The organism is Streptomyces sp. NBC_00158, from assembly GCF_045160885.1.
Taxonomy (GTDB): domain Bacteria; phylum Actinomycetota; class Actinomycetes; order Streptomycetales; family Streptomycetaceae; genus Streptomyces.
The window spans coordinates 5,646,480-5,701,963 of sequence record NZ_CP108161.1; the positions used below are offsets into that span (position 1 = coordinate 5,646,480).

56 protein-coding genes and 1 riboswitch (2 of these 57 cut by a window edge) are annotated in these 55,484 nt (G+C 72.9%); of the genes, 31 read left to right on the forward strand and 25 right to left on the reverse strand.

What is annotated here, in order from left to right:
* Positions 1–59: the 3' portion of a transcriptional regulator gene (locus tag OG553_RS25985; protein ID WP_405981291.1), read on the forward strand. The gene continues 1,186 nt to the left of window position 1, outside the view; only the last 59 of its 1,245 coding nucleotides appear in the window; its start codon lies off the left edge, out of view; its stop codon occupies positions 57–59.
* Here OG553_RS25985 and OG553_RS25990 read toward each other — a convergent pair.
* Together OG553_RS25990 and cobC are read right to left on the reverse strand one after the other, a co-directional pair.
* A complete protein-coding gene (locus tag OG553_RS25990; RefSeq protein ID WP_405981292.1) occupies positions 40–705 on the reverse strand; it encodes an HAD family hydrolase in 666 nt (221 codons plus the stop codon). The two genes, OG553_RS25985 and OG553_RS25990, sit on opposite strands and share 20 nt — an antisense overlap.
* An 805-nt stretch (positions 706–1,510) precedes the next feature.
* A complete protein-coding gene (cobC, locus tag OG553_RS25995; protein ID WP_405983136.1) occupies positions 1,511–2,920 on the reverse strand; it encodes an Rv2231c family pyridoxal phosphate-dependent protein CobC in 1,410 nt (469 codons plus the stop codon).
* 119 nt (positions 2,921–3,039) lie between these two features.
* Here cobC and OG553_RS26000 point away from each other — a divergent pair, with 119 nt between their 5' ends.
* Positions 3,040–3,792, forward strand: coding sequence for a ZIP family metal transporter (locus OG553_RS26000; RefSeq protein WP_405981293.1), 753 nt, complete (start codon positions 3,040–3,042; stop codon positions 3,790–3,792).
* A 20-nt stretch (positions 3,793–3,812) separates the two neighbouring features.
* Here OG553_RS26000 and OG553_RS26005 read toward each other — a convergent pair whose 3' ends face one another.
* The 7 genes from OG553_RS26005 to OG553_RS26035 all read right to left on the reverse strand — a co-directional run bounded on the left by OG553_RS26005 (position 3,813) and on the right by OG553_RS26035 (position 12,442).
* Positions 3,813–5,168, reverse strand: coding sequence for a cobyrinate a,c-diamide synthase (locus OG553_RS26005; protein ID WP_405981294.1), 1,356 nt, complete (start codon positions 5,166–5,168; stop codon positions 3,813–3,815).
* Positions 5,169–5,173: 5 nt separating this feature from the next.
* Positions 5,174–5,773, reverse strand: coding sequence for a cob(I)yrinic acid a,c-diamide adenosyltransferase (gene cobO / locus OG553_RS26010; protein WP_007263394.1), 600 nt, complete (start codon positions 5,771–5,773; stop codon positions 5,174–5,176).
* Positions 5,773–7,863 (reverse strand): putative cobaltochelatase, encoded by a 2,091-nt coding sequence (locus OG553_RS26015; protein WP_405981295.1) that lies wholly within the window; start codon positions 7,861–7,863, stop codon positions 5,773–5,775. Before OG553_RS26015 ends, cobO begins: the two co-directional genes overlap by 1 nt.
* A 268-nt stretch (positions 7,864–8,131) precedes the next feature.
* Complete coding sequence (locus OG553_RS26020; RefSeq protein WP_405981296.1) at positions 8,132–9,652, reverse strand: cobyric acid synthase; 1,521 nt, start codon at positions 9,650–9,652, stop codon at positions 8,132–8,134.
* Entirely contained in the window at positions 9,649–10,605 is a 957-nt protein-coding gene (locus tag OG553_RS26025; RefSeq protein ID WP_405981297.1) for a cobalamin biosynthesis protein, read from the reverse strand. The genes OG553_RS26020 and OG553_RS26025 overlap by 4 nt, the downstream gene beginning before the upstream one ends.
* A gap of 58 nt (positions 10,606–10,663) precedes the next feature.
* A riboswitch (cobalamin riboswitch) is annotated at positions 10,664–10,750 on the reverse strand.
* A gap of 158 nt (positions 10,751–10,908) precedes the next feature.
* A complete protein-coding gene (locus tag OG553_RS26030) occupies positions 10,909–11,130 on the reverse strand; it encodes a hypothetical protein (protein ID WP_405981298.1) in 222 nt (73 codons plus the stop codon).
* A 28-nt stretch (positions 11,131–11,158) separates the two neighbouring features.
* A complete protein-coding gene (locus OG553_RS26035; protein WP_405981299.1) occupies positions 11,159–12,442 on the reverse strand; it encodes an anion permease in 1,284 nt (427 codons plus the stop codon).
* 299 nt (positions 12,443–12,741) lie between these two features.
* Here OG553_RS26035 and OG553_RS26040 point away from each other — a divergent pair, with 299 nt between their 5' ends.
* Entirely contained in the window at positions 12,742–13,872 is a 1,131-nt protein-coding gene (locus tag OG553_RS26040; protein WP_405981300.1) for an alpha/beta hydrolase family protein, read from the forward strand.
* 140 nt (positions 13,873–14,012) lie between these two features.
* Positions 14,013–15,428, forward strand: a complete 1,416-nt coding sequence (locus tag OG553_RS26045) for a hypothetical protein (protein WP_405981301.1) — start codon at positions 14,013–14,015, stop codon at positions 15,426–15,428.
* Between the two features lie 33 nt (positions 15,429–15,461).
* On the opposite strand, the gene OG553_RS26050 is transcribed toward OG553_RS26045, so the two are convergent.
* Together OG553_RS26050 and OG553_RS26055 are read right to left on the reverse strand one after the other, a co-directional pair.
* Complete coding sequence (locus tag OG553_RS26050) at positions 15,462–15,857, reverse strand: VOC family protein (protein WP_405981302.1); 396 nt, start codon at positions 15,855–15,857, stop codon at positions 15,462–15,464.
* Between the two features lie 69 nt (positions 15,858–15,926).
* Complete coding sequence (locus OG553_RS26055) at positions 15,927–16,817, reverse strand: neutral zinc metallopeptidase (RefSeq protein WP_405981303.1); 891 nt, start codon at positions 16,815–16,817, stop codon at positions 15,927–15,929.
* A gap of 256 nt (positions 16,818–17,073) precedes the next feature.
* Here OG553_RS26055 and OG553_RS26060 point away from each other — a divergent pair, with 256 nt between their 5' ends.
* The 8 genes from OG553_RS26060 (at position 17,074) to OG553_RS26095 (ending at position 22,490) form a co-directional block, all read left to right on the forward strand.
* Positions 17,074–18,672 (forward strand): ABC-F family ATP-binding cassette domain-containing protein, encoded by a 1,599-nt coding sequence (locus tag OG553_RS26060; protein WP_405981304.1) that lies wholly within the window; start codon positions 17,074–17,076, stop codon positions 18,670–18,672.
* A gap of 374 nt (positions 18,673–19,046) precedes the next feature.
* Entirely contained in the window at positions 19,047–19,268 is a 222-nt protein-coding gene (locus tag OG553_RS26065) for a helix-turn-helix domain-containing protein (RefSeq protein ID WP_007263382.1), read from the forward strand.
* Positions 19,269–19,473: 205 nt separating this feature from the next.
* The gene (locus tag OG553_RS26070) at positions 19,474–20,253 is read left to right on the forward strand and encodes an enoyl-CoA hydratase/isomerase family protein (protein WP_405981305.1); all 780 of its coding nucleotides are present in this window, start codon (positions 19,474–19,476) and stop codon (positions 20,251–20,253) included.
* 142 nt (positions 20,254–20,395) lie between these two features.
* Positions 20,396–20,827, forward strand: coding sequence for an Asp23/Gls24 family envelope stress response protein (locus OG553_RS26075; RefSeq protein ID WP_405981306.1), 432 nt, complete (start codon positions 20,396–20,398; stop codon positions 20,825–20,827).
* Positions 20,828–20,858: 31 nt separating this feature from the next.
* Entirely contained in the window at positions 20,859–21,050 is a 192-nt protein-coding gene (locus OG553_RS26080; RefSeq protein WP_405981307.1) for a hypothetical protein, read from the forward strand.
* Between the two features lie 8 nt (positions 21,051–21,058).
* Positions 21,059–21,424, forward strand: coding sequence for a hypothetical protein (locus tag OG553_RS26085; protein WP_405981308.1), 366 nt, complete (start codon positions 21,059–21,061; stop codon positions 21,422–21,424).
* Complete coding sequence (locus OG553_RS26090) at positions 21,421–21,969, forward strand: DUF6286 domain-containing protein (protein ID WP_405981309.1); 549 nt, start codon at positions 21,421–21,423, stop codon at positions 21,967–21,969. The genes OG553_RS26085 and OG553_RS26090 overlap by 4 nt, the downstream gene beginning before the upstream one ends.
* Positions 21,966–22,490 carry an alkaline shock response membrane anchor protein AmaP gene (locus OG553_RS26095; protein ID WP_405981310.1) on the forward strand — a complete coding sequence of 175 codons (525 nt, stop codon included), beginning with the start codon at positions 21,966–21,968 and terminating at the stop codon, positions 22,488–22,490. Before OG553_RS26090 ends, OG553_RS26095 begins: the two co-directional genes overlap by 4 nt.
* Before the next feature lie 403 nt (positions 22,491–22,893).
* On the opposite strand, the gene OG553_RS26100 is transcribed toward OG553_RS26095, so the two are convergent.
* The 5 genes from OG553_RS26100 to OG553_RS26120 all read right to left on the reverse strand — a co-directional run bounded on the left by OG553_RS26100 (position 22,894) and on the right by OG553_RS26120 (position 26,614).
* Positions 22,894–23,649: an SDR family oxidoreductase gene (locus OG553_RS26100; protein ID WP_405981311.1), complete on the reverse strand. Its 756-nt coding sequence runs from the start codon at positions 23,647–23,649 to the stop codon at positions 22,894–22,896.
* Between the two features lie 10 nt (positions 23,650–23,659).
* A complete protein-coding gene (locus tag OG553_RS26105) occupies positions 23,660–24,445 on the reverse strand; it encodes an SURF1 family protein (RefSeq protein WP_405981312.1) in 786 nt (261 codons plus the stop codon).
* Positions 24,446–24,585: 140 nt separating this feature from the next.
* Positions 24,586–24,819: a hypothetical protein gene (locus OG553_RS26110; RefSeq protein ID WP_405981313.1), complete on the reverse strand. Its 234-nt coding sequence runs from the start codon at positions 24,817–24,819 to the stop codon at positions 24,586–24,588.
* Between the two features lie 85 nt (positions 24,820–24,904).
* Positions 24,905–25,888 carry a DEDDh family exonuclease gene (locus OG553_RS26115; RefSeq protein WP_405981314.1) on the reverse strand — a complete coding sequence of 328 codons (984 nt, stop codon included), beginning with the start codon at positions 25,886–25,888 and terminating at the stop codon, positions 24,905–24,907.
* A 99-nt stretch (positions 25,889–25,987) separates the two neighbouring features.
* Positions 25,988–26,614, reverse strand: coding sequence for a TetR/AcrR family transcriptional regulator (locus OG553_RS26120; RefSeq protein WP_405981315.1), 627 nt, complete (start codon positions 26,612–26,614; stop codon positions 25,988–25,990).
* 148 nt (positions 26,615–26,762) lie between these two features.
* Between OG553_RS26120 and OG553_RS26125 the strand changes: the two genes are divergently transcribed.
* From OG553_RS26125 to OG553_RS26140, 4 genes are read left to right on the forward strand one after another with little or no spacing between them, the layout of a single operon-like run.
* Complete coding sequence (locus tag OG553_RS26125) at positions 26,763–27,560, forward strand: acetoacetate decarboxylase family protein (protein WP_405981316.1); 798 nt, start codon at positions 26,763–26,765, stop codon at positions 27,558–27,560.
* A gap of 1 nt (position 27,561) precedes the next feature.
* Positions 27,562–28,446, forward strand: a complete 885-nt coding sequence (locus tag OG553_RS26130; protein ID WP_405981317.1) for an SDR family NAD(P)-dependent oxidoreductase — start codon at positions 27,562–27,564, stop codon at positions 28,444–28,446.
* A 10-nt stretch (positions 28,447–28,456) separates the two neighbouring features.
* Entirely contained in the window at positions 28,457–29,749 is a 1,293-nt protein-coding gene (locus OG553_RS26135; protein WP_405981318.1) for an amidohydrolase family protein, read from the forward strand.
* Positions 29,746–30,990 carry an amidohydrolase family protein gene (locus OG553_RS26140; protein ID WP_405981319.1) on the forward strand — a complete coding sequence of 415 codons (1,245 nt, stop codon included), beginning with the start codon at positions 29,746–29,748 and terminating at the stop codon, positions 30,988–30,990. The genes OG553_RS26135 and OG553_RS26140 overlap by 4 nt, the downstream gene beginning before the upstream one ends.
* 25 nt (positions 30,991–31,015) lie before the next feature.
* Here OG553_RS26140 and OG553_RS26145 read toward each other — a convergent pair whose 3' ends face one another.
* Complete coding sequence (locus tag OG553_RS26145; protein ID WP_405981320.1) at positions 31,016–34,075, reverse strand: NACHT domain-containing protein; 3,060 nt, start codon at positions 34,073–34,075, stop codon at positions 31,016–31,018.
* 92 nt (positions 34,076–34,167) lie between these two features.
* Between OG553_RS26145 and OG553_RS26150 the strand changes: the two genes are divergently transcribed.
* Genes OG553_RS26150 through OG553_RS26160 form a run of 3 tightly spaced genes read left to right on the forward strand, consistent with a single transcriptional unit; the run spans position 34,168 to position 36,858 of the window.
* On the forward strand, positions 34,168–35,082 hold the full coding sequence (locus tag OG553_RS26150; RefSeq protein WP_405981321.1) for a sterol desaturase family protein: 915 nt from the start codon (positions 34,168–34,170) through the stop codon (positions 35,080–35,082).
* On the forward strand, positions 35,079–35,786 hold the full coding sequence (locus OG553_RS26155) for a lysoplasmalogenase (RefSeq protein ID WP_405981322.1): 708 nt from the start codon (positions 35,079–35,081) through the stop codon (positions 35,784–35,786). Before OG553_RS26150 ends, OG553_RS26155 begins: the two co-directional genes overlap by 4 nt.
* A gap of 28 nt (positions 35,787–35,814) precedes the next feature.
* Entirely contained in the window at positions 35,815–36,858 is a 1,044-nt protein-coding gene (locus OG553_RS26160) for a zinc-dependent alcohol dehydrogenase family protein (protein WP_362467579.1), read from the forward strand.
* Positions 36,859–36,945: 87 nt separating this feature from the next.
* On the opposite strand, the gene OG553_RS26165 is transcribed toward OG553_RS26160, so the two are convergent.
* Positions 36,946–38,490 carry a S8 family peptidase gene (locus OG553_RS26165; RefSeq protein WP_405981323.1) on the reverse strand — a complete coding sequence of 515 codons (1,545 nt, stop codon included), beginning with the start codon at positions 38,488–38,490 and terminating at the stop codon, positions 36,946–36,948.
* A gap of 257 nt (positions 38,491–38,747) precedes the next feature.
* Between OG553_RS26165 and OG553_RS26170 the strand changes: the two genes are divergently transcribed.
* From OG553_RS26170 to moaA, 3 genes are all read left to right on the forward strand, one after another.
* The gene (locus OG553_RS26170) at positions 38,748–39,113 is read left to right on the forward strand and encodes a DUF485 domain-containing protein (RefSeq protein ID WP_405981324.1); all 366 of its coding nucleotides are present in this window, start codon (positions 38,748–38,750) and stop codon (positions 39,111–39,113) included.
* On the forward strand, positions 39,110–40,747 hold the full coding sequence (locus tag OG553_RS26175; protein WP_405981325.1) for a cation acetate symporter: 1,638 nt from the start codon (positions 39,110–39,112) through the stop codon (positions 40,745–40,747). The genes OG553_RS26170 and OG553_RS26175 overlap by 4 nt, the downstream gene beginning before the upstream one ends.
* A 165-nt stretch (positions 40,748–40,912) precedes the next feature.
* Positions 40,913–41,902: a GTP 3',8-cyclase MoaA gene (gene moaA, locus OG553_RS26180; RefSeq protein ID WP_405981326.1), complete on the forward strand. Its 990-nt coding sequence runs from the start codon at positions 40,913–40,915 to the stop codon at positions 41,900–41,902.
* Positions 41,903–41,966: 64 nt separating this feature from the next.
* Here the strand turns inward: moaA and OG553_RS26185 are convergent, their stop codons facing one another.
* Positions 41,967–42,197, reverse strand: coding sequence for a hypothetical protein (locus tag OG553_RS26185; RefSeq protein ID WP_405981327.1), 231 nt, complete (start codon positions 42,195–42,197; stop codon positions 41,967–41,969).
* A 138-nt stretch (positions 42,198–42,335) separates the two neighbouring features.
* Positions 42,336–42,668: a DUF3099 domain-containing protein gene (locus OG553_RS26190; RefSeq protein WP_405981328.1), complete on the reverse strand. Its 333-nt coding sequence runs from the start codon at positions 42,666–42,668 to the stop codon at positions 42,336–42,338.
* A gap of 179 nt (positions 42,669–42,847) precedes the next feature.
* Here OG553_RS26190 and OG553_RS26195 point away from each other — a divergent pair, with 179 nt between their 5' ends.
* Complete coding sequence (locus OG553_RS26195) at positions 42,848–43,126, forward strand: GlsB/YeaQ/YmgE family stress response membrane protein (protein WP_405981329.1); 279 nt, start codon at positions 42,848–42,850, stop codon at positions 43,124–43,126.
* A 70-nt stretch (positions 43,127–43,196) separates the two neighbouring features.
* Here the strand turns inward: OG553_RS26195 and tyrS are convergent, their stop codons facing one another.
* The 3 genes from tyrS to OG553_RS26210 are packed head-to-tail and all read right to left on the reverse strand — an operon-like array spanning position 43,197 to position 47,435.
* Positions 43,197–44,465 (reverse strand): tyrosine--tRNA ligase, encoded by a 1,269-nt coding sequence (gene tyrS / locus OG553_RS26200; RefSeq protein WP_405981330.1) that lies wholly within the window; start codon positions 44,463–44,465, stop codon positions 43,197–43,199.
* Positions 44,466–44,517: 52 nt separating this feature from the next.
* On the reverse strand, positions 44,518–45,912 hold the full coding sequence (locus tag OG553_RS26205) for a metallopeptidase TldD-related protein (protein WP_405981331.1): 1,395 nt from the start codon (positions 45,910–45,912) through the stop codon (positions 44,518–44,520).
* A complete protein-coding gene (locus tag OG553_RS26210; RefSeq protein WP_405981332.1) occupies positions 45,912–47,435 on the reverse strand; it encodes a TldD/PmbA family protein in 1,524 nt (507 codons plus the stop codon). The genes OG553_RS26205 and OG553_RS26210 overlap by 1 nt, the downstream gene beginning before the upstream one ends.
* 184 nt (positions 47,436–47,619) lie before the next feature.
* Between OG553_RS26210 and fabG the strand changes: the two genes are divergently transcribed.
* The 3 genes from fabG (at position 47,620) to OG553_RS26225 (ending at position 49,776) form a co-directional block, all read left to right on the forward strand.
* Positions 47,620–48,339 (forward strand): 3-oxoacyl-[acyl-carrier-protein] reductase, encoded by a 720-nt coding sequence (fabG, locus tag OG553_RS26215; RefSeq protein ID WP_125819328.1) that lies wholly within the window; start codon positions 47,620–47,622, stop codon positions 48,337–48,339.
* A gap of 5 nt (positions 48,340–48,344) precedes the next feature.
* Positions 48,345–49,115: an enoyl-ACP reductase FabI gene (fabI, locus tag OG553_RS26220; protein ID WP_007263356.1), complete on the forward strand. Its 771-nt coding sequence runs from the start codon at positions 48,345–48,347 to the stop codon at positions 49,113–49,115.
* Between the two features lie 217 nt (positions 49,116–49,332).
* A complete protein-coding gene (locus OG553_RS26225; protein ID WP_405981333.1) occupies positions 49,333–49,776 on the forward strand; it encodes a hypothetical protein in 444 nt (147 codons plus the stop codon).
* 20 nt (positions 49,777–49,796) lie between these two features.
* Here OG553_RS26225 and OG553_RS26230 read toward each other — a convergent pair whose 3' ends face one another.
* The gene (locus tag OG553_RS26230) at positions 49,797–50,474 is read right to left on the reverse strand and encodes a FadR/GntR family transcriptional regulator (RefSeq protein WP_405983137.1); all 678 of its coding nucleotides are present in this window, start codon (positions 50,472–50,474) and stop codon (positions 49,797–49,799) included.
* A gap of 105 nt (positions 50,475–50,579) precedes the next feature.
* Between OG553_RS26230 and OG553_RS26235 the strand changes: the two genes are divergently transcribed.
* From OG553_RS26235 to OG553_RS26250, 4 genes are all read left to right on the forward strand, one after another.
* Positions 50,580–51,869 carry a CynX/NimT family MFS transporter gene (locus tag OG553_RS26235; RefSeq protein WP_405981334.1) on the forward strand — a complete coding sequence of 430 codons (1,290 nt, stop codon included), beginning with the start codon at positions 50,580–50,582 and terminating at the stop codon, positions 51,867–51,869.
* Positions 51,870–51,874: 5 nt separating this feature from the next.
* Complete coding sequence (locus tag OG553_RS26240) at positions 51,875–51,994, forward strand: SGM_5486 family transporter-associated protein (RefSeq protein ID WP_260618654.1); 120 nt, start codon at positions 51,875–51,877, stop codon at positions 51,992–51,994.
* Between the two features lie 160 nt (positions 51,995–52,154).
* Positions 52,155–52,355, forward strand: coding sequence for a hypothetical protein (locus OG553_RS26245; RefSeq protein ID WP_405981335.1), 201 nt, complete (start codon positions 52,155–52,157; stop codon positions 52,353–52,355).
* An 88-nt stretch (positions 52,356–52,443) separates the two neighbouring features.
* Positions 52,444–52,965, forward strand: a complete 522-nt coding sequence (locus OG553_RS26250) for a SixA phosphatase family protein (protein WP_405981336.1) — start codon at positions 52,444–52,446, stop codon at positions 52,963–52,965.
* 67 nt (positions 52,966–53,032) lie between these two features.
* Here the strand turns inward: OG553_RS26250 and serB are convergent, their stop codons facing one another.
* Complete coding sequence (gene serB / locus OG553_RS26255) at positions 53,033–54,232, reverse strand: phosphoserine phosphatase SerB (RefSeq protein ID WP_405981337.1); 1,200 nt, start codon at positions 54,230–54,232, stop codon at positions 53,033–53,035.
* Between the two features lie 331 nt (positions 54,233–54,563).
* On the opposite strand from serB, the gene OG553_RS26260 reads away from it, so the two are divergent.
* Positions 54,564–55,484 carry the 5' end (the start) of an FHA domain-containing protein gene (locus OG553_RS26260; RefSeq protein ID WP_405981338.1) on the forward strand. The gene runs 1,584 nt beyond the window's last position, so only the first 921 of its 2,505 coding nucleotides appear in the window; its start codon is at positions 54,564–54,566; the stop codon falls past the right edge of the window.

Consider the following 55,484-nt stretch of genomic DNA (forward strand, 5'->3'; position numbering starts at 1 on the left):
GCGAACTCGACGACCGGCTGTACGGCTGGGCGACGACGCTCAGCGCGCTGACGCGTTGAACTCGTCGATCCGGTGGGGGAGGTCGAGGAGACTGTCGACCCTGAAGGTCGGAAGCGACTTGGCCTCCTCCGCTTCCCACTGGACGGTGGCCCAGGGGCCGCGCCGGATCAGGGCACTGTGCATGCCTGCGGCCACAGCGGGCCGCAGATCGTTGTCGACACGGTCGCCCACATAGAGGATCTCGTCGGGCCCGAACGGAACGGCCTTGGCGACGCGGACGAAGAACTCGGGATCGGGCTTGCTCGCCCCCCAGTCGTCGGAGGTGCCGATCAAATCGACGTCTGTGGTGAAGAGTTCGCGCAGGATCTTGCCTGCGCGAACCGTCTGATTGCCTGCGATGCCCAGCCACAGGCCGTCGGCGCGCAGCTGCGCGAGGGCGGGGCGGACATCCGCGTACAGATCTTCTTCATCGAAGTGCTCGGGCTGTCCGGCCGCCGCCCGGGCCTCGCGCTGTTCGTACAGGTCGAAGCCGGGCTGGAAGACCTGGAAGGTATCGCGGTAGTCGCGGCCCTGCGCGATCACGGCTCCGAACATCGCGGCGAAGGTGTGCCGGGGCACGCCGAGCCAGTCGGCCCATGTGCCGTACTCCCGCGTTTCGTCCACCAGGCACTCACCGACATCGAAGACCACTGCGCGAATCGTCATGTGTGAAGCCTAGTGACGACTGCTCGGAACTAGGCTGGCAAAGTCGAGGATTGGGGGCTGGTGCGGGATGAGAAACACCGTCCTCCGCTGAGGAATCAGCCCAAGACGGCTGGAAGTCGCCGAGACCGGAGGAGCGCGTAGCGATTTGATGCGCCCGTCCGCTTCCTGGGCTGTTCTGTTCGTCCTCTCGTGCAGGTATCAGCCCCGGACGGTCGTCCGACGCTGGGACGAGAGGAGCGCGTAGCGATCTGACGCGCCGGCCGGCTTCCCGGGCTGCTCTGTTCACCCTCTGGTGCAGGTATCAGCCCCGGACGGTCGTCCGACGCTGGGACGAGAGGAGCGCGTAGCGATCTGCTGCGCTTGGGTGCTCCGCAGAGCGCCAGGGTCGGCCTTTCGTGCAGGTAGTCGCGCCCCTGGCCCTGAACCTGGACTTTTGAGGGGGCGAATGCCCGGCGGGCTGGCGCCCGGCCCCTCGCCTCATCGCTGACAGGGCCGTCCCTTTTCCTCTGGACCGTGCCGTTTCTTTGGGGGTTTCCCGGCAGTCTTTCGGCTTTCCGGTTCGGGTCGGTCGGTCAAGGGTGGCCGAAGGCCATCGCGTAGCGACGCGACGAAGGAGCGCCCTTGAGGGACCGGCCCGAACCGGAAGGACGATGGGACTGACGGGAAGCCCCCAACCTGCTCTGAGACCGTCCGAGGGGATCCCGCCCCCCACCCCACCGCCCCGCACCCGGGGAGGCGGGTGGGCAGCCACCGACCCGCCCCCACCCCCTCGAGGGGGAGATAGCGGGCCCGAACCGCGAGCCCCCTACCGCCCCGCCAGGGCCAGCGCGTGGTCCAGGGCCTGGAGGAGGCGGCCCGTCGTGGTGCGGTCGCGGACCGCCAGGCGGAGCCAGTCGGGGTCCAGGCCCGGGAAGGTGTCGCCCCGGCGGACCGCGAAGCCCAGGGCGCGCAGGCGGGTGCGTACCTCCGCCGCGCCCGGGATGCGGACCAGGACGAACGGGCCCTCGGCCACCCCCGACACCGTGACCTCCTCGAACTCCGCCAGCCCCGCCAGCAGGTGCTCCCGGTCCACGGCGATCCGCCGCGCCGCGGCCTCCGCCTCCGCGAGCGCCGCGGGCGACACGCACGCCTCCGCCGCCACCAGCGCCGGCGTCGACACCGGCCACAGCGGCTGCGCGGCGGCCAGCTTCGCGATGACCTCCGGCTCGGCCAGGACGTACCCGATGCGCAGCCCCGCCAGCCCCCACGTCTTGGTCAGGCTGCGCAGCACCACCAGCCCGGGGACGTCCATCCGTCCGGCCAGTGCCTCCCGCTCACCCGGGACGGCGTCCATGAACGCCTCGTCCACCACCAGGGTCCGCCCCGGCCGGGCCAGCGCCGCCAGCGTCGCCGCAGGGTGCAGGACCGACGTCGGGTTGGTGGGGTTGCCGACGACCACCAGGTCGGCCTCCTCCGGCACCGCCGCCGGGTCCAGCCGGAAGCCGTCCTCGGGGCGCAGCAGCACGCGTTCCACCCGGTGCCCGGCGTCCCGCAGGGCCGCTTCCGGCTCGGTGAACTGCGGGTGCACCACGACCGGCCGTACGGCCCCCAGGGCGCGCGCGATCAGTACGAACGCCTCCGCCGCCCCGGCCGTGAGCAGCACCCGTTCGACCGGCAGTCCGTGCCGGGCCGCGACCGCGGCGCGCGCCGCCCGGCCGTCGGGGTAGGCGGCCAGGTCGGCCAGGGAGGACGCGATCCGCTCCTTGAGCCACTGCGGCGGCGTGTCGGAGCGTACGTTCACCGCCAGGTCCACCAGGGCGCCTCCCGCGTCCGCGACCTCGGCGTCGCCGTGGTGGCGCAGGTCGTGCTCCTCGGCGGTGGCCACCGCGCAGGTCGCCGCCACCGACCGGCGCTTCGGTACGAGGAGTTCCCCGCCGCCCGCCAGGGCGGCCGCCTCCGCGACCGAGGCGGTGCCGGAGGCGTCCCGTACCGATGCCGAGGGGTGCGGTACCGGGATCAGCGCGAGGCGCTCCGCCGGATAGCCGACCAACGGCACGCCGAAACGTTCCGCCGCACCCGCGATGCCCGGCTCCCCGGTCTTCGACTCCACCGTGGCCAGTGCCGCCACCGCCCCGGTGGCCAGCCCCGCCCCCCGCAGCGTCTCCTCGACCAGCGCGCAGACCTCCTCCACGGAGACCCCCGCGCGCCCGCCGACCCCGACCACCAGCCGCGTCACGTACTCGCCCACCGGGATCCCTCCTCCGTCCGTCGTCCGTTCTTCTTCGTCAACACGCTGCCGCCCGCCACCCGCGCGCGGAAGTGCGCACCGGGCCGCCAGTCGGTATTCAGGGGCACATGGCGGTGATCGTGGCTTTGGGCGCGTTCCTCATGACGCTGGCGGGCGGCTGGACGGCGCAACGCGTCACCGACCGCCGCCACCTGGTGCTCGGCCTGGCCGGCGGGCTGATGCTCGGCGTGGTCGGCCTCGACCTGCTCCCGGAGGCCCTGCACGCCGCCGGCCAGGAGGTGTTCGGCGTCCCGCTGGCCCTGCTGCTCTTCGTCGGCGGCTTCCTGGTCGCCCACGTGGTGGAGCGCCTGCTCGCGGTGCGCCATGCCGCGCACGGCGCCGCGAACGGCGATGGGCACGACGGGCACGGCCACGGCGGCCGCGTCCCGCAGGTCGGCCTCACCGCGGCCGCCGCGATGGTCGGCCACAGCGTCGCCGACGGGGTGGCCCTCGGCGCCGCCTTCCAGGTCGGCGGCGGCATGGGCGTGGCCGTGGCACTGGCCGTCATCACCCACGACTTCGCCGACGGGTTCAACACGTACACGCTCACCCGCCTCTACGGGAACGCCCGCCGCAAGGCCCTGCTGATGCTCTTCGCGGACGCCGTCGCCCCGGTCGTCGGCGCCGCGTCCACCCTGCTGTTCACCCTTCCGGAGGAACCCCTCGGGGCGTACCTCGGATTCTTCGGCGGGGCCCTGCTGTACCTGGCCGCCGCCGAGATCCTCCCCGAGGCGCACCACGAGCACCCCGCCCTGTCCACGCTGATGTGCACGGTGGGCGGGGTGGCCGGGATCTGGCTCGTGGTCGGCCTCGCGGACTGACCGCCGGCCGGGGAGGCCGGTCACCGGTGCGCTGCCGCGGCTTCCGCGAAGCGCCGGGCGACCGAGGGCTGCGCCGCCCAGTGGGTGTGCAGGTAACTGGCGTGCACGCCCTGCCGTACGAAGCCCTCGACGCGGCGTTCGGGATGCGTGAAGCCCCACGCGGGCGCCGCTCCGGCGCCCGGCTCGACCACCGTCCGGTGGAACTCGTGCCCCCGCAGCCGCGTTCCCGCGGCGGCGAGCGAGCTGTCCGAGACCGCGACCGCCTCGCGGTAGCCGAGGGTCAGCCGCTCCGACATCCGGGCGTCGGCGTCGAGCACCCCGCACATGGGCTTCCCGTCGAGGGACCGCGCCAGGTACAGCAGCCCGGCGCACTCGGCGGCCACCGGCCCGCCGGCCGCCGCGAAGTCCGCGACGGCCTTCCGCAGGGGGTCGTTGGCCGACAGCTCCGGGGCGTACACCTCGGGGAACCCGCCGCCTATCACGAGCCCGCTCGTCCCCTCGGGCAGCGCCTCGTCGTGGAGGGGGTCGAAGGTGACGACCTCCGCGCCGGCGGCGCGCAGCAGCTCCGCGTGCTCGGCGTACGAGAACGTGAACGCGGGGCCGCCGGCGACGGCGACGACGGGACGCGGTCCCGCGACGGCGGAGACGGCCTCCTCGGGCGACCACACCTCGCAGGCCAGCGGCGGCGCCGTCCGGGCCAGCGCCATCAGCGCCTCCAGGTCGCAGCCTGCCCGCACCTGCTCGGCCAGCGCCGCCACCGCAGCGACCGCGTCGGCCCGCCGCTCGGCCACCGGGACCAGGCCCAGGTGCCGGGACGGCGTCGCGACCTGCGGGGCCCGCCGCATGACACCGAGGACCGGCATCCCGGCCTCCTCCAGCGCCTCCCGCAGCATCGCCTCGTGCCGGTCGGAGCCCACCTTGTTGAGGATCACCCCGCCGAGCCGAACCTGCGGGTCGAACGAGGCGAAGCCGTGCACCAGCGCCGCCACCGACCGCGACTGCGAGGACGCGTCCACCACCAGCACCACCGGCGCCCGCAGCAGCTTCGCCACCTGCGCGGTCGAGGCCAGCTCGCCCCGCCCGGCGGCGCCGTCGTAGAGCCCCATCACGCCCTCGACCACGGCGAGGTCGCACCCGGCGGAGCCGTGCGCGAACAGCGGGCCGACCAGCTCCGGCCCGCACATGAAGGCGTCCAGGTTGCGGCCCGGCCGGCCCGTGGCCAGCGCGTGGTAGCCGGGGTCGATGTAGTCGGGCCCGGCCTTGTGCGGGGACACGGCGAGGCCGCGCTCCGCGAAGGCCGCCATCAGGCCCGTCGCCACGGTGGTCTTGCCGCTGCCGGAGGACGGCGCGGCGATGACCAGCCGGGGCACGTTCACGGACGTCACCACTCGATGCCCTTCTGGCCCTTCTGGCCGGCGTCCATGGGGTGCTTGACCTTGGTCATCTCGGTGACCAGGTCCGCGAACTCCAGGAGCTTCTCCGGGGCGTTGCGGCCGGTGATGACCACGTGCTGGGTGCCGGGGCGGTCGCGCAGCACCTCGATCACCTCGTCCACGTCGATCCAGCCCCAGTGCATCGGGTACGCGAACTCGTCGAGCACGTACAGCTTGTGCGTCTCGGCGGCCAGGTCGCGCTTGACCTGCTCCCAGCCCTCCTTGGCGGCCTGCTCGTTGTCGAGCTGCGCGTCCCGCTGGACCCAGGACCAGCCTTCGCCCATCTTGTGCCAGACGACGGACCCGCCCTCGCCGGAGGCGCCCAGCACCTTCAGCGCGTTCTCCTCGCCGACCTTCCACTTCGCCGACTTGACGAACTGGAACACCCCGATCGGCCAGCCCTGGTTCCAGGCGCGCAGCGCCAGGCCGAACGCGGCCGTGGACTTGCCCTTGCCCGGCCCGGTGTGCACGAAGACGAGCGGACGGTTGCGGCGCTGGCGCGTCGTGAGCCCGTCGTCCGGAACGACGGTCGGCTGTCCCTGCGGCATTACGCGGCCCTCCTGGGGATGCTGTCGAGTGACGCAGTGTGGGTCACTGCGGTACGTACGTTCTTCACGAGCCCGGCCAGCGAGTCGGCCCGCAGTCCGTCGAGGGTGACGGCGGGCGCGCCCAGGTCGGCGGCCAGCGCCCCCGCCAGGCCCAGCCGGACCGGCCCGGACTCGCAGTCCACCACCACCGAGGCGATGCCCTCGGCGGCCAGCAGCCGGGCGCTGCGGCCCGACAGCTCGCGCGGGTCGCCGCCGACGGCCCCGGCAGAGGTGGCCCGGCCGTCGGTGACGACGACCAGCAGCGGGCGGCGCGAGGGGTCCCGCAGCCGCTCGATCCGCAGCACCTCGTGGGCCTTGAGCAGGCCCGGGCCGAGGGGGGTGCGGCCGCCGGTCGGCAGCTTCTCCAGCCGGGCGGCGGCCGCGTCCACCGAGGAGGTGGGCGGCAGCGCCAGTTCGGCGTCCGCGCCGCGGAAGGTGATCAGGCCGACCTTGTCCCGGCGCTGGTAGGCGTCCAGCAGCAGCGAAAGCACCGCGCCCTTGACGGCGCTCATCCGCTGACGGGCGGCCATCGAGCCCGAGGCGTCGACGCAGAACAGCACGAGGTTGCCCTCGCGGCCCTCCCGGGTGGCCTGGCGCAGGTCGTCCCGGCGCACGACGAGGCCGCGCCCGGCGCGCCCGCGGGCCTTCTGGTGCGGGGCGGCGGCGTGCACGGTGGCCGCCAGGTGCAGCTTCGTCAGCTGCCCCCGGGGGCGCTGGGCGCCGGTGGTGCGGCCGTGCGCGGTACGGGCGCGCGAGCGCCGCCCGGCCGCGCCCTCGCCGAGGCCGGGCACGCTGAGCATCTTGGTGCGGAACGGCTCGGCGGCGCCCACGGCGGCCTGCTCGGCCCCGCCGGATCCGCCCTGGGGGGCGGAGGGCTGGGGCTCGGGGGACTCCTGTGACTCGGGTGATTCCTGCGGGGTGTCGGGCGCGTGCCCGGTCTCGGGCCCGCCGCCCTGCGGGGGCACGCCGCCGCCGTCCCCGTCGGGGCCGCCGCCGTCGTCGTCCGGGCCTTCCGGCTCGGGGTCGGGCTCGGGCTCCTCGTCGGGGAAGCCGTCGAGGATCTCGTCGAGCTTGTCCTCGTCCAGTCCGGGCGCGTCGAACGGGTTGCGCCGGCGCCGGTGGGGGAGGGCCAGCAGGGCGGCCTGCCGCACGTCCTCCTTCAGCACGGAGGTCCGCCCGGCCCAGGCGGCCAGCGCGGTCGCGGTACGGGCCATGACGATGTCGGCACGCATGCCGTCGACCTCGAACCCGGCGCAGGTGGCGGCGATCTGCAGCAGCGCGGTGTCGCCGAGCCGGACCTGCGGGAGCAGCGCCCGCGCGGCCACGACGCGCGCCCGCACCTCGCTCTCGTCCCCGGACCAGCGGGCGGCGAAGCCCGCGGGATCGTCCTCGTACGCGAGCCGGCGGCGCACCACCTCGACGCGCTGGGCGGGCTCCCGGGAGGCCGCGACCTCGACGGTCAGCCCGAACCGGTCCAGGAGCTGCGGCCGCAGCTCGCCCTCCTCGGGGTTCATGGTGCCGACGAGCAGGAACCGGGCCGCGTGCCGCACGGAGACGCCCTCGCGCTCCACGTAGGAGGCGCCCATGGCGGCGGCGTCGAGGAGGAGGTCGATGAGGTGGTCGTGGAGGAGGTTGACCTCGTCGACGTACAGGATCCCGCGGTGCGCGTCGGCGAGCAGGCCGGGCTCGAAGGCCTTCACGCCCTCGGCGAGGGCGCGTTCGATGTCGAGGGCGCCGACGAGGCGGTCCTCGGAGGCGCCGACGGGCAGCTCGACCATCCGCGCGGGGCGGCCGGTGCCGGGGCCGGGCTCGTGCGGGCCGTCCGGGCAGGCCGGGTCGGGCGCGGCCGGCGCGCACGAGAACCGGCAGCCGGGGACGACGTCCACCTGCGGCAGCAGGGCGGAGAGCGCGCGCACGGCGGTGGACTTGGCGGTCCCCTTCTCGCCGCGCACGAGCACACCGCCGACCGCGGGGCTCACGGCGTTGAGCAGGAGCGCCAGCCGCAGGTCGGTCTGGCCGACCACTGCGGTGAACGGGTAGGGCGTGCTCATGGGTTGCTCACTCCTCCTGTACGGGTACGCGTGCGCGGGCTGTTGGGGGTGGTGGTGGGGCCGGGGGCGTGGGTGCCGCTGCGCGGAGCCGCTCCCCGCCCCGCCCTTTCACCGTTTCCTGGGGCTCCGCCCCAGACCCCGCGCCTCAACCGCCGGCGAGGCTGGAACTCCAGCCCGTCCGGCGTTTGAGGACCGGGGGTCCGGGGGCGGAGCCCCCGGTTTCGGGAAGGGGCGGAGTGGGGGATGGCCGCCCGCAGGGCCGGGGCCGTCACGGGGCGCCCGGGGGGAGGAAGGGGAGGCCGGCCGGGGCGCCGGACTCGATCAGCTGAAGCAGCGCACGCGTATCGGCGTGCTCGGCGATCAGGTCGCCCAGCAGGTCCAGCTGTTCCTCCCGCAGGGAGGAGAACGACGTGTCCGGCGCCGGTACGAAGCGGCGCCCGGCAGCCGAGGCCACCTCCCGGAGGAACGCCCGGCGGAAGCCGTCCGACTCCAGCGAGCCGTGCCAGTGGGTGCCCCACACCGATCCGACCCGGCAGCCGTCCAGGAACGGCTCGCCGCCCAGCACCTCGGCCACCCCGTGGTGGATCTCGTAGCCCGAGACCTCCTCGCCCAGCGCCTCGCCGACCGGCCGCGCCAGGGTCTTCTCGGCCGCGAACCGCACCCGTACCGGCAGCAGTCCCAGCCCCGCTACGGAGCCGGCCTTCGACTCGACCTCGTCCTCGATGTGCTCGCCGAGCGCCTGGAAGCCGCCGCAGATGCCCAGGACCGGCCGCCCCTCGGCGGCCCGCCGGGCCAGCGCGTCGGCGAGTCCCCGCTCGCGCAGCCACTCCAGCGCCTTCACCGTGCCGCGCGTGCCCGGTACGACGACCAGGTCGGCGTCGGCCAGTTCCTCGGCCCGGTCCACGAACCGCACGATCACGCCCGGCTCGGCCGCCAGCGCGTCGACGTCGGTGAAGTTCGACATCAGCGGCACCGCGCACACGGCGACCCGCAGCACGTCCTCGCCGACCGGCGGGGCGACCACGGACTCGCGCACCGCGCCCCGCAGGGAGACCCGCAGGCCGTCCTCCTCGTCGATGCCCAGCCCGTGCTGGAACGGCAGCACCCCGTACGTCGCCCGCCCCGTGAGGCCGCGCAGCATCTCCATGCCGGGCTCCAGCAGGGAGACGTCGCCGCGGAACTTGTTGACCATGTAGCCGGCGATCAGCGACTGGTCCTCGGGGGACAGCAGGGCCGTCGTGCCGAAGAAGGAGGCGAAGACCCCGCCGCGGTCGATGTCGCCGACCACGACCACCGGGAACCGCGCGGCCCGCGCGATGCCCATGTTCACGATGTCGGTCCGGCGCAGGTTGATCTCGGCCGGACTGCCCGCCCCTTCGCAGATCACGGCGTCATACGTGCCCCGCAGCTGCTCCAGGCAGTCCGTGACGATGCCGAGGAGCTGCTCCTGCCGGCCGCCGTGGTAGCCGCGGGCGCTCATCTCGCCGACGGGCTTGCCCAGCAGCACCACCTGGCTGCTGCGGTCGCTGCCGGGCTTGAGCAGGACCGGGTTCATCAGCGCGGTGGGCTCCACCCGGGCGGCCTGGGCCTGCATGGCCTGGGCGCGGCCGATCTCGGCGCCCTCGCGCGTCACGAACGAGTTCAGCGACATGTTCTGGGCCTTGAACGGGGCCACCTTGACGCCCTGCCGGGCCAGCCAGCGGCAGATGCCCGCCGTGACCACGCTCTTGCCCGCGTCGGACGTCGTACCCGCGACCAGCAGTCCGCCGCCGCGCCTGGTGCCGCTCATGCCCGTCCCCTTCTCGTCATTGCCACTGCCGAGCGCACCGCCACACAGGTGCCGAGCGCCAGCCAGGTCACCCGCCGCGACAGCCGTACCGCCCGTTCGATGTCGGCGACCTCCACGGGCCGCCCCCGTTCGCCGTTCAGGACGGCACGGTGTTCGACGCGCCCGCCGTAGGACAGGGTGCCGCCCAGCCGGACGCCGAGCGCCCCGGCGAAGGAGGCCTCGACCGGGCCGGCGTTGGGGCTGGGGTGGGCGGCGGCGTCGGCGCGCCAGGCCCGTACGGCTCCCCGCCGGTCGGGGCCGGCGGCCACGGCGGCGAGTGCGGTGAGCCGGGCCCCGGGCCAGCCGGCGAGGTCGTCGAGGCGGGCGGAGGCCCAGCCGTAGCGCAGGTAGCGGGGCGACTTGTGGCCGACCATCGCGTCCAGGGTGTTCACGGCGCGGAAGGCCAGCAGTCCGGGGACCCCGGCGACGGCGCCCCACACGAGGGCGCCGACGACCGCGTCGGAGGTGTTCTCGGCGACGGACTCCACGACGGCCCGTGCCATCTGCTGCTCGTCCAGTGCCTGGGGGTCGCGCCCGCACAGGTGGGGGAGCCGCTCCCGGGCGACCTCGGCGTCCCCGGCGGCGAGCGCCCCGCCGATGGCGCGGGCCTCCCGTCCGAGGGAGGTGCCTCCGACGACGGCCCAGGTGGCCGCGGCGGTCAGGGCGATGCGGGCGGCCGCGGGCCGGGAGCGCACGGCGCGCGCGCCCAGCGCGCCGGCGGCGGCGGCGCCGCCCGCGCAGACGAGGGTGTGCAGGAGGCCCCGGGCGCGGTCGTCGCGCCACAGGGCGCCCTCGACGGCGGCGGCGGCTCGTCCGAAGGCGGCCACGGGGTGCCCCCGGCGAGGATCCCCGAGGATCCGGTCGCCGATCAGCCCCGCCGTGGCGCCGTACGCGAAGACGCGGTCGGCACGCATGGTGGCAGGTATGTCCTCACTCAGGGTCCGCGCCCTGGTTCGACGTGTCCGGTGGCGAGAGTTCCTGGCTCCCGGGGCGCACGCGCCGCGTGCGTTCCCCGGTGACAGTGGCGGGACCGCGCCGGATTCGCACCGGACTTCCTCTCCATGCCGCCGTATTGGCTCGGGCAGTCCACCACGCCCCGCGAACGCCCGTCAACTTGCCGTTGACCTGGTGGGACGGACGGCGGAGAAGGGGCGCGGGTACGCGAAAGCTCCCTCCGGGGAATCCCGGAGGGAGCCGTCGTACGCGGTGTGGCGGTGTCAGCTGACGATCAGGTAGATCCCGTACGTCACGGCCGCCGCGCAGAGCGCGAAGCAGGCGTACGCGCCGCTGCGGGCCAGGGTCGCGGCCCCGCCCTGCTCGGTGGCGGCCTCGTGCTTGGAGAGGCCGACCAGGCCCAGGGTGAAGAGGGCCACGAGGGCGACGGTGGCGGAGAGGCTGACCCCGAAGACGGAGCCGAGTGCTGCCCAGTCGATCTTCATACTGCCGTTTCCTCTGTCGTTCTCGGGGTCAGACCGCCGCGGCCGGGGCCGTGGGGGTCGTCGGGGAGGCCGGGCCGGCGGTGGCGGCCGGGATGGTGGCCTTGAGGTCCTCGTCGGTGACCGCGGCGGTGGTGCCCGCGAGCGGCGGGACCGCGACGGCGGCCATGGCGGTGGTGACCACGCCGGGCTCCTCGGCCTCGGTGGAGGCGGCGGCGGTCTCGTTGACGTTGGTGTGGTCGACGACCTGGCGGCGGGAGATCAGCCAGATGGCGACGCAGGAGCCGACCAGGAAGACCGTGACGGCGACGACGCCGATGTCACCGGTGCGCATGACCAGCTCGGCGCCGGAGGCGACGAGCGCGGCGGCCGGCAGGGTCAGGCCCCACGCGACGAACATGCGGGTGGCGGTGGACCAGCGGACCACGCCGCCCTTGCGGCCCAGGCCCGCACCCATGACGGCGCCGGAGCAGGCGTGCGTGGTGGAGAGCGAGAAGCCGAGGTTGGAGGAGGCCAGGATGACGCTGGCGGCCGAGGTCTGGGCGGCGAAGCCCTGCTGCGGCTGCAGGTCGGTCAGGCCGGAGCCCATGGTGCGGATGATGCGCCAGCCGCCCAGGTAGGTGCCCATGGCGATGGCCAGACCGGCGGAGACGATGACCCAGACCGGGGGGTTGGAGCCGGGCGCGAGCGCGCCGCCGGCGACCAGGGCCAGGGTGATGATGCCCATCGTCTTCTGCGCGTCGTTGGTGCCGTGCGCGAGGGAGACGAGACCGGCGGAGGCGATCTGGCCGGCCTTGTAGCCCTTGGCCGAGGTCTTCTCGCCGATCTTGCCGTTCAGCTTGTACGTGACCTTCGTGGCCAGCATCGCGGCCACACCGGCCACGATCGGCGCGGCGACGGCGGGGAGCAGCACCTTGGTGACGAGCGTGTCGCCGTTGACGGCACCGAGGCCGGCGGAGGCGACGGCAGCACCGACCAGGCCGCCCATCAGGGCGTGCGAGGAGCTGGAGGGGAGGCCGACCAGCCAGGTGACGAGGTTCCAGAGGATCGCGCCGACCAGGGCGGCGTAGATCACTTCCGGCTGAATGCCCTCCTCGTTGACCAGGCCCTTGGAGATCGTCTTGGCGACCTCCACGGACATGAACGCGCCGACGAGGTTGAGCACGGCGGACATGGCCACCGCCGTCTTGGGCTTGAGGGCGCCGGTCGAGATGGTGGTGGCCATCGCGTTGGCTGTGTCGTGGAAACCGTTCGTGAAGTCGAACACGAGAGCGGTGATGATCACGATCCCGAGGAGAAGCGTTATGTGCTCCATTTACCCAGGCTTCTGTTTGGCGTCAGTGGCACGGCGACCGTAGGCAACCTGGGTGAACGGAAGATGAACTGCCTCGGGCGACGCGGTGTCCCCACGCGCCACACGATCGGGTCATTCGTCCTGATTCTGTCGTAGCCATCCCGATTCCTGCACGTCAAAGCAGGGTGAACGGCCCCCTCCGGGCAGGGCTGCGGGCCGACGGGCGGCCCCTCTCGGACCCGGTAAAGAGAGGTAGATCACTCCGTTCGGAGCGAACCGCTCCGGTGGCCCCTCCGCCGCCGCGCGCCGAGACTGGAACGGTGCGTACCGCCACAGCGACGGCAGCGGCCGTCACGACGACCCTGATCGGCGCCGGAGCGGCCGCGGTCGCGGCCGGCCGGTACGCCGCCGATGCGGCCCTGCGGCCCGAACCGGGCCGCCCGCTGCCCGGCGGCCCCCGCCTCAGCGTGCACTCCACGGGAGCCGGCCGGGTGGTCCTCACCCGCTCGCTGGCCTCCCTCCGCCCCGGGGTCCACGGCCTGGAGGCGCCCGGGGTGCACGCCGTGGTCGGCTCCGTCCTCACCGACGTCCCGCACGACGCGGACACCGTCGTACGCCGGCTCCTGGCGGTCACCCACGGTGAGCTCACCCCGGGCCTGCGGGTCGCCCTCACCCCCCAGGTGCACCGGGGCAACCCGCGCTCCGCCCTCGGGCTGGACCACGCCGACGTGGACGTCCCCGGCGAGCTCGGCCCGCTGCCCGCCTGGTTCCTGCCGGGGGCCCGGGGCACCTGGGTGATCACCGTCCACGGGCTCGGCACCGGCCGGGAGCACCCCATGACGGTCATGCCCTTCCTGCACCGCCACCGCCTGCCGGTGCTCGACCCCGGCTACCGGGGCGACATCGGCGCCCCCGCCCCGCCGGACGGCCTCGGCCACCTCGGCGAGTCGGAGTGGCGGGACCTGGACGCCGCCATCCGCTACGCCGTGCGCTACGGGGCCCGCCGCGTGGTCCTGTACGGCTGGTCCACCGGCGCCGCCATGGCCCTGCGCGCCCTGGAGCGCTCGGCCCTGGCCGGCCGGGTCTCCGGGCTCGTGCTGGACTCGCCCGTCATGGACTGGCACGCCACGCTGCGCGCCCTCGCCGCCGCCCGCGGCACCCCGGCCCCGTTGCTCCCGCTCGCCGTCCGGGCCGCCGAGGGCCGCGCCGGGCTGCGCGCCGACCACCTCGCGCCGGCGGCCGACCCCGGCGCGCTGCGCGTGCCCGTCCTGATCTTCCACGGCCCCGCCGACACGATCGCCCCCTGGGAGCCGTCCCGCCGGCTCGCCGCCGCCCGGCCCGACCTGGTCACCCTGCACACCGTGATGGACGCCGGGCACGGGGCGATGTGGAACGCCGACCCGCTGCGATACGAGGAGGCGCTGCGACGCTTCCTCACCCCTCTCATGTGACGTGTGATGTGGCGCCCGGGTGAAGGGCCTGTGGCGGACGGGGCGCGGTGGGTGATTCCTCCCGGTTCATCCACCCCGTGACCTGTGGAAATGACCCGTTCCGTTTGGGCTTTCGGCCAGTGACGGGCGAGACTGCTTCCGTGACGTCCCGAAAGCCTGATGAGCAGTTGGCTCGCGACTCCAGACTCCGACTCGTCTCCCAGCGCTCCGTCGCCACGGCGCGCAAGGCGGTGACCGACCGGCGAACCCGCCCGGCCACCCGGCCCCCGGCGGGCACCCCCGCCACGGCGGACCTGGCGAACCGCGCCCGCGCCTCACTCGCGGACGCGGTACGGCTGGCCCGCTGGGCCGAGCTGAACCTCGGCGCGGGCGACGGCGGCCGCCCCGCCCCCTCGGGCGCACTGCCCGCCGTCGACGTCGAACGGGCCGCCGCGGAACTGGCCCTGACGCACGGGCAGATCCGGGTCGGCTGGGACCGCGCCCGGCTCTCCGGCCTCGTCGAGGTGCACGGCGGACACGCCCGCCCCGGCTGGCGGCTGCGCGCCTGGGACCGCGACGACACCGCCGTGCTGCGCGGCTGGGTCGCCCTCTTCGACGCCTGGTCGCTCGTCCACCCGGCCCCCGCGGACATCGCCGCCTCGGCCGTCGCCGAGGTGGTCGAGGCCATGCCGCAGCTGCTTTCGCTGCTCCAGCTGTCCGCCGGCCCGGTGACCGTCCCCGACCTCCTGGACCTCCTCGGCCAGCGGGTCACCGAGCTGCGCGACGAGCGCTGCGAGGTCCCCTACGACGCGGAACCCGCCGGCGCCCCGTCCGCCGGCGCCGAACCCCGGCCGCTCCCGCTCGCCCGGCTGCTGCGCTGGGCCCTGGGCGGACTCGCCGCCGTGGACGCCGTCACCCTCGGCCCCGCCCGCGCCACCCTCACCCCCCTCGGCAGCTGGGCCGTGTGGGTGAAGCTGGAGCAGATCTGCGTCGCCGCACAGAGCCCGGCCGGCAACATCGAGCAGTCCGCCGCCGCCATGCTGCACGGCTGTGCCCGGCTCACCCCCGGACCGGCCCGCGCCGAGTACCAGGCCTGGCTCGCCGCCCGGCCCGTCGGCCACGCCGTCAGCGAGCTCCTGCACGCCGCCCGCGGCGAGGACGCCCTGCTGCGCGGCCTGGCCTTCGAGGCGCTGCGGGTGGTCGGCGCCCCCGCCGAGCGCGAGGTGCGCGCGGCCCTGCGCGAGCCCGCGCTGCGGCCGTACGCCCTGCTCTGGCTCGCCGAGCACGACGGGGTGGACCCCGACGACGCCCAGGACGTGCTCACCCCCGAGGAGTCGACCTGGCTGTGGGTGGACACCGCCGCGGCCATCGCCGACCACGGCGAGGCCGACCTGCTCGCCCGGCACCTCGACTCCGCCGTCCGCACCACCGTCCCCCGGCTGCTGGACGAGGTCCGCGCCGTCGGCCACCCCCGCACGGTGCAGGTGCTGGTCGCCCTGGCCGCCGCCCACCCGGACCCCGCCCTCGCCAAGGCGGTCCGCCGGGCCGCCTTCCAGGTCCACACCGGCGGCGGCTGACCGCCCGCCGTACGCGCGGACGCGCCGCGGCCGTCACAGCTGCGGCGCGTACGTCCCGAAGCTCCAGACGTTGCCCTCGGCGTCCCGGGCCATGTAGTCCCGGGACCCGTAGTCCTGGTCGGTGGGCTCCATCAGGATCTCCACGCCGTGGTCGGCCGCCCGCCGGTGATGGGCGTCCACGTCGTCGACCACGACGTAGACCCCGGCCGGGCCCGCCGCCTCCATGGCCGCGTCGAAGGTGCCGCCGCGCCCCTTGCTGCCCAGCATCACCGCGCCGTCGCCGTACGCCAGCTCCGCGTGCATCACCGAGCCGTCGTCGCCCTCGTACACCGCGACCTGGGTGAACCCGAACGCCTCGGTGAGCTGCTGGATCGCCGCCTTCGCGTCGCGGTAGAGCAGCGTGGGGTAGATGGACGGAACGCCTGCCATGGCGATCACTCCCTCTCGTGACGATGGCCTGGGTGACCCACGTCACAGCATGGCAGGCGGCGCCGACAGTCAGCGGAAGGTGTTGCACTGCGCCATGTCGCCGGTGCGGTAGCCCTGGTAGAACCACTGCTGGCGCTGCTCCGCCGAGCCGTGCGTCCAGGACTCCGGGGTGACCCGGCCCTGGAACTTCTCCTGGATCCGGTCGTCGCCGACCGCCGCCGCCGCGTCCAGCCCGTCCCGGATGTCCTGGTCGGTGAGGCTGGTGATCAGCGGCCGCCCCGTGGACTCGTCCGGGGTCCGCGTCGCGTTGTGCGCCCACACCCCCGCGTAGCAGTCGGCCTGGAGCTCGACCTTCACCGCGTTGCTGTCCGCGCCCTGCCGCCCGTCCTGGGCCCGCTGGAGCGTCCCGGTCAGGTTCTGGATGTGGTGCCCGTACTCGTGGGCGACCACGTAGGCCTGGGCGAAGGGGCCGCCGCTCGCCCCGAACTTCGTCCGCAGCTCGTCGAAGAAGCCCAGGTCCAGGTAGACCTGCCGGTCGGCGGGGCAGTAGAAGGGCCCGACCGCCGAGGTGGCGGCCCCGCAGGCGGTGTTCACCCGGCCCGTGAAGAAGACCGTCGACGCCGGCCGGTAGGCGCCGCCGCGCTTGGCGAACTCCTGGCTCCAGAAGTCCTGGGTGCTGTTCACCACCGCCACCAGCCGGCAGTCCTCGCGCGTGTTCGCGTCCCGCCCGGTCCTGCAGGCCTGCTGCACCTGCGCGGCCGAGGAAGAGGTCGCGACCGGCTCCGGGCTGCCGTCCGACAGGCCCAGCTGCTCCGGGCCCACCCCGAAGAGCAGCCCCAGTACCAGCGCGATCAGACCGACGAGGCCGCCCCCGATCGTGGCCCTCCCGCCCGGGACACGGCTGCCGCGCACGTCCTTGACCTCGGACGTGTCCAGATTGGCGTTGTCGTCGAACTGCATCCCGCACCGCCTAGATCGGTGAGACCGGAGGGCCGCCGGGCCACCCCCGCGGCGAGTGTCAACCCCTTCATCCTGATACGCCCCCGGGCGGCCCCGCGCCGCCCGTGCGCCGAACGGGGGACGGGAGGCCCAGAAAAGTGGTTGCGCACCCCCGGTAGAATGAATCCCATGGCAAATCTCCTCGCGGATTAGCGGCGTCGAAGCAACGCGCGTCCTGCCCCCACTTCCGCCGTCCCCACCGCCCTGGAGTATTTCCGTGATCACCGCCACCGGCATCGAGCTGCGCGCCGGCGCCCGCATCCTCATCGAGAACGCGTCCTTCCGTGTCGCCAAGGGCGACCGCATCGGACTCGTCGGCCGCAACGGAGCGGGGAAGACCACCCTCACCAAGTGCCTCGCGGGCGAGGGCCAGCCCGCCGGCGGAACCATCACCCGGTCGGGTGAGGTCGGCTACCTCCCGCAGGACCCGCGCACCGGCGACCTCGACGTTCTCGCCCGCGACCGGATCCTCTCCGCGCGAGGGCTCGACGTACTGATCAAGAAGATGCGCGCCAACGAGGAGCGCATCGCCACCGGCTCCGGCGCCACCCGCGAGAAGGCCCTGAAGCAGTACGAGCGCCAGGAGACCGAGTTCCTGACCAAGGGCGGCTACGCCGCCGAGTCGGAGGCCGCGACCATCTCGGCCGCCCTCAGCCTCCCCGACCGGGTCCTCGGCCAGCCCCTGCACACCCTCTCCGGCGGCCAGCGCCGCCGCGTCGAGCTCGCCCGGATCCTCTTCTCGGACGCCGACACCCTGCTCCTCGACGAGCCCACCAACCACCTCGACGCCGACTCGATCGTCTGGCTGCGCGACTACCTGAAGACCTACCGCGGCGGCTTCATCGTGATCTCCCACGACGTCGACCTCGTCGAGACCGTGGTCAACAAGGTCTTCTACCTCGATGCCAACCGGTCCCAGATCGACGTCTACAACATGGGCTGGAAGCTCTACCAGCAGCAGCGCGAGGCCGACGAGAAGCGCCGCAAGCGCGAGCGCCAGAACGCCGAGAAGAAGGCCGCGGCGCTGAACTCGCAGGCCGACAAGATGCGTGCCAAGGCCACCAAGACCGTCGCCGCCCAGAACATGGCCAAGCGCGCCGAACGGCTGCTCTCCGGCCTGGAGGCCGTCCGCGCCTCCGACAAGGTCGCCAAGCTCCGCTTCCCGGAGCCGGCGCCCTGCGGCAAGACCCCGCTGACCGCCGAGGGCCTCTCGAAGTCGTACGGCTCGCTGGAGATCTTCACCGACGTCGACCTGGCCATCGACAAGGGCTCCCGCGTGGTCATCCTCGGCCTCAACGGCGCCGGCAAGACCACCCTGCTGCGCCTGCTGTCGGGCACCGAGAAGCCCGACACCGGCAGCGTCGTGCCCGGCCACGGCCTCAAGCTGGGCTACTACGCCCAGGAGCACGAGACGCTCGACCCGGAGCGCACGGTCCTGGAGAACATGCGGTCCTCCGCCCCCGACCTGGACCTGGTCGAGGTGCGCAAGACGCTCGGCTCCTTCCTGTTCTCCGGCGACGACGTGGACAAGCCCGCGGGCGTGCTCTCCGGCGGCGAGAAGACCCGCCTGGCCCTGGCCACCCTGGTCGTCTCCTCGGCCAACGTGCTGCTGCTCGACGAGCCCACCAACAACCTCGACCCGGCCAGCCGCGAGGAGATCCTGGGCGCGCTGCGCACCTACAAGGGCGCGGTCATCCTCGTCACGCACGACGAGGGCGCCGTGGAGGCCCTGGAGCCGGAGCGGATCATCCTGCTCCCGGACGGGGTCGAGGACCTGTGGGGCCCGGACTACCGGGACCTGGTCGCCCTCGCCTGACCCCCGCCGGGCGCCCCGCCCGACGGCCCCGCGGGTTGATCCAGTTCCTTATGGATCATTCGGCTCAGACGTGATCCATCATCTGAGTGAGACGGTCTCGTACCCCCGCGCCCCGTACATCGGCCCCGGCCGCGTCCCTGTGGACGCGTGTCCGGGGCCGGCTTCGTTCCGGCTTCCGGCCCCTGACCTGGAGATTCCCTCCGGTGTCGGAGAAATGTGACGGAGGTCATGCGGCGGAAGAGGAGATTCCGTTCTGCTCGTGCGTCCACGGACCGGGAAATGCCGTCGCACCGACCTTGCTGAATGGGTGGCCAGGAAGCCGGGGAGGGGTGATCATGAGAAGTCCAGAGCGCACTTCCCACGAGGAGGCACGGGTGGCCGAGACTCTGAAGAAGGGCAGCCGGGTGACCGGCGCCGCGCGCGACAAGCTCGCGGCAGACCTGAAGAAGAAGTACGACTCCGGTGCGAGTATCCGGGCGCTGGCCGAAGAGACCGGCCGGTCCTACGGATTCGTCCACCGGATGCTCAGCGAGTCCGGAGTCACGCTGCGCGGTCGCGGTGGCGCGACACGCGGCAAGAAGGCGGCTGCGGCCTGACCCTGGCCGTCAGGCCGGGGCCGGTACCGAAGACCGCCCGACAGCTCCGTTCTCTTTCACGCTGTCTGATCCATGCTGTCGGTTTCGTCCCGTTCCATGCACGGTACCTTCGGTGACCCCCGGTCGGCCCCGCGGTCGGCTGGGTGGTTACTGTGCAGTCACTTAGGCCGGGCACACGGCCGCGACTGCACACCGGAGGCACCAGATGGCTCTGCTCGACAAGGATGGCGTACGGCTCACCATCGACGACACGGTCGCCACGGTGACACTGACCAATCCGGCCAAGCGAAACGCCCAATCCCCCGCGCTCTGGCGGGCGTTGGCGGAGGCCGGACGGTCGCTGCCCGGCACCGTCCGGGTCGTCGTGCTGCGCGGCGAGGGCAAGTCCTTCTCCGCCGGGCTCGACCGGCAGGCCTTCACCCCCGAGGGTTTCGAGGGCGAGCCGTCCTTCCTCGATCTGGCGCGCGGTTCCGACGAACTGCTCGACTCCACCATCGCCGAGTACCAGGAGGCCTTCACCTGGTGGCGACGCAATGACATCGTCTCCATCGCCGCCGTACAGGGCCACGCGATCGGCGCCGGCTTCCAGCTCGCGCTCGCCTGCGACCTGCGCGTCGTCGCGGACGACGTCCAGTTCGCCATGCGCGAGACCAGCCTGGGCCTGGTCCCCGACCTCGCCGGCACCCAGCCGCTGACCGCCCTGGTCGGCTACGCCCGCGCGCTCGAAATCTGCGCGACGGGCCGCTTCGTGCACGCCGAGGAGGCCGAGCGGGTCGGCCTCGCCAACCTGGTCGTCCCGGCCGGCGAACTGGATGCCGCCGTCCAGGACCTCACCACCGCCCTGCTGGCCCCGCCCCGCGACGCCGTCATCGAGACCAAGGCGCTGCTGCGCGGTGCCCCGTCCCGTACGTACGACGACCAGCGCACCGCCGAGCGCGCCGCCCAGGCGCGCCGGCTGCGCGACCTGGCGGGCCTGTCCGACTGAGGCCCGTACGCACGCACGCCCGGAGGGCCGGAACGCGAACACCGCGTTCCGGCCCTCCGGCCGTCCGGCCCACTCTCCGGGGCGCCCGCGCCCGTACGCGCTTACCGTGGTCGGGAGACCTTCCCTTCCCCGAGGACGTCCGATGACCGAATCCGCACCGGGGGGCTCCGCCCGGGCCCCCGCAGACCGCGGCCGCACCACCATCGCCGACGGAGTGGTGGAGAAGATCGCCGGACTGGCCGCCCGGGAGGTGCCCGGCGTCCACGCCATGGGCAGCGGCGGCGGGCTCTCCCGCACCTTCGGCGCCGTCCGCGACCGGGTCCCCGGCGGAGCGAAGTCCGCGGCCGCCCGGGGGGTCAAGGCGGAGGTCGGCGAGGTCCAGACCGCCCTCGACCTGGAGGTCGTCGTCGACTACGGGGTCGAGATCCACGAGGTCGCCCGGGCGGTGCGGGAGAACGTCATCGCCGCGGTCGAGCGGATGACCGGCCTGGAGGTCGTCGAGGTCAACATCGCCGTCAGCGACGTCAAACTGCCCGACGAGCCCGACGAGGAAGCGGATCCGCGGCTCCAGTAGCGGGCGCGCGGCAGCGGAGAGGAGCCAGGCCATGAGCATGGCGGTCGCCGGCCTGTTCGCCGGCATCGCCCTGGCGTTCGCCGGGTACTTCGGCGGCTTCGGGGCCTTCCTGCTGGTGGCGTCGCTCGGTGCCATCGGCTTCCTCGTCGGCCGCTACCTCGACGGGGACCTCGACCCGGGCGACCTGTTCCGGCCCCGCGGCCGCGACGACAGGCAGGGGTGAGGCCGCAGATGAGCACCCCGCGCCCGCTGCCGCCGAAGGTCCCGCCCGCCGAGCGGGGAGCCCTGCGGATCGCCGACCGCGTCGTCGCCAAGATCGCGGCGCAGGCGGCCCGGGAGGCGCTCGACGTCCTGCCGGGGGCCGTCCCGCACGCCACCGTCACCGTCCACCACGACATCGCGCGGGTCAGGGTGAGCCTGGAGCTCGGCTACCCCTCCGACCTCGCCGCCCAGTGCGCCGCCGTACGCGCGCGGGTCGTCCGGCGCGTCGAGCGGTGCGCCGGGATGGCGGTGCCCGAGGTGGACGTGGACATCGAGCACCTGCACCCCACCCACACCCCGCCGGGCGCCGCCGGGCGGGACCGGCGGCTGCGGTGAGCGCGCCGCCGCCACCGGCACCGCCGCACCGCCCCCGCTCGGCCCGGCGGATCCCGGCCGGGATCACCGCGCTGGTGGTGCTCGCGGTGGCGGGGCTCTTCCTCTACGACCTGGCCGCGGTACGGGCACACCGGCCCGGGATGCGCTGGCGGCGCGAACTGGGCGCCCTGCTGGAGCGGCAGGCCCCGGCCGGCCCGGGAGTCACGGCGGCCGGGGTGCTGCTGGCCCTGGCCGGAGCGGGGCTGCTGCTGCTGGCGCTGGCCCCCGGGCTGCGCGGGGTGCTGCCGATGCGGACGGAGCCGGGGGTACGGGCGGGCATCGGCCGCCGGGCCGCCGCGCTGGTCCTGCGGGACCGGGCCATGGAGGTCGCCGGGGTCCGCTCGGTCCGGGTCAGGATGGGCCGCACCCGGGTCGGGGTCCGGGCCACCTCGCACTTCCGCGAACTGGACGACGTACGGGCCGACCTGGACGAGGTGCTCGCCGTCGGCATCGCCGAACTGGGCCTGGCGCACCCGCCGCGGACCCGCGTCAGGGTCCGGCGGTGAGCGACGCCCTGGGGGCCCTCAACCGGGCGGTGCTGGCGCTCGGCGGCCTGCTCCTGCTGGCGGCCGGCCTCGTCCTCCTCACCGGGACCCGGCCCCGGTGGCGCTTCGGCCTGGACGGCGTCCGGTGGTGGGCGGTGTCCGCCGGCCTGGCGGTGTGCGTGCTGCTGGCGCTGTGGTGGCTGGCGGCGCAGCTGCGGCGCCGGCGGCTGGCGGCGCTGGAGGTCGACACCGGTGACGGGGGCTTCGCGGTGCTGCGGGGGCGGGCGCTGGAGGAGGCGGTGGCGGCCGAGGCGGCGGCGGTGGAGGGCGTCGCGGCCTGCCGGGTCGCGCTGCGGGGGCGGCCGGGTTCCGAGACCCTGCGGGTGGCGCTGGAACTGGAACCCCACGCCGTGCCGGCGGACGCCCTTGCCGCGCTGGCGGATCCGGTCCTCACCCACGCCCGCGCCGCGACGTCCCGCCCCACCCTCGGGCTGGAAGCCCGCCTGAAGGTGACCCCGCACCCGGCCCAGCGCGCCACGTAGCCGTAGCCGGGCGGGGCCGCTGCGCTGCCGCGCGGGGGGCCCGTGAGGTGGGGCGGTCCCACCGCTGCGCGGGGCGAGGTCCCCTACCCGCCCTTCGCCCGTTCCCCGGGCTGCGCCCGGACCCCTCCTGGGGGCTCCGCCCCCAGACCCTCCCCCAGCTACCGCTGGGGGAGTTTGAGCGCTCCGGGCGCGGAGCGCACGGTACCGGGGTCAGGGGCGACGCCCCTGGGAACGGTGGAAGGGCGGGTAGGGGACCTCGCCCGCGCAGCGGCCAACCCACCCGCACACGACCCACCGGCACCCGCCACCCGAACCGACCCCGCCCCGGGCCCGACGGACGGAGTCCGGCGCAGCGGCGCGAGGACCGCGTCAAGAAGGGGGGCGGCGCGTCACGAAGGCGGCGCTAAAAGCCGTGGCGGGCTCCGCCGTCCACCGGGAGCATCAGGCCCGTGAGGTACGACGCCGCCGGGGACAGGACGAACGCCGCCGTGCGCCCGAACTCCTCCGGGGTGCCGTAGCGCCGCAGCGGGATGCGGGACTCGTTGCCCGCGCGGGCCGCGTCCGAGTCCCCGGACAGCGCGTCCAGCTCCCGCACCCGGTCCGTGTCGATCCGCGCCGGCAGCAGCCCGATCACCCGGATCCCGCGCGGCCCCAGGTCCACCGACAGGGACTTGGCGAAGCCGGCCAGCCCCGGTCGCAGGCCGTTCGAGATGGTCAGGCCCTGGATCGGCTCGTGCACCGAGCCCGACAGCACGAAGCCGATGACCCCGCCCTCGCCCAGCTCGGCCGCGGCCGTCCGCGCGAGGCGGACCGCCCCCAGGAAGACGGTGTCGAACGCCGCCGACCACTGCTCGTCGGTGTTGTCCGCCGCCAGCCCCGGCGTGGGGCCGCCGACGCTGATGAGGATGCCGTCGAAGCGGCCGAAGCGCTCCCGCGCGGTGGCCACCAGCCGTGCGGCCGCGGCCGGGTCGGAGTTGTCCGCCACCACGCCCACCGCGTTCGGACCGAGTTCGGCGGCGGCGTCCGCCACCCGCTTCTCGTCCCTGCCCGTCAGTACGACCTTCGCCCCGTCGGCGGTGAGCTCGCGCGCGGAGGCGAAGCCGAGACCCCGCGTGGCACCGGTGACGACGTAGACGCGGTCCTTCAGTCCAAGATCCATGCGGGACAACCTACGCCGAAGCGGGCTCCGGTGACACGGCCTTGGCCGCCGCCTCCTCGCGGTCGCGCTTCTCCCGCCGCACCAGCACCACCCACCCCACCGGCACCGCCGACGCGAACAGCCACCACTGCACGGCGTACGCCATGTGCGCGCCGATCGAGTCGTGGTCGGGCTCGGCCACCATCTCGGGGCTGCCGCCGGCCGGCTCGGGGCCGGTCAGTTCCAGGTAGCCGCCGAGCACGGGCTTGCCCAGCGCGGCCGCCTGCTGCTCGCTGTTGATCAGCATCACCTGACGGTCGGGCAGGCCCTTGCGGTCCTTGATCCCGCTGCCACCGCTGGTCTCGTCGGCCTTGAGCCGCCCGGTCACCGTGACCTCGCCCACGGGCGCGGCCGGCACCGGCGGGTAGGCGCGCGGGTCGTCGCCGCCGGCCACCCAGCCCCGGTTCACCAGGACCGCCCGGCCGTCGCCCAGCACCAGCGGCGTCACCACGTGGAAGCCGACCTTGTCGTCGTTCGAGGTGCGCATCCGTACGACGACCTCGTGCGCGGGGTCGTAGGTGCCGGTGGCGGTGACGGCACGCCAGTAGTCGGCCCTCGGAACGGTGTGGCCGGGCGAGGTGACCTCGGTCACCGGCACGGGCTTCCCGTAGAGGTTCTTCGCGATCAGCTCGTTCTGGGCGACCCGGTGCTCGTGGCGGTGGAACTGCCAGAACCCCAGCTTGATCATCACGGGGATGAGGACGAGGGCGACGAGGGTGAGGGACACCCACTGCCGGGTCAGCACAAAGCGGTACACGCCCACGACGGTACCCCCAGCGACGAGGACCCCGGCGGCCGGGTGGCCTTCCGGGGTCCGGGGAGCGGAGGGGGGAGGGAAAGGGGGAGGGGAAAGGGGGAGGGGAAAGGGGAGAGGGGAAGGGGGAACGGAGCGGGCGGTCAGACGCGGTCGACGATGCCCACCTTCCCCTCCGCGCGGGCGCAGTGCCCGCCGCAGTACCACTGGCCGTCGACCTCGACGCCCTGCCCGATGATCTGGACCCGGCAGTGCTCGCAGATGGGCGCCATGCGGTGGATGGCGCAGGAGAAGCAGTCGAAGACGTGCACCGCGCCCTGCGCGTGCACCTCGAAGGACATGCCGTAGTCGTTTCCGCAGACCTCGCAACGTGCCATGCGCCGCATGCTGTGCGGGGCGGGCGGACGGAACAAGATCCACCGGGGTGAGTCGCCGCGCCTGCACCCGGCCGGAGCAACGCCGCTACGCGTCCCCGGTCCCGGCCGCGGCCACGTCCCGCAGCAGCTGGGTGAAGGCCGCCTCGTCCACGACCGGGGTGCCGTACGACTTGGCCCTGACCGTCTTGGAGGTCGAGGAGTCGGGGTCGTTGGTCACCAGCAGGCTGGTGAGCCGGGACACGCTCGTCGCGATGTGCAGGCCCGCCTCCACCGCGCGGTCCTCCAGCAGCTCCCGGTCCACGGAGGTGTCACCCGAGAAGGCGATCCGCATGCCCTGCTTGAGCGGCTTGCCGTCCTCGAAGCGCCCCGGGTTCGGGTAGGGGCACGGGGGCCGCTTGCGCGAGGCCCGCCAGCTGCCGCCGTTTCCGTACGAGGACTGGTAGCCGACCCGCGGGGTCGCGGGGGAGTCCGACCACTCCGTCAGCGGACGGCACTCCAGCAGGGGCAGCCGTACGCCGTCCCGCGCGGCCGCGTGCAGCGACGGACGGAACGCCTCCGCCAGCACCCGGGCGTCGTCGAGCGCATGGTGTGCGCGTTGCTGGACCACGCCGTAGTGGGCGGCGAGGGACTCCAGCTTGTGGTTGGGCAGCGGGAGGTTCAGCTCCTTCGACAGGGCGATGGTGCACAGCCGCTGCCGTACGGGCGCGGTCACCGAGGCCCGCGCGTACTCCCTGGCGATCATCTGCCAGTCGAACATGGCGTTGTGCGCGACGAGGACCCGGTCGGCGAGCCGGCCCGCGAACTCCTCGGCGATGTCCTCGAAGAGCGGGGCGTCCTGGAGCATCGCGGTGGTCAGGCCGTGGATCCAGGTGGGTCCGGGGTCACGGCGCGGGTTGACCAGGGTGTACCAGTGGTCCTCCACGTTGCCCTGGGCGTCGAGCCGGTAGACGGCGGCGGAGACTATCCGGTCGTCGCGAGCGAGTCCGGTGGTCTCCACGTCGACGACCGCGTACCCCTGTGGGTACGCGGTCGGCCATTCCGCCTCTGCGGTCGTACGGTCGTAGGGCATGGTCACAGAGGATATCGGCACGGACTGACACCCGTGGCCCGATGCCCCGTCGCCCCGACCCGCCCTCCGGCCCGTTCGGGGTGGCGGGGGTGTGCTCCGTCACCTTCCGGGCTCGGCGAGCAGTGCGCTCGCCAGTGCCCGCACCGACAGCAGGAACAGCCGCTCGGGGTCCGCCGGGCGGGCCAGGGCCCGGGCGAGCGCCGGGTCGTCCGGGGCCGTCTCCGGGTCCCACAGCTCGCCCTCGCCCGGCGACTGGGCGGGGGAGCGCTCGCGGTTGCGTTCGACGAGCAGGAAGCCGACGATCTGGAACTGCACGGCGCGCACCGCGTCGGCGGCGCGCGCCCCGCGCAGCCCGGCGGCGTGCACCTCGTCCACCAGCGCCCGCTGCGCGGGCAGGAACATCCGCTCGGTGAGCCCGCGCTCGTGGACCATCGCGATCAGGTGCGGGCGTGCGCGGATCTCGCGCCGCAGGGTCCGGGCCACCGACACGATCCGCTCGGCCGGGGTGCGGCCCACGGGCCGGACGGCGCCCATCTCCTGGACGGTGCGCTCCACGAGGGCGTCGAGCAGCCGCTCGCGGTTGCCGACGTGCCAGTAGATCGAGGTCACCGCAGTGCCCAGCTCGGCGGCGAGCCCCCGCATGGTGAGGCCCGCCGGACCGTGCCGCCTGACCAGGGACGCGGCGGCCTCCAGAACCTCCTCGCGGGTCAGTGCGCTTCTCGCCATGGGCCCGGGCCCGCCAATCTGTCGCAGCGTCAATTTCATTCGGTGCAGGGGTCTTTACCCTTCATCGGCAGCGGTGTAACTGTGTTACAGAACCGCCCCCGGCCCCCGCCGGGGGGACCCTCGGAAGGTCGGAAGGGTGGTGCGAGACATGGCACGCATACGGTACGGAGCGCGGACCGAAGCCGAGATCGCGGCGTCGCGCGAGAAGAGCGCCAAGCTCCCCGACATCTGGTCCACCGGAGTGGTGGCCGTCTGGGAGACCGATCCCGACGTGGTGGCGGCGGTCCTGCCGCCGCCGCTCAAGCCCGCCGAACGGCCCCTCGTACGGGCCAACATCAGCAAGGTCGACCTGCCCGGCTACCCCCTCGGTGCCGGCTCGGTGGCCGTCGCCGCCCGGCACGGCGGGGTCGAGGGCTGGTACCCGCTCGTCATGCCGATGACCCACGAGCGCGCCCTGACCGGCGGCCGCGAGGTCTTCGGCGAGCCGAAGAAGCTGGGCGAGGTCACCGTCGAGCGCGAAGGGCTCGTCGTACGGGCCTCCCTCGCCCGGCACGGGATCGCCTTCGTCGAGGTGCGCGGGGCCGTGGACCGCGCGCTGCCGCTGCCCGAGCCGACGGTGAAGACCGACTTCTACTTCAAGTTCCTCCCGGCGGTGGACGGCTCCGGCCTGGACGGCGACCCGGTCCTCGTGCACTGCACGCGCAACGAGAAGGTCCGCAAACTGGAGCACCTCACCGGTGACGTCGTACTGCGCGAGTCGATGTACGACCCCGTCGCCGACCTCCCCGTACGCCGCCTCGTGGAACTCACCGTCGGCGAGAAGACCACCGACCAGAAGGGCCGGGTCGTCGAACGGGTCAGCGCCCAGGCCCTGCTCCCCTACCTCCACCAGCGCTACGACGACCCCCTCCAGATCCTCGACGGCCCGCCCGAGGGGAGCGTGTGAGATGAGGCTCGAACCCGGACAGGTCGCCGTCGTCACCGGCGCCGCGAGCGGCATCGGCCTCGCCATGGCCCGCCGCTTCGCCGCCGAGGGCCTGAAGGTGGTCCTCGCCGACGTGGAGGAGGGCGCCCTGCGCAAGGCCGCCGGCGAACTCGCCGCCGACGGCGCCGAAGTCCTCGCCCGGCTCGTCGACGTCAGCGAACGCGACTCCGTCACCGCCCTCGCCGACGCCGCCTACGAGACCTTCGGCGCCGTCCACGTCCTCTGCAACAACGCCGGCGTCGGCTCCGGCGCCGAGGGCCGCATGTGGGAGCACGAGCCCAACGACTGGAAGTGGGCCTTCTCCGTCAACGTCTGGGGCGTCTTCCACGGCATCCAGGCCTTCGTCCCCCGCATGATCGCCTCCGGCGCCCCCGGCCACGTCGTCAACACCTCCTCCGGCGACGGCGGCATCGCCCCCCTGCCCACCGCCTCCGTATACGCCGTCACCAAGGCGGCCGTGGTCACCATGACCGAGTCCCTCTACGCCCACCTCAAGGCCGAGGGCGCCGCCGTCGGCGCCTCCGTCCTCTTCCCCGGACCGCACATGCTGCGCACCGGCCTGTGGGAGTCCCACCGCAACCGGCCCGAGCGCTTCGCGAAGGAACGGCCGCGCAGGTCCCCGTACCGCAGCCTCGACCAGTACGAGGCCGCCATGAAGGAGGCCGGGCACGAGGTGAGCTTCACCCCCGTCGAGGAGGTCGCCGACCACGTCGTCGACGGCATCCGCGCCGACCGCTTCTGGATGCTGCCGGCGAGCGAGCACAGCGACCGCCAGATCCGCGCCCGGTCGCAGTCCATGCTCGACCGCGCCAACCCCGCCTACCTGGAGAGCTTCATCCTCGACTGAGGGGACCGCCGTGCCTGACGAGACGTACGAAGACCCGTACCTGATCATCTCCTCCGACTGCCACGCGGGGCTGCCCACCGAGCGGTACCGCCCCTACCTCGACCCCCGCTTCCACCGCCAGTTCGACGAGTTCCTCGGCCAGCGCGACGCCCGCCGCGAGGAGGCCACCCGGCTCGGCGTGCGCAACGAGGCCTTCGCCGAGAAGTGGTTCCACGACCACGAGGAAGGCCTCAAGGGCGGCTGGGACAGCACCCAGCGGCTCAAGGAACTCGACGGCGACGGGGTGGCCGCCGAGGTCGTCTTCCCCGACGCGGACGCCGTCGACAGCCAGACCGCCGCCCCCTTCGGGGTGGGCCTGGGCCTGTCCGGCGACCAGGACCCCGAGCTCGGCATGGCGGGCGCGCAGGCGCACAACCGCTGGCTGGCGGAGTTCGTCGGGCAGAACCCCGAAAGGCACTGCGGCGTCGCCCTGCTGCCCATCACCGGTGAGCCGGCCAGGGTGGTCGCGGAGATCCACCGGGCCAAGGAGTCCGGCCTCGGCGCCCTGATGATCCCCTCCATGTGGGTGGACCAGGCGCCCTACCACGACCGCCGCTACGACCCCGTGTGGGCGGCCGCCGCCGAGACGGCGATGCCGATCGTCACCCACTCGGGCGCCGCGCCCCGCCAGGAGTACGGCGACCACCTGGGCATCTACGTCTCCGAGGTCACCTGGTGGCCGGCCCGGCCGCTGTGGTTCCTGCTCTGGTCCGGGGTCTTCGAACGCCACCCCGGCCTGAAGTTCGGGGTGGCCGAGTCGGGCTGCTGGTGGCTGCCGAACCTGCTGTGGTTCATGGACCGCCTCTACCTCGGCGCCCACGGCGGCAAGAAGCTCTCGCCCTTCTCGGAGCTGAAGCGGCCGCCGAGCGAGTACCTGGACCGGCAGGTGTTCGTCTGCGCGACCAACACCAAGCGCCGGGAACTCGCCCAGCGCTACGAGATCGGCGTGGACAACATCCTGTGGGGCTCGGACTTCCCGCACCCCGAGGGCACCTGGCCCGACACCCGCAACTGGCTGCGGAACACCTTCCACGACATCCCGGTCGCCGAGACCCGCCGCATGCTGGGCCTGGCCGCCGCCGAGGTCCTCGGCTTCGACACGGACGCCCTCGCCCCGATCGCCCGCCGCATCGGACCCACCCCCGCCGACCTCGGCCAGAGCCCCGACCAGGCGGCGGTGGAGGCCTCCTGGGCCCGCTCCCGCGAGGTGGGCCGGCACTGGCTCACGGACAACGACTTCCCGGTCACGGGGGTCTCGTCATGAGGGAGGACCGTACGGAGGGCCGCATGGAGGACCGCTACACCGTCATCTCGGCGGACTGCCACGCCGGCGCCGACCTCCTCGACTACAGGCCGTACCTGGCCAAGCGCCACCACGAGGCCTTCGACGCCTGGGCCGCCACGTACGTCAACCCGTACGAGGACCTCCTCGCCGACTCCGCCGACCTCAACTGGAACTCGGCCCGGCGCCTCGCCGAACTCGAAGCGGACGGCATCGTCGCCGAAGTCATCTTCCCGAACACCATCCCGCCCTTCTTCCCCAAGGCCTCGCTGATGGCCCAGCCGCCGACGGCCGAGGAGTACGAGCTGCGCTGGGCCGGCCTCCAGGCCCACAACCGGTGGCTGGCCGACTTCTGCGCGGACGCCCCGGGGCGGCGGGCGGGCGTCGCGCAGATCCTCCTCAACGACGTGGACGCGGCCGTCGCCGAGATCCGCCGCGCCCGCGAGGCCGGCCTCACCGGAGGGATCCTGCTGCCCGGCGTCCCGCCCGGCTCGCCCGTCCCCGAGCTGTACTCGGCCGCGTACGACCCGATCTGGGCGGTCTGCGCGGAGCTGGACGTACCGGTCAACCACCACGGCGGCTCCGCGTCCCCGCCGCTGGGCGACGAACCGGCCGCGCGGGCCGTGTTCATGGTGGAGACCACCTGGTTCTCGCACCGCGCCCTGTGGCACCTGATCTTCGGCGGCGCCTTCCGCCGCCACCCGGACCTGAAACTGGTCCTGACGGAGCAGGGCTCGGGCTGGATCCCGGGCGTGCTGGAGATGCTGGACTACTACCACGGCCGCCTGGTCGCGGCGTCCTCCACCGCCGAGGCCAAGTTCGGTGCGGGCCTGGCAGAGTCCATGGGCCGGGGCCCGAGCGAGGTGTGGCGGGACAACTGCTTCGTGGGCGCGAGCTTCATGCGCCCCCACGAGGTCCCGCTGCGGGAGCGGATCGGCCTGGACAAGATCATGTGGGGCAGCGACTTCCCCCACGACGAGGGCACCACCCCCTTCTCCCGCGAGGGCCTGCGGATCGCGTACGCGGGCCTGCCGAGGGAGGAGGTCGCGGCGATGGTCGGCGGCAACGCGGCCCGCGTGTACGGCTTCGACCTGCCCCTGCTGGACGCGCTGGCGGCGAAGCACGGCCCGCTGGTCTCGGAGATCGCCGAGCCGTTGACCGAGATCCCGCCCGAGGCCACCAGCCCGGCCTTCGCCCGGGGGGCGTCGGTCCGGGTCTGGTAGGCCTTCGGCTCCCGCCGGGCGGTTCCTATTCGAACAGGAGCCGCTCCGGCGGGAACAGCTCGGTGCCGATCACGTCCGTGCCCGGGTACACGTGGACGGTCAGTTGCGGCAGCTGCGCGAGGGGGGTGAGGTCCACCGTGCCGCACGCGCTGAACGAGAGGCTGGCCAGCTCCTTCAGCTCCTTGAGGGGCCCGATGCCGGTCGTGAACCGGCAGTCGGAGAAGAAGAGCATGTCCAGCCGGGGGAACCGCAGCAGGTCCTCGGCATCGAAGGCGTGGTGGTGGAGGAGCTGGAACGAGGTGAGGTCCGGCGGCCGGACCGCCGCACGCAGCTCGTCGGCCTGCCGGCTCCCCGTGAGGCTCAGGTACGCGAGGTCGGGCCAGCGCTCCAGACCGTCCAGGGACAGGTCCTCCGCGCCCTCGTACAGCCACAGGCTGGTGAGTCGCTGCCGTCCGGGCAGGTCGCCCAGCGACCGGTGGCCGTCCGTGGTGGCCAGGCCCAGGTAGAGAAGCTCCGGCAGCTTCTCCAGGACCCCCAGGCGGACACGGTGGCTGCCGAACGTGAACAGGTTCTTCAGCGGCAGATCGGCCAACGGGCCCAGGTCCGACAACTCCGTGCAGTTGGTGAGGCCGATGTGCTCCAGCTCCCGGCGCCCGGCCAGGGGGCTCAGATCGGTCAGCCGGGGCGAGTCGATCAGGTACAGGATCCGCAGCCCGCGGTGGGCGGTGACTTCGGCCGGGATCCGCTGGACGTCGTACAGCCGCAGGCGGCCGAACTGCGGAAGTGCGGCCAGGCAGTCCAGCTGCGCCTGCGTCCGTGGCGTCAGCACCCCCTTGCCCAGCGACGCTCCGCCGAGTACCGCACCGGCGTACTCGGCGGCATCGAACTGACCCCAGGCCTCGTCCAGTTCCGCGGTGACCTTGGAACGGACGTCCTCACGGAACCGGCGGATCACGGAGAGGGCCCGCTCACCGCCCACCAGAGCCGCCGTGCGGATCGTGGCCGCCGTTTCCAGCTCGCCCGGGCCGTCGGCCGGCGTCGGCAGCAGTTCGAGGACCAGCTCACCGGCCCTGGCCAGTTCCTCGGCCTGGACCAGGGCGCGCGGCGGGAGCAGTTCGGCGGTGCGGGACTGGATCTCGCCGCGCAGGGACGGGTCCAGTTCCGGGGCGTGTTCCAGGCAGGCCGCGGCCAGGAGCACCAGGCGGCTCCTCACCCCCTTGACCTTGTCCGCGCGCTTCAGCAGGCCCCGGAGGATCCGGGTGCGTTCGTCCGGGCGGGCGTGGCCCACCGCCATGCGGACCACGTCGTCCCAGGTGTCGTCATGGGCGTTCCGCACCAGCACGCCGAAGTCCCGCGACTCCACCGCCGCCTTGGCGCCCAGGTAGTCCTGGAAGGTGCGGTGGACGAAGTCCACCGAGCCCGCCACCGGCTCCCGCAGCAGCCCGCTGCGGATGAGGAGGTGGGCGAACACCCGCTCGGCGTCCGCCTGCTCCCGCACCTGCGGCATGGACTCCAGCCACTCCGCCACCAGCTCGACGGCCTCCTCCCGGCCCGCCTGCACCTGGCCGTTGCGGATCAGCCAGTACGCGAACCGCTGGAGCAGCACCACCTGTTCGTCCCGGGTGAGGTAGACCCCCTCGACCCGGTCGATCTCCCGCTCCGTGTCCCGCCGGACCAGCAGCATGTCCAGCGCCGCGTCGTACAGCTCCTTCCGCGCACGCGGCAGCCGCATCCGCCGGTCCCGGTTCAGGGCGCACAGCAGCGCGCACATCAGCGGGTTCGTCGCGAGCCGGCCCAGGTCCCGGCGGGCGGAGACCGCCTCCCGCAGCGAGGACTCGTACGCGTCGAGGTCCTCGCCCGGGTCCTCCACGGCGGCGGCCCGGTGCCAGTGCCCGATGAACGCCCCGACGTCCTCCCGCTCCATCGGCAGCAGGGAGTGCGCTGCGAAGCCCTCCCGGGCGAGCCAGTCCTCCGGGACCGCCGAGGGGCGGGTGGTGACCACGTAGCGGGCCTCCGGGAAGGCGGCGACCAGCCCGCGCAGCCAGGTCTCCGTGCGGGCGCGCAGTCGCTGCGGGACCTCGTCCACCCCGTCGACCAGGACCAGCGCCCGCCCGCTCAGCATCAGGTCCTCGACCCACCCGGCGGGCGCCGACAGCGGTACGCCGGTGGCCTTGAGGAAGTCCTCCGGCATCGGCAGGGCCTCGGCGGTCGTGAAGGAGCGCAGCCGCAGCACGAACGGCACGCGGGAGCCCTGCCGGGCCGCGTCGACGGCGAGCCACTGGAGGAGCGTGCTCTTGCCGGAGCCCGCCGGGCCGCGCAGCAGCACCCGGTCCGCCGCCCCGAGGGCCTGCTCCGCCCGGACCGTCGTACGGTGCGGCCCCGGCTCGCCCGGCAGCGGCTGCTGTTCCTCGCTGCTGACGCTCAGGCCGATGTACGCCACGTCCAGCGGCCATTCCTCCCGCCGCCGGCCGGTCGTCAGGCCGAACAGCTGGAGCCGCCCGTGGGTGTCGGCCACCCAGCGCGCGTACCGCTCCTCGAAGGCGTACGCCGTCCCGTCCGCGCGCTCCGCCAGCCGGTCCACCGACCGCTGCAACGCGCCGGTGCGGCGTACGAGTTCCACGTCGGCCCGCGCCCCGAACGAGGGCAGGGTGGTGAGGTACTCGACGGTGTGGACGCAGGCCAGCCGGATCAGGTCCCGGGCCAGTGCCTCGGCCGCCGGGCTCAGGCCCGCCGCCGACGGTACGGGCACCTTCGCCGCCACCTCCGCCGGGTCCAGGTCCGCCGCGAAGAGGGCCTGCGCGTCCAGCGGGCCCAGTGCGGCGAAGGCGTCGGCCACCGCGTCGAGCGCCGCCAGCCGTTCGTGCTCCGGCAGGCGGGAGGGGGTGCCGCCCAGCCGCCCCGCCAGTTCCCCGGCCAGCCTCCGCAGCTCCGGCGTGCCCAGCTCCTCCGGGCGGCGCCAGCGCGCCGCCGGCCGGACCGGCCGGTCCGTGAGGCGTGCGCCCGGCACCTGCCCGAGCCGCGACCGCCACAGCGACCCCGCGACGGTGCTCGCCGCCCTTAACGCGGCCGTTTCGAGCCCTGCCATGCACCCTCCCCCTTGTACCCCGGGTAACCCCGTCGGATACTGATCGGTAACAACCCCTAGCGGCACCCCGGAACCCGCCCTAAGGTGCGCCCATGCCAAATCTGCCCGATGTCGTGCTGTGGTCCATACCCGCCTTCGTGCTGCTCACCGTCATCGAGGTGGTCAGCTACCGGCTCCATCCCGACGAGGACGCCGCCGGCTACGACGCCAAGGACGCGGTCACGAGCGTCACCATGGGGATCGGCAGCATCGGTTTCGACCTGCTCTGGAAGATCCCGGTCGTCGCGGTCTTCACCGCCGTCTACGAACTGACCCCGCTGCGGGTGCCGTTCCTGTGGTGGACCGCCCTGCTGATGCTGCTCGTCCAGGACTTCCTCTACTACTGGCAGCACCGGCTCCACCACGTCATCCGCATCCTGTGGGCCTGCCACGTCGTCCACCACAGCAGCCGCAGGTTCAACCTCACCACCGCCCTGCGCCAGCCCTGGACCAGCGCCACCACCTGGTGGTTCTACCTGCCGATGGTCGCCCTCGGCGTCCACCCGGCCGCGGTCCCGTTCTGCTACGGCATCAACCTGCTCTACCAGTTCTGGGTGCACACCGAGCGCATCGGGAAGCTCCCGCGCCCCTACGAGTACGTCTTCAACACCCCCTCCCACCACCGCGTCCACCACGCCTCCCAGGGCGGCTACCTGGACCGCAACTTCGGCGGGATCCTGATCGTCTGGGACCGGATGTTCGGGTCCTGGGTGGGGGAGACGGAGCGGCCCGTGTACGGGCTGACCAAGAACATCGGCACGTACAACCCGCTGCGCGTGGCCACCCACGAGTACGCCGCCATCGCCCGCGACGTCCGCGCCGCCGACAGCTGGCGCGAGCGCGCCGGGCGGGTGTTCCGGGGGCCGGGCTGGCAGCCGGCCGCCGAGCGGGCCGAAGCCGAGCGGGCCGAAGCCGAGCGGGCGGCGGGCCCCGTTCCCGCCGCGACGGCGCCGGAGCGCGCCGCGTGAGCGCCGCCGGGACCCGTACGCCCTCCTGGGCGCCGCGCCCCGCGGCCGCCGGGCGGACCGGTCGCCTGCTGCTCGCCGCCTTCGGGGCGGCGGCCGCCGCCGACCTGGGCTCGCTGCTGGCCGGCTGGCACCTCGGGCACGTCCTCGCCAAACCGCTGCTGATGCCGCTCCTGGTGGCGTACGTGATCACCCGCGGCGCCCCCCGGCTGCTGGTCGCCGCCCTGCTCTTCGGGTGGGGCGGGGACCTGGCGCTGCTCTTCGACGCCGAGCCCGCCTTCCTCATCGGCATGGGTTCCTTCGCCCTCGGGCACGTCTGCTACCTCGTGCTTTTCGGCAAGCGCAGTCTGTTCGGGCGGGGCGCGACGAACCCCGCGCTCGGGGGCGCGTACGCCCTCGCGCTCGTCGGGACCGTCGCGCTGCTGTGGCCGGACCTTCCGGCCGGCCTGCGGATCCCCGTCGCCGGGTACAGCCTGCTGCTCACCGCCATGGCCTACCGCTCCAGTGCCCTCGGGCGCGCGGCGGGCGCCGGCGGGGCGCTGTTCCTGCTGTCCGACACCCTCATCGCGACCGGGGTCGCCGAGTGGCCGCAGCTGCCGCGCCCCGACTTCTGGATCATGGCGACCTACCTCGCGGCCCAGTACCTGCTGGCCACGGGCGCGATCACTCGCGAGCAGGCGTACGGTAGGGAAGTCATACAAGACTGAACTACTTGATCCGGAGGGCTGCACCACCATGCGCGCCACCGTCATCCACGCCCCGCACGACATCCGCGTGGAGGAGGTGCCCGACGCTGCGATCCAGCGCCCCGAGGACGCCGTCGTCCGCGTCCTGCGCGCCTGCATCTGCGGCAGCGACCTGTGGGCCTACCGCGGCGAGGCCGCCCGGCAGCCCGGCCAGCGGATCGGGCACGAGTTCCTCGGCATCGTCGAGGAGACCGGCTCCGCCGTCTCCGGGCTGAAGGCCGGAGACCTGGTCGTCGCCCCGTTCATGTGGTCCGACGGCACCTGCGACTACTGCTCCGAGGGCCTGTACACCTCCTGCGTGCACGGCGGCTTCTGGGGCTCGGTCGGCTTCGACGGCGGCCAGGGCGAGGCCGTCCGGGTCCCGCACGCCGACGGCACCCTGGTGAAGCTGCCCGCCGCGGCCGCCTCCGACGACCACCTGCTGACGGGGCTGCTCGCCCTGTCCGACGTCATGGGCACCGGCCACCACGCCGCCCTGGGCGCGGGCGTCCGCGCGGGCTCCACCGTCGCCGTCGTCGGTGACGGCGCGGTCGGCCTGTGCGGCGTCCTCGCGGCCAAGCGGCTCGGCGCCGAGCGGATCATCGCACTGGGCCGGCACAGCGCCCGTACGGACATCGCCAAGCTCTTCGGGGCCACCGACGTGGTCGCCGAGCGCGGGGAGGCCGCCGAGGCCGCCGTCCGCGAGCTGACCGGCGGCCAGGGCGCGCACGCCGTCATCGAGGCGGTGGGCACCGAGCAGTCCATGCGGACGGCCGTGAACATCACCCGCGACGGCGGTGCCATCGGCTACGTCGGCGTCCCGCACGGCAGCGGCACCGGCCTCGACCTCGGCGTGATGTTCGACCGGAACATCACCCTGCGCGGCGGCGTGGCCCCGGTCCGGGCCTACATCCCGGAGCTGCTGGAGGACGTGCTGAGCGGGGCGATCGACCCGGCGCCCGTCTTCGACCGGGCCGTCTCCCTGGACGAGGTCCCGGACGGCTACCGCGCGATGGACGACCGCAGCGCGCTGAAGGTCCTGATCAAGCCCTGAGCGAGCCCTGAGCCCTGAGCGCCGAAGGGCCGGGCGGGGAGCACCCCGCCCGGCCCTCACGCGTTCACGCGTTCACACGGTGCGGTCCTACTGGACGGCCTTGAGCGCGTCCACGATGCCCGCGCCGTAGTAGGCCGTCTGGCCCCACTTGGCGGTGCACGTGGTGGCGTTGACCAGCTGGCCGGTGGCGTCGTAGATCTTCTCCGGGCAGGCGACCTTCGTGGCCTGGGCCTTCAGCATGGCCTGGAGCTGCGAGGGCGTGGCGTTCGGGTGGGCGCTCTTGAGCAGCGCCGCGACGCCCGCGACGTGCGGGCCGGCCATCGAGGTGCCCTGCTTGTAGCCGTAGCCGCCGCCCAGGACGGTCGACAGCACGCGGCCGTTGGCGTCCGGGGTCGCCGGGACCTGCCACTTGTCGCCACCGGGGGCCGCGACGTCGACGACGCCCAGGCCGTAGCTGGAGTAGTACGACTTGAGGCCCTTGTCGCCCGTGGCGCTGACCGTGACCACGCCCGGCAGCTGGGTGGGCAGGTCCAGGCAGACCTTCGGGTCGATGGTGCGCGGCACCGGGGTGCTGTCGTTCGGGCTGGTGGTGTCCTCGATCGAGTCCGCCGCCAGGTCGTGGTTGGAGTTGCCGGCCGAGGCCACGCTGAGGACGCCCTTGCGCTCGGCGTACTTGGTGGCCCGGGTGAGGGCCTCCACCAGCGCCTTCTGGTCGTCGTCGTTCTTGCAGGTGTAGTTCCACGGGTCGACGTAGTAGCTGTTGTTGGTCACCTCGATCCCCTTCTCGGCGGCGAACATGAAGCCGCAGACGACCGCCTCGGTGTAGAAGAGGCTGCTCCCGGGCTCGCTCACCTTGATGCCGGCGACCTTCGCGCCCGGCGCGACACCGCTGACACCGATCCCGTTGCGGGCGGCGGCTATGGTGCCGGCCACGTGCGTGCCGTGGTCGCTGCCGTCCGCGTACGGGCGCCACGCGCCCTCGGTGGTGTCGGCGACACCGCCCACACAGTTGGCGGACTGCTCCTTGGAGAAGTTGGGGGCCAAGTCGGGGTGAGTGTCGTCAACACCCGTGTCGATGACACCCACGGTGACGTCGGGGCTGCCATCGTTGATCTTGTGCGCCGCGTCGGCCTTGATAGCCCGCAGGTCCCACTGGTTGGACTCCAGGGGCTCCTGGCCCGGCTCGGCCTGCGCCGCGGCCTTGGCGGCGTCGGCCGCGCTCAGCCTCTGGGTCGTGCCCTCCTCGGTGGTCTGCACCGGCTTCAGGGGGGCCGTACGCGTGGCGCCGACCGAGTTGAACAGGCCGCGCTGCGCCCGCAGCTGCTTGGCGAAGTCCGGGTTCTCGGAGTGCGCGACGATGACCCCGATCTGCTCATGGGCTATCACCACGGTCCCACCGGCCCGCTCGATGGCCTTCTTCGCCGCCGTCGTCGTGGCGTACACGTTCAGGTTCGCCACGTAGGACAGCTTCGGACCGGTGGCGGCCGGCTTCGCGGCCGTCGCCGAGTCCGCCGTGTTGCCCAGCGGGGCGGCCGAGGCGGCCACCGAGGGCAGGAAGGCGAGCGAGGCGGTGAGCGCCAGGCCGACCGGTACGGCGAGAGCTCGCCGGCGGCCGTGTCCCAGATGAGCCATGGGTTCTCCACATCATCCGTGAAAAAGCCGTCCGCACGCGGTCGCGCGGGACGGGTTCATGACACGCGAACCTAGCGCTGACGTTCCCGTTTGCGCCATCAGTTCGAGAAAGAAGTTCTCAGAGAATCAGCGGGTGTTGAACCGTCCCGACACGCCGGCCGTGCCGTTGACAGGGGGGATCAGCACCACCGTCCCCCCACACGGAGGTTGTTTTGTCCGTCGTCCCCACCGCACCCGCGTCACAAGGAGAACCCCCCGTGACCACCGAAGCAGCGCCGCCGCCGGGCGGCGCGGGACCGGCCCCGGCACACCCGTCGGCCGAAGAGTTCACGCGCGTCCAGCAAAGTCCCGAATTCGCCGAACTGCGCGGCTCCTACCGGTCCTTCGCCTTCCCGCTCACCGTGGCCTTCATCGCCTGGTACCTGCTCTACGTCCTGCTGTCCAGCTACGCGGGCGGCTTCATGGGGACCAAGCTCTTCGGCAACATCAACGTCGCCCTGGTCCTCGGCCTCGCCCAGTTCCTGACGACCTTCCTGATCGCCTGGCTGTACTCGCGGCACGCCGCCGACAAGCTCGACCCCAAGGCCGAGGCCATCAAGAAGCGCATGGAGGCCGGCGCATGACCCCGAGCACGAGCACCATCCCGGGGCTGACGGTCGCCGCCGGGGCCAGCGAGCACCGCCCGCTGATCATCACCCTCTTCGGGCTGTTCGTCGTCGCCACCCTGATCATCACCGTCTGGGCCGGCCGCCAGACCAAGGACGCCGCCGACTTCTACGCCGGCGGCCGCCAGTTCACCGGGTTCCAGAACGGCCTGGCCATCTCCGGCGACTACATGTCCGCCGCGTCCTTCCTCGGCATCGCCGGAGCCATCGCCCTCTTCGGCTACGACGGCTTCCTCTACTCCATCGGCTTCCTCGTCGCCTGGCTGGTGGCCCTGCTGCTGGTCGCCGAACCGCTGCGCAACTCCGGCCGCTACACGATGGGCGACGTCCTCGCGTACCGGATGCGCCAGCGGCCCGTCCGCACCGCCGCCGGCACCTCCACCATCGTGGTCTCGATCTTCTACCTGCTCGCCCAGATGGCCGGCGCCGGCGTGCTCGTCTCGCTGCTCCTCGGCATCACCAGCGACGGCGGCAAGGTCGCCGTCGTCGCGCTGGTCGGCCTGCTGATGATCGTCTACGTCACGGTCGGCGGCATGAAGGGCACCACCTGGGTCCAGATGGTCAAGGCCGTCCTGCTCATCGCGGGCGCCCTGCTGATCACCTTCCTGGTGCTGCTGAAGTTCGACTTCAACATCTCCGCCCTGCTGGGCCAGGCCGCCGAGAACAGCGGCCAGGGCACCAAGTTCCTGGAGCCCGGACTCAAGTACGGCAAGGACGGGCTCACCAAGCTCGACTTCATCTCCCTCGGCCTCGCCCTGGTCCTCGGCACCGCCGGCCTGCCGCACATCCTGATCCGCTTCTACACCGTCCCCACGGCCAAGGCCGCCCGCAAGTCCGTGAACTGGGCCATCGGCATCATCGGCGCCTTCTACCTGATGACGATCGCCCTCGGCTTCGGCGCCGCGGCCCTGCTCAAGCGGGCCGACATCCTGGCCTCCAACAAGGCCGGCAACACCGCCGCACCGCTCCTCGCCCAGGAGATCGGCGGCGGACCGGACTCCACCGGCGGCGCGGTCCTGCTCGCGGTGATCTCGGCCGTCGCCTTCGCCACCATCCTCGCCGTCGTCGCGGGCCTGACCCTGGCCTCCTCCTCTTCCTTCGCGCACGACATCTACGTCAACGTCATCCGCAAGGGGCAGGCCACCGAGAAGGAGGAGGTGCGGGCCGCCCGCTGGTCCACCGTGGTCATCGGCGCCGTCGCCATCTTCCTCGGAGCCCTCGCCCGCGACATGAACGTGGCCGGCCTGGTCGCCCTCGCGTTCGCTGTCGCCGCCTCCGCCAACCTCCCCACGATCCTCTACAGCCTCTTCTGGAAGCGCTTCACCACGCAGGGCGCGCTGTGGTCGATCTACGGCGGGCTGATCTCGGCGGTCGGGCTCGTGCTCTTCTCCCCGGTCGTCTCCGGCAAGCCCACCTCGATGTTCAAGGAGGCCGACTTCTACTGGTTCCCGCTGGAGAACCCGGGGATCATCTCCATCCCCCTCGGCTTCCTCCTCGGGTGGCTGGGAACGGTCCTGTCCAAGGAAGAGGCCGACCCGCAGAAGTTCGCCGAGCTGGAGGTGCGCTCCCTCACCGGCACCGGGGCCCACTGACAGCGGCTCCCCGAAACCGTACGAACACCGTGCGTGGCCGCGTCGTAGTTCCATACGACGCGGCCGCGTTACGTCTCGTTCATTCGGGCATCCCTCCCCGACACACAGGTCGCGTAGGCTCGAATCGAAGAAACCTCTAGATCCGGACAGGGGAGGGGGCCCACAGTGCTTCTCGACACGTACGGCCGCGTGGCCACTGACCTGCGCGTCTCACTCACCGACCGGTGCAACCTGCGGTGTACCTACTGCATGCCCGAGGAGGGCCTGCAGTGGCTGGGAAAGTCCGACCTGCTGAGTGACGACGAGATCGTCAGGCTGATCCGCATCGCCGTGACCAGCCTCGGCATCACCGAGGTCCGCTTCACCGGCGGCGAGCCGCTGCTGCGGCCCGGCCTGGTCGGCATCGTCGAGCAGTGCGCGGCCCTGGAGCCGCGCCCCAAGATGTCGCTGACCACCAACGGCATCGGCCTCAAGCGCACCGCCCAGGCCCTCAAGGCCGCCGGCCTGGACCGGGTGAACGTCTCCCTCGACACCCTGCGGCCCGAGGTCTTCAAGACCCTCACCCGCCGCGACCGCCACCACGACGTCATCGACGGCATGGCCGCCGCCCGCGAGGCCGGCCTGACCCCGGTCAAGGTCAACGCCGTGCTGATGCCGGGCCTGAACGACGACGAGGCCCCCGACCTGCTCGCCTGGGCCGTGGAGAACGAGTACGAGCTCCGCTTCATCGAGCAGATGCCCCTGGACGCCCAGCACGGCTGGAAGCGCGACGGCATGATCACCGCCGGGGACATCCTGGAGTCCCTGCGCACCCGCTTCACCCTCACCGAGGAAGGCGCCGAGGAGCGCGGCTCCGCCCCGGCCGAGCGGTGGCTCGTCGACGGCGGCCCGGCCACCGTCGGGGTCATCGCCTCCGTCACCCGCCCCTTCTGCGGAGCCTGCGACCGCACCCGGCTCACGGCCGACGGCCAGGTGCGCACGTGCCTGTTCGCCACCGAGGAGTCGGACCTGCGCTCCGCCCTGCGCTCGGGCGCCCCGGACGAGGAGATCGCCCGCCTGTGGAAGGTGGCGATGTGGGGCAAGAAGGCCGGGTCCGGACTCGACGACCCGTCCTTCCTGCAGCCTGACCGCCCCATGTCGGCGATCGGCGGCTGACACCCCGGGCGCCGCTCCGGCGGCGCTCAGGCGCCGCCCGGGCCGGGCCCAGGCGGCGCTCCGGTCACGGGCGCTCGGAGCCCTCGGGCTGGACCCACTCGTCCAGCTTCACGACGTCCTTGAGGAAGCCGCGGACCCCCAGGAACTGGGAGAGGTGTTCGCGGTGCTCCGCGCACGCCAGCCAGGTCTTGCGCCGCTCCGGCGCGTGCAGTTTCGGGTTGTTCCACGCCAGGACCCAGACGGCCGCGTCGCGGCAGCCCTTGGCGGAGCAGGTGGGGGTTTCGGGAGAAGTCACGGCCCCAACCCTACAAACGGAAGGGCGACGCCGGGCAGCCACGGGGGGAGCTGCCCGGCGTCGGTCCGTCGCTCCGACGGGGGATGCGGAGCGCGTAGGCAGTATGTCACGCACGACCCTGTGCGGTGCACCGGAACTTCATGATTGATCTGAGCTTTCATTGAGGTTTCCGGAGTCCAGTGCGGGGCGCACAGGGGCGGGGATGAAGTTCGACGGCAGATTGGGCGTCGACTCGCGCCCCGCGTTGGCGATGACGACGGCGATGTACGGCAGCAGCAGGCCGGCGGCCAGCGTCACCATGGCCACGTGGCGCTCCACGTTCCACAGGACCACCGTGGCGACCACCGACAGGGTCCGGATCCCCATCGAGATGACGTACCGGCGCTGCCGCCCGCGTACGTCCTCGGCGAGGCCCATCCGGGCCCCCGTGATCCGGAAGACCTCGGGTCCGTTCCGCTTCGTCCGCTGCATGCTCCACCGCCCGATCCGCCCGCCGGACACTCCCCGGTCCGGACCACTCCACGGTACGCCGCGCGTGCCCGGGGGAGGAGAGCGGGTGTCCCCCGAACGGGAGTGTCCGAAATGCGCTGTACGCCGGATGGGTCGAAACTGGGCCCACATGCGCACAACGCGCCACGAGGAGGCTCGACATGCAATGGTTGTGGGCGATCATCGTCGGTTTCGTGCTGGGCCTCATAGCCCGCGCCATCCTGCCGGGCAAGCAGCACCAGCCCCTCTGGCTGACCACCCTCTTCGGCATCGCCGGCGCCATCCTCGGCAACGCCGTCTCGCGCTGGGTCGGTGTCGAGGACACCCGGGGCGTCGACTGGCTCCGGCACCTGTTCCAGCTCATCGGGGCCGTAGTCATCGTCGGCCTCGGCGACATGGTCTACATGGCCCTGCGGGGCGGCAAGCGCCGCACCGTCTGACGCGGGCACGGCGAAGGGGCCGACGCGGACGACGGAGTCCGCGCCGGCCCCTCGGCCGTGCCCGTACGCGTCAGGCGCCGGTGACCTCCACCGCGGCCAGGTTCTTCTTGCCGCGGCGCAGCACCAGCCAGCGCCCGTGCAGCAGGTCCTCCTGCGCGGGGACCGCGTCCTCGGCGGTGACCTTCACGTTGTTCACGTAGGCGCCGCCCTCCTTCACCGTGCGGCGGCCCGCGGACTTGCTGGCGACCAGCCCGGTCTCCGCGAACAGGTCCACGACCTGCGCCAGCTCGGTGACGCGGGCGTGCGGCAGCTCGGAGAGGGCCGCGGCCAGCGTGGCCTCGTCCAGCTCCGCCAGCTCGCCCTGGCCGAACAGCGCCTTCGACGCGGCGATCACGGCGGCGCACTGGTCCGCGCCGTGCACCAGCGTGGTCAGCTCCTCCGCCAGCGCCCGCTGGGCGGCCCGCATCTGCGGGCGCTCCGCGGTCTGCGCCTCCAGCTCCTCCAGCTCCTCACGGGACTTGAAGGACAGGATCCGCATGTAGGTGGAGATGTCCCGGTCGTCCACGTTCAGCCAGAACTGGTAGAACGCGTACGGGGTGGTCATCTCCGGGTCCAGCCAGACGGCCCCGCTCTCGGACTTGCCGAACTTGGTGCCGTCCGCCTTGACCATCAGCGGGGTCGCCATCGCGTGCACGTGCGCCGTCGGCTCGACCCGGTGGATCAGGTCCAGGCCCGCCGTCAGGTTGCCCCACTGGTCGGAGCCGCCCTGCTGGAGGGTGCAGCCGTAGCGGCGGTACAGCTCCAGGAAGTCCATGCCCTGGAGCAGCTGGTAGCTGAACTCCGTGTAGCTGATGCCCTGGTCCGACTCCAGCCGCTTGGCGACCGAGTCCTTCGTGAGCATCTTGTTGACGCGGAAGTGCTTGCCGATGTCCCGCAGGAACTCGATGGCGGACAGGCCCGCCGTCCAGTCCAGGTTGTTCACCATGACCGCCGCGTTCTCGCCCTCGAAGGACAGGAACGGCTCGATCTGCGTGCGCAGCCGGTTCACCCAGTTCGCGACCGTCTCCGGGTCGTTCAGGGTGCGCTCCGCCGTCGGACGCGGGTCGCCGATCTGACCGGTGGCCCCGCCGACCAGCGCCAGCGGCCGGTGGCCGGCCTGCTGGAGCCGGCGCACGGTGAGCACCTGCACCAGGTGCCCCACGTGCAGGGAGGCCGCGGTCGGGTCGAAGCCGCAATAGAACGTGACGGGACCGTCCGCGAAGGCCTTGCGCAGCGCTTCTTCGTCCGTGGACTGGGCGAACAGCCCGCGCCACTTCAGTTCGTCGACGATGTCCGTCACGGTCTCTCGACTCCTTACGAAATGTGGAAATGCCGAGCTCAGTCTAGGTGGATCAGACGCCCTTGCTGACCGAACTCATGTTGAAGTCCGGGATGCGGACAGGCGGCATCGCGGCCCGCGTGAACCAGTCGCCCCACTCCCGCGGAAGGGTCTTCTCGGTACGCCCCGCCTCCGAGGCCCGCGACAGCAGGTCCACCGGCGACTCGTTGAACCGGAAGTTGTTCACCTCGCCCGTGACCTGCCCGTTCTCCACCAGGTAGACCCCGTCCCGGGTCAGGCCGGTGAGCAGCAGCGTGGCCGGGTCCACCTCGCGGATGTACCAGAGGCAGGTCAGCAGCAGACCCCGCTCGGTGTCCGCCACCATCTCCTCCAGGGACTTCTCGCCGCCCCCGTCCAGGATCAGGTTGCCGAACGCCGGGGACAGCGGCAGCCCGGTCAGGGCGGAGCTGTGGCGGGTCGTGGTCAGCCGGGCCAGCTCGCCCTCCTTGATCCACTCCGTCGCCGGGACCGGCAGGCCGTTGTCGAAGACCGACGCGTCGTCGCCCGAGCTGTGCGCGATCACGAAGGGCGAGGACTCCAGGCCCGGCGCGTTCGGGTCGCTGCGCAGGGTCAGCGGCAGCCGCGACAGCCGCTCCCCGACCCGGGTGCCGCCGCCGGGCTTGGAGAAGACCGTCCGGCCCTCCGCCGCGTCCCGGGCCGCCGCCGACCACATCTGGTAGATCAGCAGGTCCGCCACCGCGGTCGGCGGCAGCAGGGTCTCGTACCGGCCGGCCGGCAGCTCGACCTTCCGCTCGGCCCAGCCCAGGCGCACGGCCAGCTCCGCGTCCAGGGCCGTCGGGTCCACGTCCTTGAAGTCCCGGGTGGCCCGGCCGGCCCAGGCGGAGCGCAGCCGGTCGGGGGACTTGGCGTTGAGCTCCAGGGTGCCGTTCGGCTGGTCGTGGCGCAGCCGCAGCCCCGTCGAGGTGCCGACGTACGTGGAGGTCAGCTCGTGGTTCGCGAAGCCGTACAGCTCGCGGCCGCCCGCCCGGGCGCGGGCGAAGGCCTCGCCGAGGGCCGGGGCGAAGTCCGCGAACACGGCCGAGGAGGTCTCGTCCGGGGCGTCGGTGAAGTCCGGCGAGGCCGGGGTGCCGGTCACCAGCGGCTGGGCGTCCTCGGCGGGACCGGCCGCCCGCGCGGCCGCCTCGGCGGCCCTGACCAGCGGCTCCAGGTCGGCGGCGGTGACGGCGGAGCGCGAGACGACCCCCGAGGCCGTGCCCTCCTTGCCGTCGACCGTGGCGATGACCGTCAGGGTCCGGCCGCGGGTGACGCCGTTGGTGGTGAGCGCGTTGCCGGCCCAGCGCAGGTTGGCGCTGGACTCCTCGTCGGCGATGACGACGCAGCCGTCGGCGGTGGACAGCTCCAGGGCCCGCTCGACGATCTCGTGGGGCTTCGTGCGGTTCGGCGACATCAGCGTCCGGCCTCCTGGGTGGTGTTCAAGATGTTCACGTCGCGGAACAGGGCCGACGGGCAGCCGTGCGAGACCGCCGCGACCTGGCCCGGCTGGGCCTTGCCGCAGTTGAAGGCGCCGCCCAGGACGTAGGTCTGCGGGCCGCCGACCTTCTCCATGGAGCCCCAGAAGTCGGTGGTCGTGGCCTGGTACGCGACGTCGCGGAGCTGCCCGGCCAGCTTGCCGTTCTCGATCCGGAAGAAGCGCTGACCGGTGAACTGGAAGTTGTAGCGCTGCATGTCGATCGACCAGGAGCGGTCGCCGACCACGTAGATCCCGCGCTCCACCCCGCCGATCAGGTCCTCCGTGGAGAGCCCGCCCGGATCCGGCTGGAGCGAGACGTTCGCCATCCGCTGCACGGGCACGTGCCCGGGGGAGTCGGCGTACGCGCAGCCGTTGGAGCGGCCCAGGCCGGTCAGCCGGGCGATCCGGCGGTCCGTCTGGTAGCCGGCCAGGGTGCCGTCCTTGACCAGGTCCCAGCTCTGCGCCTCGACGCCCTCGTCGTCGTAGCCGATGGTGGCCAGGCCGTGCTCGGCGGTGCGGTCACCGGTCACGTTCATGATCGAGGAGCCGTACTTGAGCTTGCCCAGCTGGTCGAAGGTGGCGAAGGAGGTCCCCGCGTACGCGGCCTCGTAGCCCAGCGCCCGGTCGAGCTCGGTGGCGTGGCCGATGGACTCGTGGATGGTGAGCCACAGGTTGGACGGGTCCACGACCAGGTCGTAGCGCCCGGCCTCCACGCTCGGGGCCCGCATCTTCTCGGCGAGGAGCGCCGGGATCTGCTCCAGCTCGGCGTTCCAGTCCCAGCCGGTGCCGGTCAGGTACTCCCAGCCGCGCCCGGCGGGCGGGGCGATCGTGCGCATCGAGTCGAACTCGCCGGTGGTCCCGTTGACGGCGACCGCCGTGAGCTGGGGGTGGATCCGGACCCGCTGCTGGGTGGTCGTGGTGCCCGCGGTGTCGGCGTAGAACTTGTTCTCGTGGACGGCGAGCAGCGAGGCGTCCACGTGCGCCACGCCCTCGGCCGCCAGCAGCCGCGCGCTCCAGTCGGCGAGCAGGGCCGACTTCTCGGCGTCCGGCACCTCGAAGGGGTTCACGTCGTAGGCGGAGATCCAGGTCTTGTCGGCGTGCACCGGCTCCTCGGCCAGTTCCACCCGCTCGTCCGAGCCGGCCGCCTTGATCACCTGGGCGGAGAGCTTCGCCATGGCCACGGCCTGCGAGGCCACCTTGGCGGCGCCGTCCATGGTCAGGTCCACGCCGGAGGCGAAGCCCCAGCTGCCGCCGTGTACCACCCGGACCGCGTAACCGAGGTCGGTGGTGTCGGAGCCGCCGGAGGGCTTGGCGTCGCGCAGCCGCCAGGAGGCGCTGCGGATCCGCTCCAGCCGGAAGTCGGCATGGTCGGCGCCCAGCGCGCGGGCCCTGGCGAGTGCCGCGTCGGCGAGCGCCCGCAGGGGCAGCGCGGTGAAAGCCGCGTCGATGGAATGGGCCACGGAAGTCCTCCCGGGGTCGGGGCCGGTCGCCCCGATCATGTCGCGCCCGGGGCGGCTGTGCCTACATCTTTCTGTAGGGACTCGACAGAGCGGGTCGCGAGGCCCTGTCGGAGCCCGATTCTCCGGATGCCCTGCGCGGCCTATAGGTTTTTGCTAATCAGACCGCTAGCGAAAGGGTGATCCGTTGAGCCGCTCGGTTCTCGTCACCGGAGGAAACCGGGGCATCGGCCTCGCCATCGCCCGAGCCTTCGCAGAGGCCGGCGACAAGGTCGCCATCACGTACCGTTCGGGCGAGCCCCCGCAGGAGCTCACCTCGCTCGGTGTGCTGGCGGTGCGCTGCGACATCACCGACTCCGAGCAGGTGGAGCAGGCCTACAAGGAGATCGAGGAGAAGCACGGCAACGTCGAGGTGCTGGTGGCCAACGCCGGCATCACCAAGGACACGCTGCTGATGCGGATGTCGGAGGAGGACTTCGCGTCCGTCGTCGACACCAACCTCACCGGCACCTTCCGCGTGGTCAAGCGCGCGAACCGCGGCATGCTCCGCGCCAAGAAGGGCCGCGTCGTCCTGATCTCCTCGGTCGTGGGCCTGCTGGGCTCGGCCGGCCAGGCCAACTACGCCGCCTCCAAGGCCGCGCTGGTGGGCTTCGCCCGCTCGCTCGCCCGTGAGCTGGGCTCCCGCAACATCACCTTCAACGTGGTCGCACCCGGCTTCGTCGACACCGACATGACGAAGGTGCTCACCGACGAGCAGCGTGCGGGCATCGTGGCCAACGTGCCGCTCGCCCGCTACGCGCAGCCCGAGGAGATCGCGGCAGCCGTCAGCTTCCTGGCGTCCGACGACGCCGCGTACATCACCGGAGCCGTCATTCCCGTTGACGGCGGATTGGGCATGGGTCACTGATCACCATGAGCGGAATTCTCGAGGGCAAGCGCATCCTCATCACGGGTGTGCTGATGGAGTCCTCCATCGCTTTCCACACCGCCCGGCTGGCCCAGGAGCAGGGCGCCGAGGTCATCCTCACCGCGTGGCCGCGGCCGTCGCTGACCGAGCGCATCGCCAAGAAGCTGCCCAAGCCGGTCAAGGTGATCGAGCTCGACGTCACCAACGACGAGCACCTCGCCCGTCTGGAGGGCCTCGTCCGTGACGAGCTCGGTGGCCTCGACGGCGTCGTGCACTCCATCGGCTTCGCCCCGCAGGACGCCCTCGGCGGCAACTTCCTGAACACCCCGTTCGAGTCGGTCGCCACCGCCATGCACGTCTCGGCGTTCTCGCTGAAGTCGCTGACGATGGCCTGCAAGCCGCTCTTCCCGGCGGAGGGCGCGGCCGTCGTCGGCCTCACCTTCGACGCGCAGTTCGCCTGGCCGCAGTACGACTGGATGGGCCCGGCCAAGGCCGCCCTGGAGGCCACCAGCCGTTACCTGGCCCGCGACCTGGGCAAGGAGAACATCCGCTGCAACCTGGTCTCGGCCGGCCCGCTCGGCTCCATGGCCGCGAAGTCCATCCCGGGCTTCTCCGACCTGGCCGACACCTGGAACCACCGCTCCATGCTGGAGTGGGACATGAGCGACCCGGAGCCCACGGGCCGCGGTGTCGTCGCGCTGCTGTCGGACTGGTTCCCGAAGACCACCGGCGAGATCGTCCACGTGGACGGCGGCCTGCACGCGATGGGCGCCTGATCCCAGGAGCCTCCCCGTACCGCGGTGATGGCCGCGTCCTCCTCAGGGAGGGCGCGGCCATCGCCGTTCCCTTTTTCCCCCTTTTCCCCGCCGTCCTCCGTCGCGTTCGACCGGATGTCCGAGCCCGGGATGGATCTTCCCGAGTCGAAAACCGGGACAGATGCCTGCAAAATGACCATGCCGGGATCTTCCCGGTGGGTTCGGGGAGGAGGCGGGCGTGCGCGCGAGGCCGAGCCGGGCGGTATCACTGCTGGTCACCTCGGTGTTCCTGACAGCCCTCCTGGGCCCCGGAGCCCTCGCCCAGCCCGGCGCGGGGGAGCCCGCGCCCGGCCCCGAAGCCGCCGGCCGGGCCGTCGTGGACCTCGACGACATCCCCGCCGAGCCACCCGTACGGCCCGCACGGCCACCCGTACGGGAACTCTTCGGCGCCGACTGCGACACCGAGATCACCGGCTCCACGGTGGTCGCGTCCTGCCACAACGGCTACCCCGAGACCGACCTGCTCCGCCTCCACGTCGAGTGCGAGCGCTGGTGGGACGTGGACGGGGACGGCGCCCTCGTCCCCCTGGACCCGGCCGGCCGCACCCGGCTCACCGGCCGCTGCTGGAAGGAGGTCCGCACCGCCTGGGTGAGCCACCAGCGCACCCCGGACGGACCCTAGGGGTACTCGCGACTCGTGGATCAGGCCGGGGTCTTGCCCAGGCAGGCGAAGGGGTAGCCCGCCGCCTCCGCCGCGGCGGTGTCGCCGTCCCCGCGCCGGATGGCCTCGATCAGCCGGCCGTGGTCCAGGTGGTCCGCCGGGTTCAGCTCGGTGCCGACGTCCGTCCGCAGCCAGTCCGCGACCAGGTCGCCGAGGTCCGCGTACAGCTCGATCAGCACGTCGTTGTGCGAGGCCGTCACCACCGCCATGTGCAGGCTCACGTCCGCCGCCACGAACAGCTCCGCGTCCCCGCTCGCCCACGCCTCCTCGCGCCGCGCCAGCAGCGCGTCCAGCTGTACGAGGTCCCGGTCGGTCCGCCGTTCCGCCGCCAGCCGGGCCGCCGAGGACTCCAGCGTCGAGCGCAGCTCCGCGATGTGCCGGGGGTCGGCCCCGGCGAAGCGCCGGTGCATCACCCCGGCCAGCTCGCTGGTGGCGAGCACGTACGTACCCGAACCCTGGCGGATGTCCAGCAGCCCGTTGTGCGCCAGGGCCCGGACCGCCTCCCGCACGGTGTTGCGGGCGACGCCCAGCAGTTCCACCAGCTCGGGCTCGGTGGGGATCCGGCTCCCGACCGGCCACTCGCCGGACGTGATCTGGTTCCTCAGCTGGGCGATCACCTGGTCGACGAGCGCGGATCGCCGGGGCGAGGTCAGCGGCATGGCGGGTGGAACCCCCTCGGGGTCGGCCGGAGCGGCGACGGACGGAACCGTCCAGGACGGTTCAAGAGTGGACAACCAATCATCCCATGATTCTATGATGGCCGGATGCGCGACGAAGACATCCAGACCATGAACCGCCCGGCGGTGGCGAGCGGCGGCTCCGCCGCCCTGCCCGCCCCCACCCCCGCCGACGCCGCCCCCAAGTGGCTGGGCCCGGTACTCGTCGTCGGAATCGTGCTGGCCGCCCTCAACCTGCGGCCCGCCATCACCAGCCTCGGAGCCCTCTTCGAGGAGGCCCGCACCGGCCTCCACATGAGCGGCACCGTCGCCGGACTGATCACCTCGGTCCCCGCGCTCTGCTTCGCCGTCTTCGGCGTCACCGCCCCCCGGCTCTCCCGCCGCTTCGGCCCGGCCGCCGTCGTCTGCGCCGGCATGGCCGCCGTCGCCGCCGGCCTCGTCATCCGCCCCTTCGCCGACGGCGCCGCCGGGTTCCTCGCCGCCAGCGCCCTGTCCCTGGCCGGCATAGCCCTGACCAACGTGCTGCTCCCGGTGATCGTCAAGCGCTACTTCCCGGACCGGGTCGGCACCATGACCGGCCTCTACTCCATGGCCCTGGCCGCCGGCACCTCCCTCGCCGCCGCCGCGACCGTCCCCCTCACCGACGCCTTCGGCGGCAGCTGGCGCACCGGCCTGCTGATCTGGGCCGCCCTCGCCGTCGTCGCCGTACTGCCCTGGCTGCCCATCGCCGCCGCCGGCCGCCGCGAGAAGGCCGCGGCCCCCGCCGCCGCGACCGCCGCGACCGGCCCCTCCGTCGTCCGCAGCCGCACCGCCTGGGCCCTGGCCTGCTACTTCGGCCTCCAGGCCACCGGCGCCTACGTCACCATGGGCTGGCTCCCGCAGATCTTCCGCGACGCGGGCGTCTCCGCCTCCACCGCCGGGGTGCTGCTCGCCGTCACCATGGTCATGGGCGTCCCCCTGGCCTTCGTCATCCCCGGCCTCGCCGGACGGATGCGCAACCAGGGACCCATCGCCGTCGTCCTCGGACTCTTCGGCTTCGCCGGCTACCTCGGGCTCTACCTCGCTCCCGCCGCCGGAGCCTGGGCCTGGGCCCTGCTGCTCGGCATCTCCAACTGCGCCTTCCCCCTCGTCATCACGATGATCGGGCTCCGCGCCAAGTCCCCGGCCGGGGTCGTCAAGCTCTCCGCCTTCGCCCAGAGCACCGGCTACCTCATCTCCATCCCCGGACCCCTGGTCATCGGCACCCTCTACCAGCACAGCGGCGGCTGGGACCTCCCGCTGGCCCTGATGGCGGCCCTCCTCGTCCCCCAGATCGCCCTCGGCCTCCTCGCCGGCCGGGACCGCACGATCGAGGACGAATGCGGCATGCGAGACTGAACGGCATGTCGCCCGTACTCGAACCCAACCCCCAGAACGGCCACAAGAAGCTCGGCCTCGTGCTCGGCGCGATGCTGCTCGTGACCGTCGTCATCGCCGTCATCGCGACCATCGCCTCCCCCTGACACCCGGGCGCCCCGGCGGATGGTGGGGATAACCCCACCATCCCCTAGGGGGCCTGGTTCAGGGTTGTCTGGGGTGTGCCCCGGATGGGAACCGCCCCTTCGGATCCATAGATTCGAAGGAGAGCGAGCCCGTCCCACCCGCACACACACGGAGGCGGCCATGTCGGCCCCCGCACACCTTCCCGCCACCCGCACCACCGCCCCCGACACCCGGCTGCACTGGTGGACGCTGGCCCTGCCCGCGCTCGCCTTCGGCCTCCTGCTGCTCCTCCTCGCCGGCTCCGGGCAGGCGCACGCCGCCGGAACAGAGGGCTCCGCGCTCGTCCAGGTCACCCACCAGCTGCTGCGCGCCGTCGGCTGACCCACGTGCGCCGGGCACGCCCCACCGGGGAGGGAAGGGCCCCCAACACCCTGCGCCCGGTGGCTCGTTTCGTGCGAAGCTGGGGGCCATGAGCGCCGACACACCCCGCAGGATCGCCCTCCTCCGGCACGCCAAGGCCGACTGGCCGCAGGTGTCCGACCACGACCGCCCGCTGGCGGAACGCGGCCGCAAGGACGCGCCCGCCGTCGGACTGAAGCTCGCCGAGACCGGCATCGCCTTCGACCTGGCCCTCTGCTCCACCGCCGCCCGCACCCGGGAGACCTGGAAGCTCGCCGTCCAGGAACTCCCGTCCCGGCCGAAGACCTCGTACGAGGAGCGGATCTACGAGGCGTCGCCCGGCGAGCTCATCGCCCTGCTGAACGAGACCCCCGACGAGGTGTCCGACCTCCTCGTCATCGGCCACAACCCCGGCATGCACGCCCTCGCCGACGTCCTCTCCGGACGCTCCGAGGGCGACACCCTGGCCCGGATGACACGTACGGGCTTCCCGACCGCCGCGCTGGCCATCGTCTCCTTCACCGGCTCGTGGAAGTCCCTCGAACCCGGCGTGTGCACCCTCCTGGACTACTGGACGCCCAAGGAGCACTGAGCCGGGGACGACGCGCGCCCGGCCGGAGGTGTCCGGCCGGGCGCGCGTGCGTACGGGAGTCGGGGCCTCAGGCCAGGTCGGCGGCTTCCACTTCCTCCCGGGTGACGCCGAGCAGGTAGAGCACGGCATCCAGGAAGGGGACGTTCACGGCGGTGTGCGCGGCCTCGCGGACCACCGGCTTGGCGTTGAAGGCCACGCCCAGCCCGGCCGCGTTCAGCATGTCCAGGTCATTGGCCCCGTCGCCGATCGCCACCGTCTGCGACAGCGGCACCCCGGCCTCCGCGGCGAAGCGGCGCAGCAGCCGGGCCTTGCCCGCCCGGTCCACGATCTCCCCGGTGACCTTGCCCGTCAGCTTCCCGTCGACGATCTCCAGGGTGTTCGCCGAGGCGAAGTCCAGCCCCAGCCGCTCCCGCAGGTCGTCCGTGACCTGCGTGAACCCGCCGGAGACCACGCCCACCTGGTAGCCGAGCGTCTTCAGGGTCCGGATCAGGGTCCGCGCGCCGGGCGTCAGCCGCACCTCGGAACGGACCTTGTCCACCACCGACGCGTCCAGCCCCGCCAGCAGCTCCACACGGGCGTGCAGGGACTGCTCGAAGTCCAGCTCGCCGCGCATGGCCCGCTCGGTCACCTCGGCGACCTCGGCCTCGCAGCCGGCGTGCGCGGCGAAGAGCTCGATGACCTCGTCCTGGATCAGGGTCGAGTCCACGTCCATCACCACCAGCCGCTGCGCCCGGCGGTGCAGCCCGGCCGAGACGACGGCCACGTCCACGCCGATCTGCGCGGCGGTGGTGGCCAGGGCGGTGCGCAGCGGCTCGGTCTCGACGCCGGAGACGGCGAACTCGACCGCCGTCACCGGGAACTTGGCGAGCCGGAAGATACGGTCGATGTTGCCGCCGGCCGCGGTGATCCGGGCGGCGATGGTGGCGGTGGACTCGGCGGTGAGCGGGTGCCCGAGGACGGTGACGTGGGACCGGCCGCTGCCGCGCGGCCGGTTGTCACCGGTACCGGAGATGATCTCCGCCTGCAGCTTGAGCGACTCGGCCCAGCTGTGCACGGTGGAGCGCAGCTCGCCCTCGGAGCCGGCGACGGGCTTGGTGACGAGGACGCACAGGACGATGCGGCCGCGGGTGACGACCTGCTCGATGTCGACGACATCGACGGAGTAGGCGGCGAGGGTGTCGAACAGCCCGGCGGTGATCCCGGGACGGTCCTTGCCGAAGATCTTGACGAGGAGGGTGGGGACGTCGGAGGTCTGCGAAGCGCTCATGGTGCCCACACCGTATCTTCCCACCCCCTCGCGCAGGATTCCCGTCCCACCTTTCAGACGCGCCGCGCGTGCGGAGGGCGGCGGCGGGTGAAGAAGGAGGAAAAGGGTGCGGTCCGTGAAGGAGGCGAGGAGGCGAGAAGTCCCGTATCGCACTCTCCGAGTGCATTCGACCCGCCTGTCGGCCGCCTGAGGGCCCTCGCGGAAGGCCCCGATTCCACATGTGGCCGCAGGCCTGAAATAGTTCCACCGGATGTTCGCCATCCCTAGACTCCCTGACGTCGTTCTCCCTGGACGCCAGGGGGATTCTCGGGGGACCTTAAGTGGGGCTGGAGTGCCGGAACTCGTACTGGAATTGAACGGAAGGACCTGGACGCTCGATCCGTCCAGGTCGTACTCGCTGGGGCGCGATCCCCAGGGAGACGTGGTGATCGATGACGCCAGGGTGTCGTGGCGGCACGCCACCATCAGCTGGAACGGCCGGGGTTGGGCCATCGAGGACCACGGCAGCACCAACGGCACCTACGTGCACGGCGCGCGGGTCCAGCATGCGGAGCTCGTGCCGGGCACCCCGGTGCACCTGGGCAACGCCACCGACGGCCCGCGGCTGAATCCGAGCGCCCCGCAGGCGCAGCAGCAGCCGGCCTACCAGGCCCCGGCGCAGCAGCAGGCGTACCAGGCCCAGGCGCCGGCCCAGCAGCAGCCGCAGCAGCAGCCCGCCTGGGACCAGCAGCCGCAGCAGCAGCAGCAGCCGTACGTGCCGCAGCAGCAGGGCGGCGCCGGCGGCGGCATTCCCGCGCAGCAGGGCGCCGCGGCCCCCGGGTACAGCAGTGACCACCGCAGCCCGACGACGTTCCACCAGATCGCCGTCGGCCGCGTCATGCGCATCGGCCGCGCCCTGGAGAACGAGCTCGTCGTCTCCGACCTCCAGGTCTCGCGCCACCACGCGGAGTTCCGCTCCACCGGCGGCCGCTTCGAGATCCACGACCTCGGCAGCCACAACGGCACCTACGTCAACGGCCAGCCCCTGCCCAAGTCCGGCACCGCCCTGCTCGGCCCGAACGACATCGTCGGCGTCGGCCACTCGACGTTCAAGATCGTCGGCGACCGGCTCGAGGAGTTCGTCGACACCGGTGACGTCTCCTTCTCGGCCCGCCACCTCACGGTCACGGTCGACGGCGGCAAGCAGATCCTCAAGGACGTCACCTTCGGCGTCCCCGAGAAGTCGCTCATCGGCGTCATCGGCCCCTCCGGC

What these genes read in the sequence shown, in the direction of transcription:
- OG553_RS26250 (WP_405981336.1), top strand. Translation starts at nt 52,444, where the DNA reads ATGAGCGCCGACACACCCCGCAGGATCGCCCTCCTCCGGCACGCCAAG.
- OG553_RS26020 (WP_405981296.1), bottom strand. Translation starts at nt 9,652, where the DNA reads ATGAGCGGCACCAGGCGCGGCGGCGGACTGCTGGTCGCGGGTACGACG.
- OG553_RS26160 (WP_362467579.1), top strand. Translation starts at nt 35,815, where the DNA reads ATGCGCGCCACCGTCATCCACGCCCCGCACGACATCCGCGTGGAGGAG.
- OG553_RS26145 (WP_405981320.1), bottom strand. Translation starts at nt 34,075, where the DNA reads ATGGCAGGGCTCGAAACGGCCGCGTTAAGGGCGGCGAGCACCGTCGCG.
- OG553_RS26120 (WP_405981315.1), bottom strand. Translation starts at nt 26,614, where the DNA reads ATGGCGAGAAGCGCACTGACCCGCGAGGAGGTTCTGGAGGCCGCCGCG.
- serB (WP_405981337.1), bottom strand. Translation starts at nt 54,232, where the DNA reads ATGAGCGCTTCGCAGACCTCCGACGTCCCCACCCTCCTCGTCAAGATC.
- OG553_RS26050 (WP_405981302.1), bottom strand. Translation starts at nt 15,857, where the DNA reads ATGGCAGGCGTTCCGTCCATCTACCCCACGCTGCTCTACCGCGACGCG.
- OG553_RS26165 (WP_405981323.1), bottom strand. Translation starts at nt 38,490, where the DNA reads ATGGCTCATCTGGGACACGGCCGCCGGCGAGCTCTCGCCGTACCGGTC.
- OG553_RS26080 (WP_405981307.1), top strand. Translation starts at nt 20,859, where the DNA reads ATGAGCATGGCGGTCGCCGGCCTGTTCGCCGGCATCGCCCTGGCGTTC.
- OG553_RS26195 (WP_405981329.1), top strand. Translation starts at nt 42,848, where the DNA reads ATGCAATGGTTGTGGGCGATCATCGTCGGTTTCGTGCTGGGCCTCATA.
- OG553_RS26240 (WP_260618654.1), top strand. Translation starts at nt 51,875, where the DNA reads ATGTCGCCCGTACTCGAACCCAACCCCCAGAACGGCCACAAGAAGCTC.
- OG553_RS26055 (WP_405981303.1), bottom strand. Translation starts at nt 16,817, where the DNA reads ATGCAGTTCGACGACAACGCCAATCTGGACACGTCCGAGGTCAAGGAC.
- OG553_RS26205 (WP_405981331.1), bottom strand. Translation starts at nt 45,912, where the DNA reads ATGTCGCCGAACCGCACGAAGCCCCACGAGATCGTCGAGCGGGCCCTG.
- OG553_RS26230 (WP_405983137.1), bottom strand. Translation starts at nt 50,474, where the DNA reads ATGCCGCTGACCTCGCCCCGGCGATCCGCGCTCGTCGACCAGGTGATC.
- OG553_RS26245 (WP_405981335.1), top strand. Translation starts at nt 52,155, where the DNA reads ATGTCGGCCCCCGCACACCTTCCCGCCACCCGCACCACCGCCCCCGAC.
- OG553_RS26115 (WP_405981314.1), bottom strand. Translation starts at nt 25,888, where the DNA reads ATGCCCTACGACCGTACGACCGCAGAGGCGGAATGGCCGACCGCGTAC.
- OG553_RS26085 (WP_405981308.1), top strand. Translation starts at nt 21,059, where the DNA reads ATGAGCACCCCGCGCCCGCTGCCGCCGAAGGTCCCGCCCGCCGAGCGG.
- fabI (WP_007263356.1), top strand. Translation starts at nt 48,345, where the DNA reads ATGAGCGGAATTCTCGAGGGCAAGCGCATCCTCATCACGGGTGTGCTG.
- OG553_RS26025 (WP_405981297.1), bottom strand. Translation starts at nt 10,605, where the DNA reads ATGCGTGCCGACCGCGTCTTCGCGTACGGCGCCACGGCGGGGCTGATC.
- OG553_RS26130 (WP_405981317.1), top strand. Translation starts at nt 27,562, where the DNA reads ATGAGGCTCGAACCCGGACAGGTCGCCGTCGTCACCGGCGCCGCGAGC.
- OG553_RS26190 (WP_405981328.1), bottom strand. Translation starts at nt 42,668, where the DNA reads ATGCAGCGGACGAAGCGGAACGGACCCGAGGTCTTCCGGATCACGGGG.
- OG553_RS26015 (WP_405981295.1), bottom strand. Translation starts at nt 7,863, where the DNA reads ATGAGCACGCCCTACCCGTTCACCGCAGTGGTCGGCCAGACCGACCTG.
- OG553_RS26110 (WP_405981313.1), bottom strand. Translation starts at nt 24,819, where the DNA reads ATGGCACGTTGCGAGGTCTGCGGAAACGACTACGGCATGTCCTTCGAG.
- OG553_RS26100 (WP_405981311.1), bottom strand. Translation starts at nt 23,649, where the DNA reads ATGGATCTTGGACTGAAGGACCGCGTCTACGTCGTCACCGGTGCCACG.
- OG553_RS26175 (WP_405981325.1), top strand. Translation starts at nt 39,110, where the DNA reads ATGACCCCGAGCACGAGCACCATCCCGGGGCTGACGGTCGCCGCCGGG.
- OG553_RS26150 (WP_405981321.1), top strand. Translation starts at nt 34,168, where the DNA reads ATGCCAAATCTGCCCGATGTCGTGCTGTGGTCCATACCCGCCTTCGTG.
- OG553_RS26000 (WP_405981293.1), top strand. Translation starts at nt 3,040, where the DNA reads ATGGCGGTGATCGTGGCTTTGGGCGCGTTCCTCATGACGCTGGCGGGC.
- OG553_RS26125 (WP_405981316.1), top strand. Translation starts at nt 26,763, where the DNA reads ATGGCACGCATACGGTACGGAGCGCGGACCGAAGCCGAGATCGCGGCG.
- OG553_RS26030 (WP_405981298.1), bottom strand. Translation starts at nt 11,130, where the DNA reads ATGAAGATCGACTGGGCAGCACTCGGCTCCGTCTTCGGGGTCAGCCTC.
- OG553_RS26140 (WP_405981319.1), top strand. Translation starts at nt 29,746, where the DNA reads ATGAGGGAGGACCGTACGGAGGGCCGCATGGAGGACCGCTACACCGTC.
- OG553_RS26070 (WP_405981305.1), top strand. Translation starts at nt 19,474, where the DNA reads ATGGCTCTGCTCGACAAGGATGGCGTACGGCTCACCATCGACGACACG.
- cobO (WP_007263394.1), bottom strand. Translation starts at nt 5,773, where the DNA reads ATGCCGCAGGGACAGCCGACCGTCGTTCCGGACGACGGGCTCACGACG.
- OG553_RS26035 (WP_405981299.1), bottom strand. Translation starts at nt 12,442, where the DNA reads ATGGAGCACATAACGCTTCTCCTCGGGATCGTGATCATCACCGCTCTC.
- OG553_RS26235 (WP_405981334.1), top strand. Translation starts at nt 50,580, where the DNA reads ATGCGCGACGAAGACATCCAGACCATGAACCGCCCGGCGGTGGCGAGC.
- OG553_RS25990 (WP_405981292.1), bottom strand. Translation starts at nt 705, where the DNA reads ATGACGATTCGCGCAGTGGTCTTCGATGTCGGTGAGTGCCTGGTGGAC.
- OG553_RS26075 (WP_405981306.1), top strand. Translation starts at nt 20,396, where the DNA reads ATGACCGAATCCGCACCGGGGGGCTCCGCCCGGGCCCCCGCAGACCGC.